Below are 56,058 nucleotides of genomic sequence, written 5' to 3'. Positions count from 1 at the left end.
TCGGCCTCGCTGTTCGGCAGAATTTCGATGGTGACGCCGTAGAGTTCCTCGATTTCGCGTAGCTCGCGGCGCTTTTCGTTGAGCAGATAGAAGGTCGCCTCTTGGCTAGCCCGCAGCGTGATGCGGCTGCCCTTGCCGCGTGCGGCCTCTTCTTCGATCATGCGCAGCGCGCCGAGGCCCGCCGATGATGCGGTGCGCACCAAACCGGTGCCGTCGCAGTGGGGGCAAGGCCGGGTCGATGCTTCGAGCACCCCGGTGCGCAGCCGCTGGCGGCTCATTTCCATCAGGCCAAAGCCCGAAATGCGGCCGATCTGGATACGCGCGCGATCGTTTTTCAGCGCTTCCTTCATTGCGCGCTCGACCTTGCGGATATTGCTGCTGTGATCCATGTCGATGAAATCGATCACGACCAGACCTGCCATGTCGCGCAGGCGCAGCTGGCGGGCGATTTCGTTCGCGGCTTCCAAATTGGTGTTGAGCGCGGTTTGCTCGATATTGTGCTCGCGCGTTGAGCGGCCCGAGTTGATGTCGATCGACACCAGCGCCTCGGTCGGATTGATGACGAGGTAGCCACCCGATTTCAGCTGGACCACGGGGTTGTACATCCCCGCCAGCTGATCCTCTACGCCGTAGCGCTGATACAGCGACACCGGGTCAGCATATTGCTTCACCTTGCGCGCATGGCTCGGCATCAACAGCTTCATAAATTCCTTGGCCGCGCGGAAGCCTTCTTCACCTTCGACCAGCACCTCTTCGATATCGCGGTGATAAATGTCGCGGATCGCGCGCTTGATGAGGTCGCTATCTGAATGAATGAGAGCGGGCGCGGCACTTTGCAGCGTCTTGTCGCGGATCTCGTCCCACAGGCGGGCAAGGTAATCAAAGTCGCGCTTAATCTCGACCTTGGTGCGGCTCATCCCAGCGGTGCGGACTATGCAGCCCATAGTCGGCGGCAAGTCGAGCTCGTCGATCATTGCCTTCAATTTGCGGCGGTCGGCCCCGTTTGAGATTTTGCGGCTGATGCCGCCGCCGTGCATTGTGTTGGGCATGAGCACGCAATAGCGGCCAGCGAGACTGAGATAGGTGGTCAGCGCCGCGCCCTTGCTGCCACGCTCTTCCTTGACGACCTGTACCAACATCACCTGACGGCGGCGAATGACGTCCTGAATTTTATATTTGCGGCGCAGCGACATTTTGCTGGTGTCGCGCTCGTCCTCGCGGCGGTTGCCGCGTCCGCGCCCTTTGCCGCGGCGACCATCGCGGCGCGGGCCACGTTGTTCTTCGCGGGCTTCGGATTCTTCACCTTCTTCTTCACCTTCGCCGTCATCGCCCGTTTCATCGGCCGCGTCGTCAGCGAATTCGGCTGCATCGTCGCCGTGGTCGTCAAAGCCGTCCTCGTCATGGACGTCGCGGCGCTCATTGTCGCCGTCGGCAGCCATGTCCTCGACTTCGCCTTCCAGCGCGTCGAGATCATCCTCGGCGCGCATTGCGGCTTCGGCAGCATGTTCGGCCTCTTCGCGCAGCAGCGCGGCGCGATCCTCTTTCGGGATCTGGTAATAATCGGGGTGGATTTCGCTGAAGGCCAGGAACCCGTGGCGATTCCCACCATATTCAACGAACGCCGCTTGTAGCGACGGTTCGACGCGGGTGACTTTGGCGAGGTAGATATTCCCCTTGAGCTGCTTGTGCTCGGCAGATTCGAAATCAAATTCCTCGATGCGGTTTCCCTTGGTCACGGCAACGCGGGTTTCCTCGCGGTGCCGCGCATCGATCAACATGCGCGTGGTCATTGGTATAACTCCGGCGCGCGCAAACATAGCCGCGCGTCGCCCCTAATAGATTGAATGATAATGTGTTATTGCCGCAATCGGGCTGCATCCGGCCGCTCGCAAGCGAGCTGTTCGTCCGGGCGCGCACGCGGTCCGAACCCGATGCGAACCAGCGCAGCAAAGCGCCATTCGGGCAAAGGGTGGAGGGCGTGACAAGCCGCATGTGGCATCAACCTGACGGAGGATGGCGATTAGAGGCAGACCATACCGCCCCCGCACCATCCCATGGATCACCGGTGCGCAAGGCGTGCAACCGGCATGACCGGGGGTGCTAGCAGCGCTGCAGACGGGCGGCAACAAAAACAACGGGCGAGGTCAGTCGGTTCCGGCATCTGTTCAGGCGCGCCCAGCGATGGCATAATGGCGGCATGGCATTGCTGGCTGGCCTGATCCTGACTTTTCTGGCGCCCAGCGGCGTGCCTGAGCACCGCTTTCACGCGGCCAAGCGGCCCGGCGCGCGCTATAGCGTGACCATGCCTATTGGCCGGCCGCGCCCGCCGACCGAGCTGCCGAAGATTGCCGGACCGAACGATGCCAATTTGCCGCTGGTGGTGATTGATGCCGGACATGGCGGGCACGATCCCGGCGCGATCAGCCCGCATAATGGCGCGCGCGAGAAGGATGTAACGCTGGCGCTGGCCCGAGCGCTGCGCACCGAATTGCTGGCGACGGGGCGAATCCGTGTCGCGTTGACGCGCAGCGACGACCGTTTCCTGATCCTTGAAGAGCGCTATGGGGTCGCCCGGCGGCTGAAAGCCGATCTGTTTATCTCGCTTCACGCCGATGCCGCCGCGACACCCGACGCGCGCGGCGCCTCTATCTATACGCTGTCTGAAACTGCGTCGGACCGCGAGGCAGCGCGGCTGGCGATGCGCGAAAACCGCGCCAATGTTATTGGGGGCGTTGACCTTAGCCAGCAAAGCAACGCCGTGTCGTCGATCCTGATTGACCTTAGCCAGCGCGAAACAATGCAATTGTCGGTGGATTTTGCTCGGCTTTTGCAGCGCGAAACTTCCCCTGCGGTCACCTTTCGCACCACGGCGCGGCGCTTTGCCGCCTTTGTGGTGCTAAAATCGCCGGATACACCGTCTGTCCTGTTCGAAACCGGCTTTATTTCCAATCGCGAAGATGCCGAATTTCTGGCGTCCACCAGCGGGCAGCGCGCGCTGGCGCGGGGCGTGCGCGCTGCGGTGCAGGCGCATTTCGCGCGGCTAGCGGCGGCGCGTTGAGCAGGGTCGGAGGTCAAGGGCCATTTTGCTTTCCTCCACGATTCTGAAACGGTAGAGGCACTGGGCAATGGTCGCCGAAGCCCCCAGCAATTTCCGCATGCGCCTGCGCCGTGATTCGGGCGCGGTATGGCAATGGGTGCAGGACAAGTGGGTGCATCGCTGGTTCCGCTGGCCCATCTATGCGTTGGGCGGGCTGGTCCTGCTATGGTCGCTGATCTGGATATTGTTTGCGCGCGACCTGCCATCGGTTGACCAGCTGCGTGACTATGAACCGCCGTTGCCCACTATCGTGCGCGATGCGAGCGGCATGCCGGTGCACAGCTATGCACGCGAGCGGCGCGTGCAGCTGGCCTATAATGAATATCCGCAATTGCTGGTCCGCGCCTTTCTGGCGGCCGAAGACAAGACATTTTTCGAGCATGGCGGGCTGGATTATCCCGGCCTCGTGCGCGCCGCTTGGGATGGGCTGACCAGCGGGGAAACGCCGCGCGGCACATCAACGATCACCCAGCAAGTCGCCAAGAATCTGCTGTTGTCGAACGAGGTAACCTACACGCGCAAGCTGCGTGAGGCGATTGTTGCCTTCCGCATGGAAGACGCGCTGACCAAGGAACAGATTCTCGAGCTGTACCTGAACGAAATCCCGCTGGGGCGGCGCAGCTTTGGGGTGCAGGCGGCAGCGCGCGCCTATTTTGACAAGGACGTCGGCGATCTGGCGCTGCATGAGATGGCCTTTCTGTCGATCCTGCCCAAGGCGCCTGAAACGCTGGGCCGCGCAAAATTTGCGGCGCGCGCGCTGGAACGGCGCGACTATGTGCTGGGGCAGATGCTGGCCAATGGCTGGATCACCGCCGCGCAGCGACAGGCCGCCGCCGCGCAGCCGCTGGGCGTGGTGGCGCAGCAGGGCAGCCCATTCCGTCAGGTTGGCGGCTATTATATGGAACAGGTTCGCCGTGACCTGATCGAGAAATTCGGTGAGGATGCCGAAAAGGGCAGCAAGAACAGCGTCTATGACGGCGGGCTGTGGGTGCGCAGCGCCTATGACCACGACATGCAGGTGGCGACAACGCGTGCGCTGCGCAGCGGCTTGCAACGCTATGACGCGGGCAAGGGCTGGTCGGGGCCGATTGCGACGATTGAAGCTGATGACCAGTGGCAGAGCCGTCTGGCGTCGAGCTTCGTCAGCATCAATTATGAGGATTGGCGCATCGCCGCCGTCCTGTCGAAAAGTGGCAGTACGGCACGCATCGGCTTTGCCAATGGCGATACCGGGACTTTGCCCGCCAGCATGGCCGGCATGCCCTATCGCCGTGCCGGTACGGCGGCGTTCAACGCGCTGCGCCCCGGCCAGCTGATCGCGGTCAAGCCGCAAGGGCGTGACGTTTACGCATTGCGCAACATCCCCGAAGTGTCGGGCGGGATGGTGGTGCAGAACACCCATAATGGCCGCGTCCATGCAATGCAGGGCGGGTTCGACGTCAATCTGTCACCTTTTAACCGCGCAACGCAAGCCGAGCGTCAGCCGGGGTCGACGATCAAGCCGTTTGTCTATGCCGCCGCGCTCGATAACGGTATGACCCCCGCCTCGCTGATCGTCGACGGGCCATTCTGCGTTTATCAGGGCGCGCGCTTTGGCAACAAATGCTTCCGCAACTTTGGCGGTGCGCGCGGCGCAGGCGAACAGACGATGCGCTGGGGTCTGGAGCAGTCTCGCAACCTGATGACGGTCAAGACCGCCAGCACCATCGGGATGGAGCCGATCGTCGAAACCATCGCGAAAATGGGGATCGGCAAGCACGAACCCTATCTCTCGACTGCGCTCGGCGCGGGGTCGACGACCGTTATGAAGCTGACCAATGCCTATGCAATGTTGGCCAATCACGGCCGCGAGCTGCGCCCCAAGTTGATCGATTATGTGCAGGACCGGCGTGGGCGGGTGATTTATCCCGAGAAGTGGAAGCCCTGCGCCGGTTGCAACATGAAGGATTGGGACGGCAAACCGATGCCGCGCTTTGCGGCGACCGGCAAACAGCTGATGGACCCGATCACCGCCTATCAGATGGTGCATATATTGGAGGGCGTCGTCCAGCGCGGCACGGCGGTGACTTTGCGCGATCTGGGCCTGCCCTTGTTTGGCAAAACCGGCACCACCAATGGCCCCAAGGATGTATGGTTCGTCGGTGGAACGCCCGACATCGTCGCAGGTGTTTATATTGGTTTCGATACCCCGCGCGATATGGGCGGCTATGCGCAGGGCGGCAGTCTGGCCGCGCCGATTTTCAAGCAATTCGCGACGCTGGCGCTCGCCGACCGCCAACCGGTGCCGTTCGTCGCGCCCAAAGGCGTGCGTATGGTGCGCATCGACCGGCGCAGCGGCAAACGCATCTATGGCGGCTGGCCCACCGACGACCCCAAGGCCGCGATCATCTGGGAAGCGTTCAAGCCCGAGAGCGAACCACGCCGGACGATAAGGCAGGACGAAGTCGAAAGGCGCGGCCCCGCGCGGCAAACCGGGCCAGCGCAAAAAGCCGCACCAACGCGCCGGAGCGATCAGGATTTCCTGGAGGACAGGGGCGGGATTATTTGATGGGGGTGGTCCCTTTACACACGAGTGAGCAGGTGCGCGACCTCGGGTCAAGCCGGGGGTGACGTTCGGCCAGCGCCCCCACTTCCCCTAACCCCGCTATCCCACTAAGGGCGGTGGCAATCATCTTTTGGAGCAAACCACATGCGCGCCGAAGCGCAGGATCATATTGACCGTATCAAGGCTGCGATGGCGCTGGTGCGCCGTTTCCTGGACTGGGAGCGCGCGTTGCGGCGGCTCGACGAGCTGAACAACCGCGTGGAGGACCCTTCGCTTTGGAACGACCCCAAGGCGGCGCAGGAGGTGATGCGCGAGCGGCGGCGGCTGGACGAGGCCGTGGGCGCAGTGCGCGCCATTGAACAGGAAATGGCCGACACCGCCGAGCTCATCGAACTTGCCGAAATGGAGGGCGACGAGGCGATGGTCGATGAGGCCGTAGCCGGGCTGGCGGCGCTGGCCGAGCGTGCAGACGAAGACAAGATCAAGGCGCTGCTTGCGGGCGAGGCCGATGGCAATGATTGCTACATCGAAATCCACGCCGGGGCCGGCGGTACCGAAAGCCAGGACTGGGCCGAAATGCTGCTGCGCATGTACCAGCGCTGGGCCGAAAAGCGCCGCATGAAGGTCGAAATGGTCGAATATCAGGGCGGCGACCAAGCGGGGATCAAATCGGCGACTTTGCTGTGCAAAGGCGAAAACGCCTATGGCTATGCCAAGACCGAAAGCGGCGTTCACCGTCTGGTGCGCATCTCACCCTATGACAGCTCGGCGCGGCGGCACACCAGTTTCTCGAGCGTCTGGGTCTATCCCGTCATCGACGACAATATCGAGATCGAAATCAACGAAGGCGACCTCAAGATCGATACCTATCGCGCGTCGGGCGCGGGCGGACAGCATGTCAACACCACCGACAGCGCGGTGCGTATCACGCACATCCCCACCGGCATTGTGGTGGCGAGCCAGAATGATCGTTCGCAGCACAAAAACCGCGCCACCGCGATGGGTATGCTGAAAGCGCGCATGTACGAGGCCGAACTGCAAAAGCGCGAGGCCGAGGCGAGCGGAGAATATCAGGCGAAGACGGAAATCGGCTGGGGCCACCAGATCCGCTCCTACGTGCTGCAACCCTATCAGCTGGTGAAGGATTTGCGCACCGGCGTGACTTCGACAGCGCCGGGCGATGTGCTCGACGGTGCACTCGACCCGTTCATGGCCGCCGCGCTTTCGCAGAAGGTGACGGGCGAAAAGGTGGTGGTGGAGGATATCGACTAATGCGCCGCGCCGCCGCTTTGCTTTTGCCGTTGTTGCTTGCGGCATGCGGAGGCCCGCTGTTGGGCGGCGACGAGCGGGTCGATACGGCGCGGCAATTCCCGCCTGCCGATCGCCCCGTCGCGCCGACCGTGTCGACAAAATGGTCGACCGAGGAAGCGCGCGACCGGGTGCGCGAGGCCGAGCAGATTATGGACGCTGCCGCTGTCGCGCCGGGCATGACAGTGGCCGATATCGGCGCGGGCGATGGTTATTACACCGTGCGGCTGGCGCAGCGCGTGGGCGAACGCGGGCGGGTGCTGGCGCAGGATATCCAGCCCAAGGTGATTGAACGGCTGGCCGACCGGGTGGCGCGCGAGCGGCTGGACAATGTGTCGCTGAAGCTGGGCGGGGTGGATGATCCGCGCCTGCCACCGAACAGCTTTGACCGGGTGTTTCTGGTTCACATGTACCACGAAATTGGCGAACCTTATGCCTTTCTGTGGCGGTTATGGCCTGCGCTGCGCGACGGCGGCGAAGTGATTGTGGTCGACAGCGACCGCCCAACCGATCAGCATGGAACGCCATTCCGCCTGCTGGTGTGCGAATATGAGGCGGTCGGTTACCGGCTGGTGGCCTTCAGCGAGAAAAAGGATGTGGGCGCCTATTTTGCCCGTTTTGCCCGCCAACCCAAGCGACCCGAGCCTGAGGCGATGACGGCGTGCAAAGACGGGTGACGCGGCTTAGTAACTAACCACCAGCGCATTCGCGGGCACCGCCGCCAGATAGCCGACCAGCCCGGTTGCGCGGGTGTCAACCGCCAGCGCCTCCATCGTTACCCCGGCCAGCGCAAGCCCCGACTGGCACACGAATATAGGCACGCCGGCCGCGCGCACTTCGCCAAGCAGTGTTGCCAGATCGGGCTGGCCCGCTGCCTGCCGCGCATGGTCGGCGGGGTGGATAACCGGGCGGCGCAAGCCCGCGACCGCCTCACCCTGAAAGAAAATTTCAACCTCGCGTCCCAGCGCGGCCCAGGCCATCGCCGCCTCTAGCGCGGCATAGATGCGTGCGCTGTCCAGTGCGGCGACGATAATCCTCACTGGCGACATGCGGGGCACTCCGGGTCTTTGGCGATGCGCACTTCGCGCCAGCGCCGCTCGAGCATATCGCTGAGGACTAGCTTTCCGGTTAACGGTGCACCGAATCCCGCGATCATGCGGACCGCTTCCACTGCTGCCAGCGTGCCGGCAAACCCCGCGAGCGCCCCAAGCACGCCCGCTTCGGCGCAATTGACGCCGTCGCGCGCGGGGTCGTTGCCGACGAGGCAGGCATAGCAGGGTTGGTCGGGCCGCCACCCTTCGAAGAGCGCGACCTGTGCGTCGAACGCACCGATGGCGGCGCTGAGCAACGGGATGCGCGCGGCGATGCAGGCGGCGTTGACCGTCAGCCGCGTGGCGAAATTGTCGCAGCCGTCGATGACAAGTGAAGTCTCCACCAGCAACGCGGCGGCATTTCGCGCGTCGATGCGCTGGGTACGTGCATGATAGGCGCCATGCGGGTTGATCCGACGCGCTGCCTTGGCCGCTGCCTCGGCCTTGGGCGCGCCAATGTCGACGTCAGCGAACAAAATTTGGCGCTGCAGGTTCGACAATTCGACCCTATCGTCGTCGATGATGGTCAGCGCGCCTACCCCCGCTGCCGCCAGATATTGAATCACCGGACAGCCGATTCCGCCCGCACCAATGACCGCGACATGCGCCGCCTTGAGCCGCGCTTGTCCCGCACCGCCGATTTGTGGCAGCACGATATGCCGCGCATATCGGTCGAGTTCAGCGTCGCTGAGCAACGTCACTCGCCGGGACGGCGCATCTTCATGCCCATCAGCGAGCCGACGCCTTTGGGATCGGCATCGTCATCGCTGACGCTGTCGGTGCCGGTTGATCCGAAACCGCCCGAGCCGCGCTCGGTTTGCGGCAGTTTTTCCACCTCGGCAAAAATGGCGCGCTGCACCGGTGCAGGCACCAGCTGGGCGATGCGGTCGCCGCGTTTGATGTCGAAATTGTCACTACCCATATTGGCCAGGATGACCTTCACCTCGCCGCGATAGTCGCTGTCGATAGTGCCGGGGCTATTGAGGCAGGTGATGCCATGATGAAGCGCAAGGCCCGACCGCGGGCGCACCTGCACCTCAAATCCTGGCGGGATCGCCATGGCAAAGCCGGTGGCGACCGCATGGCGCGTGCCGGGACGCAAGGTCAGCGTTTCGGCCGCGACCACATCCATGCCCGCTGCACCCGCGCTGGCATAGGCGGGCAGGGGCAGGCCGCCACCGTTGGGCAGCCGCTGGATTGCAATTTCAATTGGTTGGGGTGTTGGGGGCGTCGGGGGCAAGGACATCGGCGATCCTTTCAATCAGCTTGGCAGCAACCTTGTCCTTGGCCATGCGCTCCCAACTGTCAACGCCGACGGCGCTGACAATATGCACCCTGTTAACCTCACCGCCCATCGCGTCGGCCGTAACGTCATTGGCAACGATCCAGTCGCATCCCTTTTTGGCGAGCTTGGCTTGGGCATGGGCAAGCACATCGTTGGTCTCGGCGGCAAAGCCGATCAGCAGGCGCGGGCGCTGCGCATGTTTGCCCAGAGTTGCCAGAATATCCGGATTTTCAGTGAGATGGAGCGGTGGCACCGTTCCCGTCCCATCCTTCTTGATCTTGGTCGCCGACGCATCCGCCGCGCGCCAGTCGGCGACTGCTGCGACCATGATGGCGGCATCGGCAGGCAATGCGCGTTCCACTTCGGCCGCCATCTCGCGCGCGCTTTCCACATCGATACGGACTACGCCCGCTGGTGTGGGCAAATTCACCGGTCCGGCGATCAGCGTCACCTCGGCTCCCGCCTGCGCGGCGGCGGCGGCGATCGCAAAGCCCTGTATGCCGCTCGACCGGTTGGCGATGTAGCGCACCGGGTCGATGGCCTCATGCGTCGGTCCGGCGGTGATCAGGATGCGCTGGCCGTGCAGCGGGCGATGGCTGGTGGGGGCGAAATCGGGCTGACCATTGAGCGTTGGCGGCGTTTCAAGCATGGCGCGAATCTGTGCTGCTACGGCCTCCGGTTCCGGCAACCGGCCCGGCCCATATTCGCCGCACGCCATTTCGCCCTCGTCAGGCTCCATCACCGTCACCCCGTCGCTGCGCAGTGTGGCGACATTGCGCCGCGTGGCGGGGTGGAGCCACATGCGCACATTCATCGCGGGCACCGCCAGCACGCGCTTGTCGGTGGCGAGCAGCAATGTGGTGGCGAGATCGTCGGCAATCCCCGCTGCCATTTTGGCAAGCAGGTCAGCGGTGGCGGGGCAGACGACGACCAGATCGGCCTGACGCGACAACTGGATATGCCCCATCTCGACCTCATCCTTCAGGTCGAAAATATTGGTGTGGACGGGATTTTCGGACAGCGCGGCGAGCGTCAGCGGCGTCACAAATTGCTCGCCCCCGCGCGTGAGGACGCAGCGCACCTCTATCCCCGCCTTCTTGAGCAGGCGGACCAGTTCGATGCTCTTATAGGCCGCGATACCGCCGCCGATGATCAGAAGGATGCGGGGGTTTGGCATTGGCTTACCCTAGCCAGCTTGCTCCAGCAGCGCCAGCGGCTGCTGCAAGAGCTGCAACGAAAACATAACGCCACCAGCCGCTCCCCTTGCGCTCCCACATCAGCTGCACATCGGGAAGCGGCGGTGCGGGCGGCGCGCCGCCCTTGCGCGGGAGTTGGTCGTCCAGCCGCCGGATGATGTCGGGGATCAGCGCCAGCGTGTTCACCTGTTCGCGCAGGCCGTCGGCGAGCGCGGCTTCGGGACCGAGTTCGTCGCGGATCCATTCCTTCACATAGGGGCCCGATGTGTCCCACATGTTGATGCCGGGGTGCAGCGCGGTCGCGACGCCTTCGACCATAACCATGGTTTTCTGAAGCAGCAGCAAGTGCGGCTGCGTCTGCATGTCGAAATCGCGGGTGATGGCGAACAGCCCGTCGAGCATCTGGCCAACAGAGAGCTCCGAGACCGGCTTACCGCGCATCGGCTCGCCCACGGCGCGCAGGGCGGTCGCGAATTCCTCGACATTGTGGTGCGCAGGCACATATTGCGCCTCGAAATGAATCTCGGCGACGCGGCGGTAATTGCCCGTGGTCAGGCCATAGAGAATCTCGGCGAGCCAGAAGCGCGCCTTGCGGTTGATCCGCCCCATTATGCCAAAATCGACCACCGCCACGCGACCGTCGGGTAGCACGAACAAATTGCCCTGGTGCATGTCGGCGTGGAAAAACCCCTCGGCAATTGCCTGACGCAAAAAGCTTTTGACCAGGTTGGCGGCCATCGCGGGTAGGTCGTGCCCGGCGGCGACCAGCTTGTCGCGCTCCGAAATCTTGGTGCCGTCGAGCCATTCGAGCGTCAGCACGCGGCCCGAGGTGCGGTCCCAGTCGATGGCTGGGACATGATAATGGGCATCGCTCGCCATCGCTTCGGCAAGCTCGCTGGCCGATGCCGCCTCGCGCCGGAAATCCAGCTCGCGCATTGTCCAGCGCTTGAAATTGGCGATCACGAGCCGCGGTCGCAGGCGGCTGGCCTCGCCGCCCAGCGCCTCGAGGTGCGCGGCGGCCCATTCATAAGTGTCGATATCGCGCGCGAACTGTTTGTCGATGCCGGGGCGCCGCACCTTGATGGCGACGGTGCGCCCGTCGCTGGTGACGCCCTTGTGCACCTGCGCAATACTGGCCGAGCCGACGGGCACGGGGTCAATGCTCTGGAACAGGCTGTCGACCGGGCCGGGCAATGCCTGCTCCAGCTCGGCACGAATCGCGGCGAAAGGCAGCGGGTCGAGCGCGTCCTGCAGCGTCAGCAGATTGCGCGCGGCTTCTTCCCCGACCAAGTCGGGGCGGGTTGCCAACGTCTGACCCAGCTTGACCGCTGCCGGACCAATCGCCTGAAACGCGGCAGCATAATCGGGCACACGCGGCTGGCGGGCGCCAAAGCGCGCGATGCGGCACAGCCGCTTGACCCCAGGCGGGGTGGTTGGCGAGGCTTCAATTCCGCGCAGCGCCCCATGGCGCGCAAGGATGCGGCCCCAGCGCAGCAGCCGGAAAATATGCGTTGCAGGTGAAGTCACACCTTCCACCCGCTGTGGATGGCGACGAGCCCGCCCATAATCGGTTCGACCTTGACCTGCGCAAAGCCTGACTTGCGGATCATTGCGGCAAACTCGGGCATGGGCGGAAAGCGGCGGATTGATTCGATGAGGTAACGATAGCTGTCGGCATCGCCCGCGATCATCTCACCCAACTTGGGCACAATGCGGTGCGAATAGGCGTCATAGACTTGCGCGAAACCCGGCCATTCGTTGGTCGAAAACTCAAGGCAAAAAAAGCGCCCGCCATATTTCAGCACGCGATGCGCTTCGGCCAGCGCGCGGTCGATGTGCGTCACATTGCGGATACCGAAAGCGATGGTGTAGGCGTCGAAAAAGCGGTCGGGAAAGGACAGCGTCTCGGCGTTTTGTTCGCTCCATACCAGACTGTCGATACCGCGCTCCGCCGCGCGCTCCATGCCCACGCTTAGCATGTCGGGGTTGATGTCGGCGACCGTGATGCTGGCCCCCGATGGCTCCATGCGAAAGGCAATGTCGCCCGTGCCGCCGGCCATGTCCAAAATCTGCTCGCCGGCGCGCGGTTTGACCCGGCGCACGAAACGGTCCTTCCAGCGGCGGTGCAGCCCCGCCGACATGGCATCGTTCATCCGGTCATAATTGCGCGCTACGCTGGAGAACACTTCACCAACGCGCTCGGTTTTTTCGGCCGGGGTGACATCGGTATAGCCGAAGCTGACCGTTTCGGGATTTGCCATGGGTGCGAACCTGTTGCGGCGGGATAGCCGCGATTTGACAATGTCCTTAGCCAAGGGTTGCGGGGCGCGCAAACGGCGCGTAGCGGCGGGTGCGATATGCCCGAACTGCCCGAAGTCGAAACCACTGTGCGCGGTCTGGCGCCGCTGCTGACGGGTGAGCGGCTGGCGCGCGTGGCAACCTTTCGCGCGGATTTGCGCCGCCCCTTTCCGGTTGATCTGGTCCAGCGGCTGACCGGCGCTACCGTGACGCACCTGTCGCGCCGCGCCAAATATGGTCTGATCCACACCGACCGCGACGATGCGATGATCTTTCACCTCGGCATGTCGGGGCGCTGGCGCACCGATGGGGCAGAGCCTGAAAAGCACGACCATTTGCTGCTTGAAACCGGCGGCGGGCGGCGGCTCTATTTGCACGATCCGCGCCGTTTCGGCTCGGTCGATCTGGTCGCGGGCGATGCCGAAACCGCGTTTGCGCCCTTCCGCGCGCTGGGGCCGGAACCGCTGACCGACGCGCTGTCGGCCGCTTATCTGGCAAAGGCGCTGGCGGGCAAGGCCACCGCTATCAAGCTGGTATTGCTCGACCAGCGCATCATCGCGGGGCTGGGGAATATCTATGTGTGCGAGGCGCTGAATCTGACCGGCATTGCACCGACGCGCGCGGCGGGCTCGCTCAGCCGCGCCAAGCTGGCCGCGCTCGTCGAGGCGATTCGCGATGTGCTGACCGCGGCGATTGCGGCGGGTGGCTCGTCCTTGCGCGATTTTCTCCATCCCGATGGGGCGCTGGGCTATTTCGCCAATGACTGGCGCGTCTATGGACGCGAGGGCGAGGCGTGCCCGTGCGGGCGCGGCGGCATGGTCGTGCGGACCGTCCAAGGCGGGCGATCGACCTTTTTCTGCGCGAAATGCCAACGCTGAGCGGTTGACGAATCTGTTGGACCCGCCTAAGGGCGCTCCTTCGACAGGCGGGCGAGCTATGCCCTCTGCCCCCAACTACTTGAATTTCGAGGAAGACAATGGCCAATACGCCGCAGGCAAAGAAGCGCATCCGCCGCAACACCGCGCGCACCGCCGTCAACAAGAACCGCGTTTCGCGCATCCGCACGCTGGTGAAGAAGGTTGAGAACGCGCTGGTCGCTGGCGACAAGGCGGCCGCCACCGAAGCTTTGAAGGTTGCTCAGCCCGAACTGGCGCGCGGCGTTGCCAAGGGCGTCGTGCACAAGAACACGGCCTCGCGCAAATATGCCAGGCTGACGAAGGCAATCGCCGCGCTCGGCTGATTATACTGACCGTTTTCGGAACACAAAGGCCCGCTGGTTCAACCGAACCGGCGGGCTTTTTCGCGTCACAAAATTGCGCGGCAAAAAGTCATCAAGCCGTCATCAATACGCAATCAAGGATTCCCGCCGATTCGCGGGCAAGCAATGCCGAATTGACAGCGAACTATATGATTTAATTCATAAATTTGAAGTGAAACTGCTTTTCCAAGCACTTGTCCGAGTCAAGTTATTTATTTCGGATTTTTTACATTTGTTGCCCTTGAACGACTCGCCTTGCCGAGCCTAGACAAAGGTGTCGCACGCGAATCCGCGTCGCGGTCGTCACGACAGGGTGCTCTTCAAATCGGCAGACCTCGGTTCTGCCGGCTGGGTGTTTTTTGCCCACGACAAGGGCAGGGTGACGACCAGCAGACGGGACGGGCGGCAGGGTTGAGGGGCATGAATAGGCGCGCCGGATGTGCGCGAACGCAAGGGAAAGACGAAGCGGACGTGGCACAAGGCGGGGGTACATTGGCACGAGCGGACGGCGCTCAGGATATTGGGTCGCTCTGGCTCCTAGTCGCCGAGGGGCTACGCCGCGATTTGGGTGTGCGCACCTTTGACCATTGGCTGAAGCCAGTGGCGTTCGTTGATTATTGCCCGGTCAGCGGCGTCGTAACCTTGTCAGCTCCGACCAGTTTTGCAGCCAATTGGGTAGCCGAACGCTTTGCTGATCGGCTGCTGCTGGCCTGGCGCCAGATACTTCCCACGGTGCGTAGCATCGTCGTGCGCGCGGGGCGCCCGGCGGGCGCGCCCCCACTTGCCGCGCTGCCCGCAGTGCGTTTTGACCCGCCAGTGCCATTGCCGAGCGAGCATATTGCCCAGTTCGACGCGCGGCTGTGCTTTGACCGCTTTGTAATTGCGCGCAGCAATGTCCTTGCCGCCAACGCCGCACGGCGCATGGCCGCCGAAGAAACGCCGCTGTTTAATCCGCTCTATCTCCATTCGGGGACCGGACAGGGTAAGACGCATTTGCTGCATGCGATCGGCCAGGCCTTTGCCGCCGTCCGCCCAAACGCGACGATCATTCTAATGTCGGCGGAAAAATTCATGCGCGAATTTGTCGCCGCGATGCGCGGCGGCGACATGATGGAGTTTAAGGCGCGGCTCCGCGCGGCCGACCTGTTGCTGATCGACGATTTGCAGTTCGTCATCGGCAAGGGATCAACGCAGGAAGAATTGCTCCACACTTTTGACGACTTGCTCACTTCGGGCAAGCGGCTGGTGGTCACCGCCGACCGGCCGCCCGCGATGCTCGACGGGGTGGAGGCGCGGCTGTTGTCGCGGCTGGGCGGGGGCTTGGTTGCCGATATCGAAGCGCCCGAAGCGACGCTGCGCGAGGCGATTGTGCGCCAGCGACTGGCGGCGGTGCCCGGGGTCGACGTCCCCGATGCGGTGGTCGATTATCTGGTGCGCCATTTCACGCGCAATATCCGCGAACTGGAAGGCGCGCTCAACAAGCTGCTGGCCTATGCCTCGCTCACCAATATAGCCATCACCCTGCCAATGGCCGAGGAACGGCTGGCCGAATCGGTGCGCAGCGCGCGCCCGCGCATTACCATCGAGGAAATCCAGCGCAGCGTGTGCGCGCATTTCAAGCTCGACAAATCGGACATGGTATCAAAACGCCGCCTGCGCGCCGTCGCCCGTCCGCGCCAGATTGCCATGTATCTGGCCAAAGAGATGACGCCGCGCAGCTACCCTGAAATTGGTCGCCGCTTTGGCGGGCGCGACCATTCGACCGTCATTCACGCGGTGCGGGTTATCGAAAGCCTGCGGGTCACCGACAGCGAGATCGATGCCGATATCGCCGCGATCCGGCGGGCGCTGAACGCGTAATTTGATCCACAAACGTGGTGCCGTGCGTTCCAGCGCAGCTGGAACAATAATCAACGCGCGCTTGGTGCCACCGTTATCCGGACCTTCTCGCCCGAATTGCCGGGAAAGCCGGTGAACATTGCCGCGACCAGATTGGGAACAATCTGGGTCAGATTATTGTCGCGCGACTGCGCCTCGGCCCGACCTTCAAACAGACGCGTGCCATCGGCGGCGCGGTCAATTTTGAGGTCGAGCCCGGTGGTATAGACGGTGTAACTTTCAACCCGGTCATAACCGCCGAAACCGCCGAACAGAAACGGGTCGTGCCAACCATAGACATAGCTGCGCCCGTGGCGCCCGCGCACGATGACCGGGCGGTAATAGCCGCGGCCATAGCCGAAATAGCTGCCATACCAGGGGTCATAGAAACCGGGCGTGCTACGCACCCGTTCACGCCCCTGATCAATCTCATAGGACATGGACACCGTCAGTTCGGGTGCCTCGCCGGGCGCTGCCGGCCGATACCCCAGCCGGGTCAGTTCGCCCGCTACGATCGCGGCATATTGGCCGAATTCGATCCCGCCAGCCAGTTCTGGATCGCCCGCGACAATGCCAAAAGTCTGACCTTGCGGTGCGGGCAATGCCGCCTGAAAACGCGCCACGTCGGCGCGGAAACCGGGCGCAGCGCAGCCGCCGAGCGTCAGCGCGGCGGTGGCAAGCACAATACCCAAAGGGCGGGTCAGACGGACAGCCATGGTCATCCTTTCGAATCGGACGCGCGCTATGGTCGCGCGCCGGACCCTATATTGTGCACAAGGTGGCTGAATTCCAGTTGAACCACCCGCCCGTGCCTTAGCGACACAGCCCCAGCGCGGCATAGGCGCGGTCCAGCGTCGGCTTTGCCAGCGCTGCGGCACGTTCGGCACCAGCCACCAACGCCGCGTCGATCGTGGCATGATCATCCTTCAGCGCTACGAATCGGTCGCGGATCGGGCGCAGTGTTTCGACCAGCAGTTCGCCCAGCGCGGGCTTGAACGCGCCGAAGCCCTGCCCTGCAAAGCGGGCGCACACGGCGTCCACGCTTTCATCGGACAATGCCGCGAAAATGCCAACCAGATTGGCGGCTTCGGGCCGCCCCTCCAGCCCCTTGGCTTCGGACGGCAGCGCGTCCGCGTCGCTCTTGGCCTTGCGGATTTTTTGCATCACCGTGTCGGCGTCGTCGGTCAGATTGATACGGCTCAGATCGCTGGGGTCCGATTTCGACATTTTGGCAGACCCGTCGCGCAGGCTCATGATGCGGGCGGCGGCGGGCGGGATGATCGGCTCGGGCAGGGTGAAGGTGTCGGTGCCGGTGTCGAGGTTGAACTTGGTCGCAATGTCGCGCGCCAGTTCCAGATGCTGCTTCTGGTCCTCGCCCACCGGCACATGGCTTGCCTGATACAGCAACACGTCGGCGGCCTGCAGCACCGGATAGCTGAACAGCCCGACGCTGGCACCTTCGCGGTTTTTGCCCGATTTTTCCTTGAACTGCGTCATGCGGTTCAGCCAGCCGATACGCGCGGTGCAAAACAGCAGCCAGGCCAGTTCGGCATGCGACGGCACGCGCGCCTGATTGAACAAGATGGCGCGCTTGGGATCGATGCCGCACGCGATCAGCGCTGCCGCCATCTCGCGCGTATTGGCGGTCAGCTCGGCGGGATCATTGTGCACGGTAATCGCGTGCAGATCGGCCAGGAAATAGAGCGTATCGCCCGCAAATTCATCCTGCATGCGCACCCAGTTGCGGATCGCGCCCAGATAGTTGCCCAAATGTAGATTGCCTGTGGGCTGGATGCCCGAAACGACACGCATGGTTCAGATTTCCTGTGCTGTGCTGGCAGCATCTTTGGGCCGACGCCGCATCATGGCCAACAGATCCTTGTCGATTGCCCCAATGGCATAGGCCACGCCAAAGAATACCGCCATCCCCGCGCCCGTGAGCAGCGCAAGCGACCAGATGCGATCAAAGGTTCCGCCAGTGTAATAGGGCGCAAGCGGCGCCATCAATATCCACAGCACGGCCGACATCGCCCCTGCGGCGAAGAGTTGCCGGGCAATCCGTGCACCCAGTTTGGCAGTAAAGCGGTACCAGCCGCGCCGGTGCAGCACGGTATAGAGCAGAAGGCAGTTCAGTGTTGCCGATGCGGCGGTCGCGCCCGCCAGACCGACGATGCCAAAGCGCTCGACGACATACAGGTTGAGCCCCACATTGAAGATGAGCGAAATCAGCGCGGTCCACACCGGGGTGCGCGTATCCTCGCGCGCGAAAAACCCGGGGTTCAAAACTTTGACGATAACATAGGCGGGCAGACCCGCGACCAGCGCTACCACAATCTGCGCCATCAGCGCGCCGTCCGCCGACGTAAATTTGCCGCCTACGAAGAAAGCAGCGGTAAAGGCGGGGGCGCAGATCGCCAGCGCCGCTGCGGCAGGCAATGTCAGCAGCGTTGCAATTTCCATGGCATTGCCCTGCAGCCGCTGCGCCTCGCCATGATCGTCGCCATGGATGTGCCGGGCGAGCATGGGCAGGATTGCAGTGCCAAGGGCGATACCAACAATGCCAAGAGGCATCTGGTTCAGCCGGTCCGCCAGCTTGAGCAAAGTGAGCGAGCCTTGCGGCAGCGAGGTTGCAAAGAAAGTATCGACCAGCTGGCTGATCTGGTAGATGCCGGCACCGAAGGTGGCTGGCAGGATCAGCGTGCCCAGCCGTCGCACCTCGGGTGTCAGGCGTGGCCGGCGAATGTGCAGCCGCAGTCCGGCGCGTCGCACCGCCCACCACAAATACACGAGCTGGACGACGCCCGACAGAGACACGGCAGCGCTTAAGGATTCGGCGACGATGCGATCGTCACCGCCAGGGCCGCGCAAATACCATCCCAGCACAATTCCGCCGATCAGTGTCAGGTTGAACAGCACCGGTGCAAAGGCGCCCGGCGCGAATCGCGACCGGGCATTGAGCAAGCCCGACAGCATTGCGACGACGCTGATAAAGGCCAGATAGGGAAAAGTGACTTGGCTGAGGAAGACGGCAAGCTCGAACTTGCCTTCGATTTTGGCATATTCGCTGGCCAGCGCCCACACGATCCAGGGCATGGCCAGCATCGCGATGCCGGTAAAGCCCAGCAGCACCCAGATGAACACCGACAGCACATCATCGGCAAAGCGTGCCGCTGCGGCCTCGCCGTCGGGACCAGCGAGCTGGCGGCTGTACATGGGCACAAAGGCAACCGAGAAAGCGCCTTCGGCAAAAAGCCGTCGGAAGGTGTTGGGCAGGGTAAAGGCCAGCTGGAACGCGTCGGCCGCCAGTCCCGCTCCCAGCACCCGCGCCAGCAACATGTCGCGGACGAATCCGAAAATGCGGCTCAGCATTGTCAGCGCGCCAATGGTGCCGACATTCTTGACGAGGCTGCTCATGCCGGGTTTGCCGCTGGCAAGCTTGTTGCCGAAATCAGGCCTCGCCCGCCGGCGCTGCGGCGATGCCGGCTTCCGCCTGCATCTGCGCGGCTTGCTGCAGGAACAGGCCATGGAAATCGATGGGCTCGAGCAGCAACGGGGCGAAGCCGCCGTCGCGCACGGCATCGGCAATCACGCGGCGCGCGAAGGGGAAAAGGATGCGGGGCGCTTCGGCCAGGAAAAAGGGCTGCAGCTGCTCGGCAGGCACATTGCGCACGCCAAACAGGCCGGCATAGGTAAGGTCGACCACAAACAAGGTGCCGTCATCGCTCGCCGAACTGACGTCGATCTTGAGAATGACTTCATGAACATTTTCACCCGCAGGCTGCGCACCAATGTTGAACTGGACGTCGACATTGGGTGTGGCCTGCCACTGGTAAACGCCGGGCGCGTTTGGATTCTCGAACGACAGGTCCTTCACATATTGCGAGATCAGGCCGATTGCCGGGCTGTTGTCTTCGCCGTTGGGCAGGGTCGGGGTGGTTTCGTCGGCCATGATGTTGATGAACCTTTTTTGACAATGTGGGTTGGCGGGGCGGAGCCGGAATTGGGCCATTCCCCTTGGCTGGCGCGGCGCTTAGCAGTGGTATTTGTGCAGCACAATGCCGCGCGCGGCGATTTCCGATGCGCATGGGAACCGACGCGATTTGAAACTATTGTTGCTATAGCCTATGTAAGGGTGGAAGACCCTCTCCCGCAGCTTCAGGATTTTTGCCCCGTGACCATGATTTCGATTGTCCTTCTGGCGATGGTTGCCGCCTTCCTTGGCCTGCGCCTCTATTCGGTGCTTGGTAAACGCACAGGGCACGAACAAGAACCGGTCCTCCCCCGCGCCGAGGATCGGGCCGGATCGGGTTCCGCACGCATGCCCGATCTGGGTGAGGCGACGCCGGCCACCGACGCGCACCAGATTGCGCACGGAACTGTCTATGACCCGGTCGCCGAGGCAGGGGTAAAAGCGTTGCTGGCGGCGGACCGCAGCTTTGACGCAGGCCGGTTTATCAGTGGCGCAGAAGCGGCTTACCGCATGATTTTAGAGGCATTCTGGGCAGGCGACCGCGATACGCTCAAGGATCTATGCGACAGCGATACCTATGCCGCCTTTGACTTGGCCATTGCGGCGCGCGAGGAACGCGGCGAAACGCTCGACAACCGGCTGGTCCGGATTGATAGCGCACGCATCGCCGCTGCCGACGTGAACCGCGGCGTCGCACGCGTCACCGTGGCCTACGCTGCCGATATCGTTGCCGTAACGCGGGGCAAGGATGGTGCGGTTGTCGCTGGGTCGATGTCCGATGCGGTCGAGACGCACGACCGCTGGACTTTTGTGCGCGATATTTCGAGCAACGACCCCAACTGGAAGCTCGACGAAACCGAATCGGCGTGATGCGCCGGGCAGGTCGCCCGACCGTCTGGCATCGTGCGGCCTTGGCCAGCACCTCGTTGCTGCTGGTCAGTTGCAATGTTGTTCCAAAGGGTGCCCCGGCCGCGCCGAGCAGCGAAGCCGTCGCGCAGCCGGTGCCCGCCATCCCCAACAAGGCGCTGTCTGCACCTGCGCCGCCCGTTGATGCGGCGACGGCCTTGGCCGCAGGCGTCGTAGCCGGACCGGCCGTTGCCGAACTCGGCCTGACCCCTGCCAACGCCCGTGTGGCGCTTGGCGCGTTCCGAATATCCTGTCCCGCGGTTCAGCGCCGAACCGATGTCAGCGGGCTGACGCAACCGGGCGACTGGGGCGCGGCGTGCGAGGCTGCATCGGGCTGGCGCGACGATGATGCCAGCGGATTTTTCACGACGCATTTTGCTGCGGTGCAGGTGGGCGATGGCAAGGCCTTTGCTACCGGCTATTATGAGCCCGAAATTCTGGCCTCGCGCACCCGCCAGCCGGGCTATACGGTTCCAGTTTATCGCCGCCCTGACGATTTGGTCGAGGTCGAATTGGGCGATTTTGCCAAGGATCTGGCGGGGCGCAAATTGCGCGGGCGGATCGATGGCGCACGGCTGCTGCGCTATTATGACCGCGCGGCGATTGACGCAGGCGCGCTGGCAGGGCGCGGGCTGGAAATCGCCTGGGCCGCCGACGCGGGCGAATTTTTCTTCCTGCAAATCCAGGGATCCGGCCGCTTGCGCCTGCCCGATGGGCAAGTGATTCGCATCGGCTATGACACCCAGAACGGGCATGATTATGTCGGTATCGGGCGGCTGCTTCGCGATCGTGGAGCGCTCCAGCCCGGGCAGGCGAGCATGCAGGGCATCCTCGATTATCTGCGCGCCGACCCGGTGCGCGGAGCAGCGGTGATGCGAGAAAACCCCAGCTGGGTGTTTTTCCGCGAACTCACCGGGCCAGGACCGCTGGGCGCGCTGGGTCTGCCGGTGACGCCGCGCGCCACGGTCGCGACTGACCCCAAATTTGTCCCGCTGGGCGCGCCGATTTTCTTGTCGATGGATCGCGCCGAGCCGAACGGGCTGTGGATCGCCCAAGACACGGGCGGCGCGATCAAGGGCGCAAACCGCGTTGATACTTTCTGGGGTGCCGGCGCCGATGCGCGGGCCATCGCCGGCGGCATGGCCGCTCGCGGCACAGCATTGCTGTTGCTGCCCAAGGTCAGCGTGGCGCGGCTGACAGAAACGCCATAATGGCGAGGCGGCTAGCCCCGGAGGAAAGTGCATTGTGGCAGCGCTTGGCCGCAACGGTGGCGCCGATTGCCAAACGGTCAGCCAAAGTCCCGCAATCGCCAGCGGCCCCACCCACACCAAAACCGGCCGCAAAGGCGCCCAAAGGCCGCGTCCCGCCGCCCTTGCCCCTTCCCGCGACAGCGCCTGCTCGCCGTGCAACCTTTGCCCGCGCCAGCCTTGACGGGACGTGGGACCGAAGGCTGCGCAAGGGCTTGGTGCGCCCCGATTTGACCATCGATCTGCACGGCCACAGCCTCGTCTCGGCGCATGCAATGCTTGAAGACAGTCTGGCGCGGGCGGTGCAGCGCGGCGCGCGCGTGCTGCTCGTTGTCGCGGGGCGGGTGCGGCCCGGGCCGCACCATCCACCGTTTCACGGCGAATCGCGCCCGCGGGGGGCGATTCGCGCGGCCCTGCCCGATTGGCTCGCGGCCAGCGCGCACGCCGACGCCATCCTTGCCACGCGCCCGGCGGCACAGGCGCATGGCGGNTTTCGCCCCCCCCCCCGCGGCCCTGCCCGATTGGCTCGCGGCCAGCGCGCACGCCGACGCCATCCTTGCCACGCGCCCGGCGGCACAGGCGCATGGCGGCGGCGGGGCCGTGTATGTCGTGCTACGCCGCGCGTTCGAAAGCTGATTGCACAATGCGCCGGTAAATTGCGGCCAGGCGGTCGATGTCGGCAATCTCGGCTGCCTCATCCAGCTTGTGCATGGTCGCGTTGCGCAGCCCGAATTCGACCACCGGGCACAGCTTGTGCAAGAAACGCGCGTCCGACGTACCGCCAGTGGTCGACAGTTCGGGCGTAACGCCGGTTTCGGCGGCAATAGCCGCGCTGACCAAGGCTGACAGGTCGCCCGGCGGGGTCAGAAAAGCCTCGCCCGAAATCCTGCCCAGTACCTTCGCATTTGGGGCATGCTTGTGCGCGATTGCCTCCATCAGCGCCACCAGTGCTTCGCCTCGCTGTTGGTCGTTAAACCGGATCGAAAGGCGCGCGCGGGCGTGCGCGGGGATGACATTGGTGGCGTGATTGCCGACCTCGATATCGGTGACCTCGATGTTCGACGGCTGGAACCAGTTGTTGCCGTCGTCCAGATGGATGGCGTCGATCTCCGCCAGTATCGCCACCAGCTTGGGGATGGGATTGTCGGCGAGATGGGGGTAGGCGACATGGCCCTGCACGCCGGGGACGTCGATCCAGATGTTAACTGACCCGCGCCGCCCGATTTTCACCATATCGCCCAGTCGGTTGACGCTAGTGGGCTCCCCCACGATGATCATGTCGGGGCGGATGCCGCGTGCGTCCATATGGTCCATCAACGCGCGCGTGCCGAAAATGGCGGGGCCTTCCTCATCGCCGGTGATGATCAGGCTGATCGTGCCGGCATCGACCGGGATATCGGCAACGGCGGCAACAAAGGCCGCAATGCTGCCTTTCATGTCAACCGCGCCGCGCCCGTAAAGCAAGTCGCCGCGGATCTCTGGGACAAAGGCATCGCTGGTCCAACCAACGCCCGGAGGCACAACATCCAAATGGCCAGCAAAGCCGAAATGCGGCGTGCCGGGCGCGCCGCGCCGCACGGCGAGCAGATTTTCAACCGGCCCGTCGGGCTCCATACCGTCGACAAAGCGCTCGACCGTGAAGCCCAGCGGTGTGAGCGCCGCCTCGAGCACGTCGAATACCGCGCCAGTGGCAGGGGTAACGCTGGGTGCTGCGATCAGGGCTTGGGCAAGGGAGAGGGGGTCGCGTTGCATGAATACCCCTTAGCCGTTCGTGCCGAGCGAAGTCGAGACACCCATCGGCGAAGCGCTGTGTCGATGATTATCTCGACTTCGCTCGAGGCGAGCGGCAAGGATAAGTCAGGAGATAAGTCATGCCCAAACTCGACCTCGCCACCATCCCGCAAACCAATGTCACGGGCTATCCCGCGCCGTTCGACCAACCTGTGCAAGGTCGCTGGTACCGCCGCCTCGCGCCGCCGACCGGCCTGACCCAGTTCGCCGCCAGCCATGTCACGCTGAAACCCGGCGCTTGGTCGTCACAGCGCCACTGGCACGCAGGCGAGGACGAAATGGTCATCGTGCTCGCCGGCGAGGCGGTGCTGGTCGAGGATGATGGGCGCACGGTCATGCGCGCGGGCGACATCGCCGTGTGGCCCAAGGGCAGCACCAACGGCCATCACCTGATCAACGAATCGGACACCGACTGCGTGCTGGTCGCGCTGGGTGGGGGCAAGCAATATGACAGCGGCGGCGGCTATTCGGACATCGACATGCTGTTTACGCCCGATGGCTATACCCACAAGGACGGGACGCCCTATCCGACGACCCGCATTCCGTGACGGGAGCCGACTGGGCCGGATTTGCGCTGGCCATCTTGCTGATCGAACTAACGCCGGGGCCGAACATGGCGTGGCTGGCAGCACTGGCGCTCGGCCAGGGCCGCCGCGCCGGGCTGATGGCCTGTGCCGGGATTGCGCTGGGGCTGCTGGTCAATGCGCTGGTGGCAGGGTTTGGCGTTGCGGCCTTCATCATTGCCAACCCCGGTTGGTGGCAGGTGCTGCGCTGGGGCGGCGTGCTGTTCATGCTGTGGCTGGCGTGGGAGGCGTGGCGCGAGGCAGACGCGCCCGTTTCGACGAACACGCCAACCAAGGACGCGGGAACGCAGCGCCATTTCTTGTCGGGGTTGGTGGTCAATCTGCTCAACCCCAAAGCGCTGATCTTTTTCGCGGTGCTCATCCCGCAATTTATGGGATCAGCTAAGCCCGCTACCGCGCTGGTCGTGGCGGTGTCACTGCTCAGCGTGACCATCGCCACGCTGGTGCATGTCGCCATCGTGCTGGGTGGCAGCGGTGTATCGCGCTGGCTGGCGGACAGCGGGCGCAGCCGCCCGGTGCGGCGCGGACTGGCACTGTCGCTGGTGGGCGTGGCCATATGGTTTGCCGTCGGGGCAGCGCCGCCGGCCTGAATTGCGTCAGCGTTCGAACCGGTCGATGACCCAAGTCTCGTCGGCCGCCGCTGCCACCCATTCCACCATGTGCGGATGGGCCATAACGGCGGCGCAATAGGTCGCGGCATCCGCGGACAGGGGGATGCTATAGGTCAGCAGCCGCGTGACCACCGGCGCAAACATCATGTCGGCCGCGCTCCACGCGCCGAACAGAAAATCGCCGCCCGCCCCGAAGCGGGAGCGCGCGTCGGCCCACAGCGCGGTGATACGCGCGACATCGCCAGCCACTTCGGGCAACAGCGGCTGCGGCGCGTAGGTGCGGCGCAAATTCATGCTGTGGTTGCTGCGCAACGGTACGAAGCCCGCGTGCATTTCGGCGGACATCGACCGCGCCAAGGCACGCGCGGCCATATCGTCGGGCCAGAAGCCGCACGCACCGCCCGTCTTTTCGTCAAGATAGTCGATGATCGCCAGGCTTTCCCAAACCGCGATATCGCCGTCCCACAGAATCGGAACTTTGCCGTTGGATGCGGCAAATTCGGCTGCTTGGCGCCGTTCCGCCCAATCGTCGTCATACAGTGGGACGACAATTTCCTCGAACGCTAGGGCGCTGTGTTTGACCGCCAGCCAGCCGCGCAGGCTCCAGCTCGAATAGGCCTTATTGCCAACATAGATTTTCATGATTCAACCGCCTCCAGCACTGCCGTGCGCAGTTCTGCGATGCCCAGCCCCTTGTCGCTGCTGGTGACAATCACATCGGGGTGCGCGGCGGGGTGCTGCCTCGCTTCAGCCAGTGTTTCGGCATGGACCGCTTCCAGCTCGCTGGCCTTGATCTTGTCGGCCTTGGTCAGGACGATGCGGTAACTGACTGCCGCTTCGTCGAGCATCGCCAGCACGTCGCGGTCGACATCCTTGATGCCGTGGCGGCTGTCGATCAGCACGAGTGTGCGTTTAAGCACCGCGCGCCCGCGCAGATAATCGTTGATTAGGAAGCGCCATTTTTTGACAACATCCTTGGGCGCCTTGGCAAAACCATAGCCAGGCATGTCGACCAGTCGGAAGATGAGCGGCGCACCCACGTCAAAGAAGTTCAATTCCTGTGTCCGCCCCGGCGTAACCGACGTGCGCGCGAGCCCACCCCGATTGGTCAGCGCGTTTATCAGCGATGATTTGCCCACGTTGGACCGGCCCGCAAAAGCCACCTCGGGTACCACCGCTTCGGGCAGATGCAGCAGCGCCGGAGCCGATTTCAAAAAGGCAATCGGCCCGGCAAAGGCCTTGCGCGCGCGTTCGGCGCGCTCGGCGGCGAGGCTTTCTTCCTCGCTCACTTCGTTGGCGCGGCCTTCAGCGCCGGGAATTGCCGGTACATCCACTGCTGCTGGGCAATCGACAGGATATTGTTGGTGATCCAGTAAAGCAGCAGACCGGCCGCGAAGGGCGCCATCAGGAACATCATCATCCACGGCATGATCGCAAACACCTGTTGCTGCACCGGGTCGGTCGGCGTCGGGTTCAGGCGGAATTGCAACCACATGGTGATGCCCAGGACGATGGCCAGCACGCCGACGCCCAGGATCGCGGGCGGGGTGAAATCGAGCAGACCAAATAGATTAAGCACATGCGCCGGGTCGGGCGCCGACAAATCTTTGATCCACAGCGCAAAGGGCTGGTGCCGCATTTCGATGGTCAGCATCAGCACCTTGTACAGCGCATAGAAGATGGGGATTTGCAGCAGGATCGGCAGACAGCCCGCCAGCGGATTGATCTTCTCGGTCTTATAGAGCTTCATCAGCTCCTGCTGCATGCGCGGTTTGTCATCCTTATATTTGTCCTGCAGCTCTTTCATCTTGGGCTGGACAACGCGCATCTGCGCCATCGAATGGAACTGCTTCTGTGCGATGGGGAACATCAGCAAGCGAATGATCAGCGTCAGGATCATGATCGCGACGCCGAAATTCAGCACCGATTTGAACAGCCAGTCGAGCAGGTAGAAAATCGGCTTGGCGATGATTCCAAACCAGCCCCAGTCGATGGCATAATCCAGCCGCGTAATGCCCAGCCGCTCTGTATAGTCGTCGAGCACGCTAACTTCTTTTGCACCGGCAAAGATCTGACTGGACTGCACGGCAGCCCGGCCTGCCGGAACTGTCACCGCTTCGCGCGCGAAATTGGTCTGGTACAGCTGGCCTGCGCCCACCTTCATCTCGGCCGTTATTTTTTCCTTCTGGCCCGGGATAACGGCGGCAAGCCAATATTTGTCGGTAAAGCCAATCCAGCCACCGGTGCTGACAAAGCGTGTGGCGTTGCCGGCCGCTTCGTCCAGATCCTTATAGTCCCAATCATAGTTGGTCGCGCCGCCCAATTGGCCGATCGGGCCATTGTGGATGGTCCAGCTGTCGATGTCCTCATGGTGGGTCGGCTTGCCGCGGCGGTTGATGAAAGCATAGCTCGCCACCACCACCGGCGTCGCGGCGGCGTTGCTCACCGTCTGCTTCGCGGTAATCAGATAATTGGCGTCGATGGCATATTCGATGCGAAACGTCTGGCCGCTGGGGTTGGTCCAGCTGAGCGTTACGGGCGTCGTGGGGGTCAGCTTGGTCCCGTTCGCCGCCCACACGGTATTGGCATCGGGCACGGCTATGCCCTGTGCGGTCCAACCGACGCTTGCAAAATAGGCTTGCGGTGTACCGCCCGGCGCGAACAGGCGAACAGGCGGCGCATTTTTGTCAACCGTCTGCCGGTAATTGGTCAGCGTGATGTCGTCGATGCGCGCTCCGATCAAGCTGATCGAACCCATCAGCTTGGGCGTTGCGATGGGAATGCGTGGCCCGTCTTTCAGCGCGGCGGACAGGCTGCGGTTGGCCTGAACGGCCGGGTTTGCCGGCGCTGGGGCAGGCGCCGTCACGCCAGACGCGGGCGCGGCGAGTTCACCGGGTGCAGAAGCGGGAGCAGCGGGCTTGGTTGCGCCAGCCTGCTGCTTGCTCACCGGCGGCGCGGGGAAAAAACGTTCGGCGATGAAATTCCAGCCGATCAAGATCAGCACCGACAGCAAAATGGCGGTGATCAGGTTACGCTTGTCGTCCACGCGGATGGCTCTTTCTTCGTCTCAAATTTCGGGGAACGGATGCCGTCACGGCACCGGGTCGTGGCCATGGCCGCCCCAAGGGTGGCAGCGCAATAGCCGCTTTATCGCCAACCAGCCACCCTTCATCGCACCATAGCGCGACAGCGCGGTGATGGCATAGGCGCTGCAAGACGGGCTGTAGCGGCAAGTCGGGGGCAGAATACGCGATGGCCCGATTTGCCAGCCGCGCGCGATCAGGATCAGCGCTTTTGCAATCATGCCAACTTCTTCGCGGCGCGCGCCAGCGCGCTGTCCAATTGCGCGGCGAGTTCGGCAAAACCAACATCATTGCCGCCGTGCCGCCCGATGAACACATGGTCGGCCCCGGCGATACCGCGCTGCGGCAAAGCGGCACGGGCGAGCGCACGCAGCCGCCGCTTCATGCGGTTGCGCGTCACAGCGTTGCCGACTTTCTTGCTGACGGTAAAGCCCATGCCCAGCGCACTGTCCGCGTCGCCGCGCGGGCGGACAAGCAGGACAAAGCCGGGGGTGGGAAAACGCTGACCGCGATTCGCCGCCAGAAATTCACTGCGCGCGGTCATCTGGCGCAGCACCGCGCCATCGCCCGACGTGGCGGTCAGGCCGACAGCTTCTTGCGGCCACGCGCGCGGCGGGCAGCGAGCACCTTGCGGCCGCCGACGGTTGCCTTGCGGGCGCGGAAGCCGTGGCGCCGTTTGCGCACGAGGCGGCTGGGTTGATAGGTGCGCTTCATCGAGCTGTCCTCAAAATCCATCCGGGTCCGAATCGGACCGCCAAAATCAACGAAAAAGGGCCGCAACACGCGTGCGGCCGCCGGTGGAGGGTGCCGTTAGGCACATGCGCCGCGAAAGTCAATCACCATCCGCGCCTTGGTGGCCCACCGAGCGCAGCTTTTCTGCCGCGCGGCGGCGCAGCGCACTCGGGCGGCGCATCAGCCGGTCGGACCAAGCCGCATAGCGCGGGTGGCGCCGCTTGAACCGGCCATAGATGCGCTTCGCCCAGGTGCTGTTCTGCAGCGTCAGCGCCATACCGATGGGGAACAGGATGATCCCGCCCGGGCCGGGCAGCAGCCCGATGATCGGCGTCAGGATCAGCAGCAGGCAGCCGAGCAGGAACAGTGCAAAGCGCACCCATGCGTTCTGGCGAATGCGTTGATAGAGCGAGCGGCGGGCCATGTCGGCTCAAGTGGGGCGCGCTGTGCCGGACGGCAAGCGCCCGACCGACAATTGGTCAATTCAGCGCGACATAGCGTGCAATATCGGCCTTGGTCAGATAACGCATCTGGTCATAATTGCTGGCGTTGGTCAGCGCATAAAAGGCCCGCGCGGCATCGGCATCCAGCCCCATTTCACGGTAATAGTCCAGATATTCGGCATGCACTGGATCGTCCGCCGGATAATCGCGCGCCTCTAGACCAGCTTCGTCGCGCCAGCTGTGCACCCCAAATTCGGCCGAAGGGTGCGCGCTGCGCGTGACGCCCGCGAGAAACAGCTCAACCGCGCCCGATCGCACCGACCCACCTTCGGGGATATGCGTCGCCAGCCCTGCGCGGCGCACCATGCGGGCCAGACGCAGATTGGCCTCTTCGTCCAGACTGCCTGGGCAATCGATCAGCTCGATGCGCTTCAGGCCCGGGTGCGCGGCGAGCATCGCGGCGAAGTCTTGCGGCGTCGCGCCGGTCACGCTGCCCGCCATCCGCGCGGTTTCGCCATCGACGACCGTAAAGGGGCCATAGCGCGGTCCCGCTGCGGCTTCGCGCAGCAGACCCGGGGCAGGGGCGTGGCGCTTGCTGGCGCCGGTGTCGCCGACGACCGTATCGGCGCCATCGCCATCGCCGTCATCGACATCGACATCGACATCGACAATTTCATATTCGACGGTGGTTTCGATGGTGATGAAGTGCTCGCTCCCGGCATACGCGGGCGCAAAGGCGAGGACGGCGGCAACCAGAGCCACCAGCGCGGTGCGCAGCAGGGAAAGCGGCGAGCCCATCCCCCGTTGCTACGCGCGTGACGGTCAACGATACGGTAAGGCGTAGCGTAAGCGTCGCGTTAACCTAGCTGATTGAGCTGGCTAGGGAACCGTGCAAGCTATGTCGCCCCGCATGGTCGCCGAAACAGGCCGTCAATCCCGATCTGGCGCCCCAAGCGGGAAATAATGGCGGTAGGGGCGTGCGGCCTCGACGCATTGTACAACCGATGGCCGCTCGAGCAGCCGCGCGCGATAGGCCCGCAGCGTCGTCAGGCTGTGGGGGATCTCCTGCACCCAGTCCGCGTAGAACAGCGACGGAGCCGCGGCGCAATCGGCCATGCTGAAATCATTACCGCACGCCCAGCCATGGGGCAGCAGCACGGTTTCCAGCCAGCCATAGATTTTCAGCAGTTCCTGCCGGGCACGCGCGATGCGGTTTTCGTCGGGGGTTGGAGTTATGAAGGGCAAATGCTCGGCAACAATGGCCTGAGCGTTGCCCATAACATGATTATCGAACATCCGGTCCATCAGCCGCACTTTCAGCGCGGCGTCCCAGTCTTGCGGGATCAGCGCCGGGGCGTGCGGCATTTTCCGGTCGATATATTCGATGATGATGCTGGATTCGAACAGCGTCCGTTCGCCGTCGATCAGGATCGGAAATTTGCCGCTGGGCGACTGCGCTGCAAGCACGGCGCCATTGTCGGGCTCGCTCGGGTCGACGTTGCGAAATCGATAGGTCGCACCTTTTTCGATCAGCGCAATCTCGCCCTTCCAGGTGTATGAGGAGAAGGGGTGACCAAAATATTCCATCACCAAATCCCCTCCGCCATCCGTCGCTGGCGGTCGGCTTCGCGCGCACTGGTCGATTGCGGCCCGGCCCAGCCATGTTCGATGGCCGCGCCGGGCTCGTAGGTAGCGATTATGGTGCCGGTGCGCGTCACCTGATGTGCCACTTGCCGCAGGCCCTGCGCGGGCGTGCCTTCGCCGAACAATCTTTTGCCGCTGCCCACCACGACAGGGAAGATCATCATCGTCAATTGGTCGAGCAGACCCGCGGCCAGCAATTGGGGATAGAGCGTGCCGCTGCCTTGGGTCAATAGGTCGGGGCCGTCGCTGGCCTTTATCGCGCGCAGCGCGTCAAAGTCGGCCAGCGCATGGCTGTTCGCCCAATCCAGATCGGGAGCGCCCCGGGTCAATACATATTTGTCGGCGCGGGTAAACGCCGCGGCCATGGCCAGCGCCTCCGCCTCGCCATCGTCGCTGCCGCTTGCCTCGAACAGCTGGCCAATGCCCGTCGTGTCGCCGCCCAGATAGGGCCAGTAGGCCGCAAAAATCTCATAGGTGCGCCGCCCCAATAGCAAGGCATAGGATTCGCCAAAGAAAGCGTCGATTGCCGCCCCGACATCCTCGTCGAAAAATTGCGGCAGCCAGCCGCCATGGGCAAATCCGCCGGTCGGGTCTTCGCTGGGCCCGCCGGGGGCCTGGATGACACCGTCAAGACTGACGAAGGCGCTGCCCCGGATCTTACGCACGGCCACTTCTCCGCGCGCCTACCAGCCCGAAGTGCGCCCCGTCGGGATCCAGTGCGATGAGGCTGAAATCGCCACCTGGGATTTCCTGTAGCTCTTGATAGATGGAGCCACCCGCCGCCGTAACCGCCCCGTGCGCCGCATCAATGTCAGCGACGCGGAAATAGAACAGCCAGTGCGACGGCTCGTCGTTCACGGCATGCATGACCGCGCCCTGCATGAAACGCTTGCCCGACGCCCACAGAAATTCATATTTGCCGCTGTCTCCCATATCCATGTCGCCGTCTTGCACCCAGCCGAACTGCGCGGTGTAAAAGGCTTTCGAAGCGTGGGGGTCGCGCGATGCCAGCTCGTTCCATGCGCCATGGCCAACTTTCGGCTCGGTTGCGGCAAAGCTGTGGCTTGTCTCGTCGGACGCGCCCTTCATCACATAGAAGGGCGCCCCCGTCGGGTCGGCAACCATTGCCATGCGCCCGACGCCGTCAAGGTCCATTGCGGGCATCAACTCGGCCCCGCCGGCCGCCGTAATCGCCGCGACGCTGGCATCGACATCATCGACCGCCAAATAGCCGATCCATGCCGGCCGCGCGCCGTGCTCGGCCATTTCGGGCGTGATTGCCATGAAACCACCAACGCCGTCGGCCATGTCGCTGCCGTCACCGCTGGAAAAGAAGCGGTAATCCATGCCCGGCTGGCCCGACGGGCTGCTGGTCCAGCCAACAACCTTGGCATAAAAATCCGCCGCTGCATCGGCATCGCTGGTCAGCAGTTCGTACCAGATAAAGTCGCCGTGCCGGTTGGCCATGTCACTTCTCCATCGCGACGACAGGATTGAAACCGCCCCAGATCATGCGCTTGCCGTCGAACGGCATCGGGTTCTTCGCAGGGTCCATGCGCGGGTCTTTGAAATCGGGGGCCATCATGGTGGCATAGGCCCTGTCGCGCGTTTCCTTGTCGGGCCATTCGATCCAGCTAAAGACGACATCTTCGTCAGTCTCGGCCTTCACCGCCATACGGAAATCGGTTGTCTTGCCTTCGGGCACATCGTCGGCCCAGCATTCAAGCACGCGGACTGCCCCCATTTCGATAAACATGCCGTCGGCCATTTGGGCATGGTCGATGAACTTCTGGCGGTTGGCTTTCGGCACCGCGATCACGAATCCGTCGATATAGGTCATGCTGTTTCTCCCTCCATGGCAAAGGCTAACCGTTGTGCGCGGCAAATCCACGGCGCTTTCGACAGGGAGTGCTGCCTGCCCGACGATTGCGAAAAAGACTCGACGCCCTCGCGCTTTATTGTCACAAGCTCAGCGGAACAAAGCAAGCACATTGTTCTGACAGCGCAGGTGCACCATGGTCGCGATTGTCTCCACCACCGCCTATCTCGGCCTCGAAGCGCGCGGGGTGGAGGTGCAGTGCCAGATCACCCCCGGCATGCCCAAATTCATCATCGTCGGTCTGCCCGACAAGGCGGTGGGAGAAAGCCGTGAACGCGTTCGCGCCGCGCTTGCCGCCATCGGCCTGTCGCTCCCGCCAAAGGTTATCACGGTCAATCTGTCGCCCGCCGACCTGCCCAAGGAAGGGTCGCATTACGACCTGCCCATCGCGCTGGCGCTGCTCGGCGCGATGGGCGTGATCGATGCTGAGACGCTGGCGAGCTATGTTGTCGTCGGTGAGCTCGGTCTCGATGGTCGCGTGGCACCGTCGCCGGGCGTATTGCTCGCGGCGCTGCATGCGGGGGCGGAAAACAAGGGTCTCGTCTGCCCCGTTGCTCAGGGTCCGGAAGCGGCTTGGGCAGGCAATGTCGAGGTGCTCGCCGCGCCCGACCTTCTGTCGCTGCTCAACCATTTCAAGGGCTATGCGCTGCTCCCCGCGCCGCAACCTGGCACGGTGGAGGAACCGGTGCGCCGCGCCGATTTGCGCCAAGTGAAGGGGCAGGAAGTCGCGAAACGCGCGCTCGAAATCGCCGCGGCAGGCGGGCATAATCTGCTGATGAGCGGTCCGCCTGGCGCGGGCAAATCGCTGATGGCCGCGTGCTTGCCGGGCATCTTGCCCGACCTTACGCCCGCCGAAGCCTTGGAAGTGTCGATGATCGCTTCGGTCGCGGGGCAGCTTGAAGGAGGGCGATTGGTCCGCGCCCGACCGTTTCGCGCGCCGCACCACAGCGCCTCAATGCCCGCGCTCGTCGGCGGGGGCCTGCGCGTGCGCCCGGGCGAGGTCAGCCTCGCGCATCTTGGCGTCCTCTTCCTCGACGAATTGCCCGAATTCCAGCGCACTGTGCTCGATTCGCTGCGCCAGCCGCTCGAAACGGGCGAGGTCAGTATCGCGCGCGCCAACAGCCACGTCACCTTTCCGGCGCGCGTCCAGCTGATCGCGGCGATGAACCCGTGCCGCTGCGGCCATCTGGGCGACGCCGCGCTGGCCTGCAGCCGCGCGCCGAAATGCGCGGGCGATTATCAGGCTAAGGTTTCGGGCCCGATGCTCGACCGGATCGATTTGCATGTCGAGGTGCAGGCGGTCAGCGCCGCCGATCTGGTCCTGCCGCCGCCCGCGGAGGGGAGTGCCGAGGTAGCCGCACGAGTCGCCGCCGCGCGCGACCGGCAAACGGCGCGCTATGCCGGGACAGGCGCGCGCACCAACGCCGAAATCGATGGCGACTTGCTGGAAAGCGCCGCGACCCCCGACGAACCCGGCCACAAATTGCTGGCCCAGGCCGCCGAAGCCATGCGCCTCAGCGCGCGCGGCTATACGCGGATTTTGCGTGTGGCCCGGACGATTGCCGATCTCGCCGGCGCAGAAAAAGTTGGCCGCATCCATATCGCCGAAGCGCTGAGCTACCGGCGGATCGGGGTGCGGGGGTAGGCGTTACCCCGCCAGCTGGCCCTCACCGCCGCTGCCACCCACCACGCCCAGCGCCGGTTTCGCAACCCCTGCGCGGCGGTGGGTCAGTTTGCCGTCCACATGCGCGCCCTGTTCGATGGTCACGCTTTCATATGTGACGTCGCCGGTGATGCGCGCGCTGGCGTGGATGACCAACGTCTTGGCCTCGATGCTGCCGTCGATGGCGCCGGCCAGCTTCGCCGAATCGGCAACAACGCTGCCCTTGATTTCGCTTGCCTCGCCCTGCACCAGATTGGCGCACTTGAGGTCGCCCTGGATTTTGCCGTCGATGTGCAAGTCGACGCTGGCCGACACATTGCCGGTGATGACGACATCGGCACCCAGAATCGAGAAAGTGGTGTGGCGCGCGCCGGTGGCCATGCTTGCCATCCTATTGGTTCCGGGCGACGGCGGCGACGCGCTCTCGGGCGTCGGCTTTGGCTTCGAGAACATCTTTGTTCACCTCCAGAAAGCGGCGCGGATTGACCGCGGCGCCGTTGATGCGGACTTCGAAATGCAAATGGCTGCCGGTCGAACGTCCGGTCGATCCCATACGCCCGATCTTGTCGCCCGCCGCGACCATCTGGCCCACGCGCGCGTCAAAGCCTGACAGGTGGGCATAGCGCGTCATGATGCCCTGACCATGGTCGATCTCGATGGTCTGGCCATAGCCGCCCTGCCAGCCGACGCTGGCCACGCGGCCAGGCGCGGCAGCCAAAATGGGCGTGCCCACCGGCCCTTTGAAGTCCAGTCCGCTATGCATCGCCGCCCCGCCGTTGAACGGATCGCTGCGATAGCCAAAGCCCGAGGACATCAGGGTAATGCTGGCGGGCTTGCCTGACGGCATGGCGACCAGCGTACGTTCCAGCACTTCCATACGGAACAGCGCGCCTTCCAGCGCGGCAAAGGCAGGTCCCAGCGCCTTGGCGCGGCCCAGGCGGCCCTTATAGGGGATGAAGGGACCACCGCGACCGCGCTGGGCATTTTGGACCAACGCCTTGGGGTTCAGCCCCAGCTTGGCGACCGCCATTTCGGCCTGCGCGGCGCGGGCGTTGACGGCGGCAAGCAAGCGCCCGGCGAACGCCTCCTGCCGCGCTTCGATGCGCGCGAGCGCCTGCGCTTCGGGCGGCAGGCTGGGGTCGATCACAAAAGTCGTTTTCAGCGGTTCGGCGGGTTCGGCGGCATCGGCTGCGGGCAGCGCGCCCGCGTCCTCGCCAAAATGCTCTTTGGCCCAGCCCTCGAGCTGCGTCTGGCGCTCGTCGAGGTCGGCGGCGGTCTCGGTGACGCGGCCCTGATATTTGGCAATGCGGGCTTCCGCTGCCGCCGCCTTGGCCTGCTGCGCGGCGACGGCGGCGCGTTCGTCGGCGGTCAGCCACTGGTTGACCAGCATGGCGACGGTGAAGGCCGCCCAGACAAACAGGACGAGCGCGGCAATCGCCGCCACACGCTTTTGCAAGCGCGCGCTGATGCGCACGAAACGGACTTCGCCGTGCGTGCGAACAAAAATCTCATGGTCCTGAAACAGGGCAGCAACACGGTTGCGCCACTGGCTCAGGCCAGTCGGTAGTGATGGCAAGGTGACGACCCCATCCGTTATTGTCGGGCGTTGCTTTTGCATTGCCCCCCGATTGTGGGAGGCCCCTAGCAGCCCCGCGCGCGGAGTCCGAATCTTGCGCGGCAGACTCGGGCCGAGTCGAACCATCAACAAGGTGAGCCGTGGAACAAGCCGCCGAATCGACCCCGGCAAGCGAATCACCTGTCCCATATTGAAACGATTCGCGGCGGTTGACGCCTCCCTAACTTTTGGCGGTTATGCGCAAGGATAATGACTTTGATGCGCCCACTGGTCGCCGCCCCGACCCCTGCCGCGCCGCCGCCCGATGCGGTGGCGGTGGCAACCGCGCGTCCGCGCTCGGCGGTCAGCGCGGGTGTCGGCTATGCTGGATTGGCTGGCCTGATCTTCTATCTGCTCGCGGCGCGCACCGCCCCCGAAATCGCCTCTTTTTTCGGCGTCGACTGGGGCAATCGCGGAGTGATGAGCGGGCCGAGTTCGGCGATAGCCAGCGTGCTGGCATGTGCCATCCCGATGGTCTTGTGGTCGGTGCTGGTCGACCGCGTGCACCGCAGCCCAACCACCGGGATCAACTGGGCCTTGCGGCGTCCATGGCGCGAAACACTGGACATCAGCTTTATGAAGCTCGCCGGGCTATGGGCGACATGGGGCCTCATTGCCTTGGCCTATGGCGCCCTGCGCTACTATTGGCAGGGGCAGTATCTTTTCTCGATGCAATTGCTGGGTGCGGTGCTGCCGGCGCTCGTTTTGCTGTCGGTGCCCTATGTGCTGTGGCTTGACCGGCGGCTCATTGATCCGCGCGATGGCTGCCATGCGTTCGGCAGCTGGCTCATGGGCCAAGGCGCTGATGCGGACGCGCGCCGCGCCATCGGCCATCATCTGCGCGCTTGGGCGGTGAAGGGCTTCTTTACCGCCTTCATGCTGTCGATCGTGCCGGGCAACTTTGCGAGCCTGGTCAGCGTGCCTATCGCCGAGGTCACGGCCAATCCTTACGCCCTCGCGCTGTGGACGATCAACTTCCTGTTCCTGATTGACGTCCATGTCGCGACCGTGGGCTACATACTGACGGTCAAGCCGCTCGATGCGCATATCCGCACCGCCAATCCCTATGGCATGGCTTGGGTCGCGGCGCTGATCTGCTATCCGCCCTTCATCCTGATGAACGCGGGCGGTCCGCTCGACTATCACGCCGGGACAGCGGATTGGGGTTACTGGTTTACAGCGAACGATAGACTGTTGATCGTCTGGGGTGTGCTGCTCGCAGGGCTAACGACGGTTTACAGCTGGGCGACACTAGCGTTCGGCATTCGCTTTTCGAACCTCACGCACCGCGGCATCATCACCCACGGCCCATACCGGTTTACCCGCCACCCCGCTTATGTCGCGAAGAATCTGACCTGGTGGCTGGGGGCGATGCCATTTCTGGTGACGTCAGGCAGCTTGGTCGAAGGACTGCGCAACGCGGTGCTGTTGGGCGCAGTGAGCCTGGTCTACTATTGGCGCGCTAAGACCGAGGAAAAGCACCTCCTCGCTGACCCGGCCTATGCCGCTTATTGGCACTGGGCGCAGCAGCATGCGCTAATCCCACGCCTGTGCGCGCGGCTAACTGGGCGGGCGAAGCCGCTGGTGGTGCTGCAACCCGATCCCGCCGTCGGGCCTGTCGCCTGAACAAAGGGCCCCGGCATTGCTGCCGAGGCCCCTTGATTAGCGGGTAAGAGGGTTCAGAACTTGAACCCGGCTTCGATCCCCCAGATCCGCGGTTCGTTGACGAAACCGGTCAGGTTGTTGAAGTCGATACCGCCCACGGCCGACGTGTCGCCGGTGATGTTGCGGACGAAGCCAGCCACGTCGAAGCTATCGGTCTTGTAACCGATGCGCAGCCCGCCTTCGAGCATGTGCGCGTCGGTAAACTCGACCGAGCGATACAGGAAGAAATGGATGCGGCTGCGATAGGCCCAGTCGGTGTAGGCGTAAACTTCGCCGTCGCCCACGGGGATGCCGTAACGCGCGGTCCAGTTGACGATCCACTTGGGGCTTTGCGGCAGGCTGTTGCCGTCGATGTTGACGATCGCGGCGCTGAACGGTGCGGCCGGGGTCACGATTGGATCGGTGACGGTGCACAGCGACGGATCGGCGGGCAACAGGTCAGTACGCACAGCGCCGCACGCCGCCGTGGTCAAACCGGCGCTGCGGATTTCGGTATTGTTGTACGACAGGCCTGCGGTCAGCGTCAGCTCGGGCACCGGACGCAGTTCGAGGTCGGCTTCAAAACCATAGCCGCGCACATTGTCTGCGTTAATCAGGCGGTTGGCGTTGACGCCGCCGCCGACGGCCGTCAGCTGGGCATCGTCGAGGTTATAAAGAAAGCCGTTCAGATTGAAACGGCCGCGTCCGTCAAGGAACGTCGTCTTGACGCCCGCTTCCCACGACAGGATGGTTTCGGCGTCGCCGATGGTCACGCCGTCTTCCAGCGGGGTGGCGGTCGCGGGCGGGAACAGCACACGGCCCTGGATCGACGGCGCACGATAGCCGCGCGCGACACGGGCATAAAGGTTCACATCGTCGCTGGCGGCATAGGTCGCGCTCAGATCCCAGGTGATATTGTCATCCTCGACCGAGCGGGTGACGGTGCCCAGCGGGTTTTGCAGGAAGGCGGGGAACTGGGTGTCGCGGCTGCGCACCACCACGAAATCGCGGCTGTCATTGTTGTAGCGGATGCCGCCGGTCACCGACAGCGCGTCGGTGAGTTCATAGGTGAGCGAGCCGAACACGCCCCAGGCTTCGCTCTGCTGGTCCTGCGCGACCAATATGTTGACGCCGCCCGGCGCATTGTTGGGATCGCCCAGTGTCGAGTAATTCTCGCTGACGATGGTCAGGTCTTCATCGAAATAGAAGACGCCCGCCTGATAGGACAGCGGCCCTGTGCCATTGCTGGCGATGCGCAGCTCCTGCGTGAACTGCTTCAAGCTCGGCACGCTGTCGCGCGTTTCGGCGGTGAACGGAATCTGCCCCGGACCGGTCAGGTTGGGCGGCAGGAAGTTGGCACCAAAGCCGCCATCGACATCGCCGACCGAGGTGGCGTCGCCGTCCCAATAACTGGTGACCGAGATGATATCGACTGCGCCGGCATCATAGGTGATGCGCGCTGACAGGTTCCAAGTGTCGACTTCCTGTTCATTCTGGCCATCGACGGACACCCGATTGCGGCGGAAATTGGCGTTAAGCCCTGACTGCCCCTTGGTGAATACATTGGCGCGGAACACGCGTGCAGTGCCATCGAGCGAACGGATTTGCCCGCCAAGCAAGATGTCGAGATTGTCGCCGGGCTCAATCAACAGCTGGGCGCGCGCGGCAAATTCTTCATAACCTTCCAGCGCGTCATTGGTGGTGCCGGACGGCAGGACATTGTCGATGTAATCGTCCTGACGCTGATACATGGCGGAAAGGCGGGCCGAAACGGTGTCGGACAGGCGGCCCCCGACGGCACCTTGCGCGTTCACATTGTTGTAGCGGCCCCAGGAAATGCGGCCATAGCCATTGGTGTCGTCGCCCGGCTTGACCGAATCAAACTTGACGATGCCCGCTGGCGTGTTGCGCCCGAACAGGGTGCCCTGCGGCCCGCGCAGCACTTCGATGCGGTCAAGGTCAAATACCGGGAAACCTTTCAGGATCGGGTTTTCTAGGACGACATCGTCATAGACCAAACTGACCGGCTGCGACGCATTGAAGTCGAAATCGGTATTGCCAAGGCCGCGAATGTAAAAGCGCGGGAAGGTGCGGCCGAACGAGCTTTCGATCAACAGGCTGGGGACGCGCCCCGACAGGCCGCGCACATCGACGCCGCCCGCGGTGATCGCGTCCAATTTGTCGCCGCCCACGGCAGTGATTGACAGCGGAATATCCTGCAGATTTTCCTCACGGCGCTGTGCGGTGACGATGATGTCGCCCAACGTCCCGTCCTCCTGCGCGGTCGTGTCTTGCGCAATGGCAGGGACGGCCCAGCCAGTGACGGTCAGGGCAGTGGTTAGCGAAAGAACAGAAATCAGGCGGCGCATCGGCTTTGCTCCTGTTGCAAAAAGGGGGAACGCGTATCGCATTGCAACCCAAGTCGGGTATCACTGCGCCGTTGTCGCGCGCGCCGCCCAGCGTCAACGGCTGACGCAGCGCACTCGCGAATAATTGCATGACTGTTGCAAAATTGCGGCGGTTTGTGACAGCCGGACTGGCTTTTATGACAAAGTCAAAAGCTCAGCTCGTCATAAATCGGGTCGAGCGAGCCGCCCCACGGGCCTTCATAGCGTTTGAGGAGGTCGTGCGCGGGCGAGATGCCACTGGCGACGATGCGGCGCAGCGGCTCAAGGAAGCCGACCTCGGTATCACCCATGGCATTGACTTCGCCGCGCGCGATCAGCCCCGCGCTCGCAATCTCGAGCACCTGTTTGGCCAGATCGCCTACGGTGCCGCCGCCGGGGGCGGGGGCACACAGCCCCTGACGCGGCACAGCATCACGCAGCGCTTGTTGTTCGGAAATGCTCCAGCCTTTGACCAGGTCCCAGGCGGCGTCGAGCGCGCCTTGATCATAGAGCAGCCCGACCCACAAGGCGGGCAGTGCGCAGATGCGATTCCATGGCCCGCCATCAGCCCCGCGCATTTCGAGATAGCCTTTCAGTCGGACCTCGGGGAAAGCGGTCGACAGATGGTCGGTCCAGTCGGAGGCGCGCGGCAGTTCGCCGGGCAGCGCCGGCAGTTCGCCTTTCATGAAATCCCGAAACGACTGGCCCGCCGCGTCGATATAATTGCCGTCGCGAAACACGAAATACATCGGCACATCGAGCATATAGTCAACGTAGCGATCGTAGCCAAAGCCATCCTCGAACACGAAAGGGATCATGCCGGTGCGCGCCGGGTCGGTGTCGGTCCAGATATGGCTGCGATAGGAGAGGAAGCCGTTTGGCCGCCCTTCCGTAAAGGGTGACGAGGCGAACAGCGCGGTGGCGACGGGTTGCAGCGCGAGCGAGACGCGAAATTTCTGCACCATGTCCGCTTCGCTGCTGTAATCCAGATTGGTCTGGATGGTGCAGGTACGCAGCATCATGTCGAGCCCCATCGTGCCGACGCGCGGCATATGGTCGAGCATGATCTTGTAACGCCCCTTGGGCATGATTGGCAGCTCAGCGCGAGTCTTGTCGGGCCACATTCCAAGTCCAAGGAAGCCCAAGCCAAGTTCGGCGCCCACTTCCTTTACCTGTTTCAGGTGGCGCCCGGTTTCGGCACAAGTCTGGTGTAGGTTGGCGAGCGGCGCACCTGACAATTCGAGCTGACCTGCCGGTTCGAGGCTGACGGTGCCATCGCTTCCCGCCAGCGCGATCACGTTTTCCGTCCCATCTGGGCCACGCTCAAGCACTGGTTCCCAGCCAAATCGGGTCAGAGCCATGAGCAGGTCGCGAATGCCACTGGGCTCGTCATAACTGGGGGCGCGATGGTCGGCGGTGCGGTAAACGAATTTTTCATGCTCGGTGCCAATGCGCCAGGCTGATTTGGGCTTTTCGCCCTTGCGCATCGGCGCGAGCAACTGTTCGCGGCTTTCGATGAAGGGATCGTTTTCTTTTGAAACCTGCCGTGTGCTCATGCCTGCGGTTTAGGGGGGCATCGCGGGGGCGACAAGTCAGTTTATTGTGACTTGAAAAACCATGGCAAAGGTATCGTTGGCAGCAAGCGAAGCGGCGCTGCCGGAGACCATGCCACCGGAAAAAGCCATGCCGAAAGGGTCGCTCTCATCGGCGCCGACATTGTCATCATCCTCAACTATGGTCGCGCCCGCACAACTGGGCCCCGATCGCAAACTGCCGGTCACATAAGTGGTGTTCGACGGCACGGGATCGTTGACCAAGATGTTGGTCGACGCGGCCGTCATGGCGTTGCCGTTGTTGGTGACCAAAATGCAATATTGCACCGTCGCACCGGGAATCGCTTTGGGGTTGGTGGCATTGTTGATGGGGTCGCTGACAGCTGTAGAGCTTTTCACCGTCGACAGGCTGGTCGAGGTGATGAGCAGATCGGCGCGGCGAAAATTGCCGGTATCGGCGCTGACAGCATCGCAAATGCGCAGGCTCCAGGTGCCCGCTGCATCCTGACCGTCAAAGGCGCTGAGCGGGTTCGCGGGCCGAAAGCTGTGGTTGTAAGGTGGAGGGGTGGGGGTCAGTGGATCGTTGACTGTCGCATTGTGCGACGTAATCGCCGCAGCGGCCTCATCATCGAACAGATCATTCAGATTGTTGCCCGATTGGACATTGGTCGTCCACGGCAGCAAGCTGACGCTGGTCCCCGCTGGCGAGGTGAGAAAGATGCGCAGGTCACTGCGGTAGGTGTGATCCAGCAAGATGCCCAAGTTGACATCGCCAACGATGTAGGAGGTTGGAACAGTGAATGTCCGGGTAAGCTGAGAGGCGATGGGGAGGTTGCAGCTGACGTCGGAAATCCCGCCGCCGGCGGCGTTTGAATAAGTGGTTTGCGTTTGCGCTGCGGCCACGCCGGGCCACGCCATAAGCGACAGCGCAGCGAGCAGGCACACAAGTGCCCGCGGCTGTGACCAAGCCGACAAATTGGTACATCGGCTCGCCAGCAACAATGCGCGCCCGCCAGACATAACCCGCTGTCTCAAACAATGGTTAATTTTGGCCTTATCTCGGCGCAGCGGGGCTAGGCAACCAGGGTTTTGACCAATAAGGCTTCAGTGTGACTAGGGGGGTTCGGCCAGCAATCAAGAGGCTGCTGTTGCTTTTGGCAATGGCATCGGCGGCGCTGTTCACCGCCGCGCCTGCGGCTGCGCAAACCTGTTCACCGGCGACAACGCAGGGCACCGCGCCCGATGGCTGGCAAACCTACTGCTGGCTCAATTTTGCCACCTACAATGACACAGCGGCACGTTCGGGGGCGGGACAGAATTTTTCCTACACGCTGACGGACGGGTCGACGCTGACGTTCAACTTGCGGGTAACGCTAGGGTCTGGAACGGCCTTCAATGCCGTGGCGGCGCCATCGTGGACCGGTGCTGCGGTGGGCAATACCGCCTTTCTCGGGATTCCCGGGCGGCCCATCCTTTACACTGCTGCGGCTGGGACCCGCCTCATCACCATCTCCAACATCTTGATCACCCCGCCCGCCGGGGCCAGCGCGGTGACGGCTTACAGCTTTGTGGTGGCCGATGCCGAATCGTCCAACGATGGTGAGTCGCTGATTTACACGACCAATGGGTCGGCCTGGACGGTATTGGATATTGTGCCGCCGATCAGCGGCAACAATTATCCAGCAATCAGCGGCGCAGGCACCACCACCTTCACGGTAACTGGTGCGCCCGGTACGGTTGGGGGGCATATCGTCGGGTCGAACAGCCCCACCACGGTAACCGCCCAGTTGCAGGCGGGCGGGTTGCAGGGGGTCATGTTCGCGGTGCGATTTGCGTCCATCCGCTTGAACAAGCTGATTACCGGAGCGCGGGTGAACGCAGCGGATCAGTTCACCTTCAATGTCACGGCGACTTCATCGGGCGGCACGCTGGCGACGGGAACGACGACGGGCACCGGCAATGGACCCTTCGCCGCCACCGCGGTCAGCCTGGCGTCGGGCATTTCGCTGACGCTCAGCGAAGCCATGGCCGCAGGCAGCGTCAGCAGCATCAGCCAATATCGATCGTCGCTGACCTGTACCAACAGTACGTCGGGGTCTTCGACTCCGTTGCCGGTCAATGTGCAGACGACCAGCTATGTGCTTGGCGCGCTGGCCTTTGGCGACGCGCTGGTCTGCAATTTCACCAATGCCGCCTTTCCGCACGTGCAATTGCGCAAAGCCTTGGGCGGCTCCGGACGGCGCTTTACCGGGGATCAGTTCACGGTTCGGATCCGTAATGGCGCAGCAGTGCTGGCGTCGGCGACGACCAGTGGCACGGGGGGAACGGTGACCGGCGGTGATACTGGGCTGGTACAGATGACCGCGGGTACCGCGCTAACGCTTGACGAGATTGCTGCGGGTACCGGAAACCTGGGCAACTACAGCCAGACCATGGCGTGCACCAACGCTTTCGGGTCATCTTCGACCGTGCTGCCAACGACCTATCCAGGCGCGCTGACACCGCAACTGGGCGATGTCGTGACGTGCACACTGACCAACACGCGGCTGGCCACCGCCAATCTGGTGGTGACCAAAACATCGACGGTCATTTCCGATCCCGTCAATGGCACCATCAATCCCAAGCTGATCCCGGGCGCGGTGGTCGAATATGCCATCAGCGTAACCAACGCTGGCAACCAGACGGTGACCGCGAGTTCAATTATCGTTGCCGATGTCCTGCCCGCCAATTTCACCTACGACGCATCGACCCCGGTGACCTTTACCAATGGGACGACGGCTAGCGGTCTCAACGCCTTCAATCCCGCGACGATGGTCAGTTTTTCCAGCCAGCCCAGCGGCGGCGCGCCCTTCACCTATACGCCAGCGGCGGGCTATGACCCCAATGTGCGGGGGGTGCGGATCGCCCCGACCGGCACCATGGCCGCGGCCACGGCGACGACCCAGCCCAGCTTTACCCTGCGGTTCAGGGGTCGGGTGAATTAGCCATCCATATGGCTGTGGCGGCGAGAGTCGCCGTTTCCGCCCGCAATATGCGTGGTCCCAACGAAAAGCGGCGGGTGGCGGGGTGCGCCAAAACCAGTGCTCGCTCGCGGTCCGTGAAGCCGCCTTCGGGGCCGGTGAGCAGCGCGGCAGGGGCAGGGGAATCCGCCATTGCGCTCGCCGCCGGATCTCCGCCGGCTTCATCGGCGAACAGCAGGGTGCGTCCGGTGGGCCAGTCGGCGAGCAGCGTAGGCAACCGGATCGGCGCGACCAGTTCGGGCAGTGCGGTGCGCCCGCATTGTTCAGCGGCCTCGACCGTGATGGCGCGCAGCCGGTCCAAATTGACGCGGTCGACGATCGTGCGCTCGGTCATAATCGGCACCAGCCGCGCCGCGCCAAGTTCGGTCGCCTTTTCCACCAGCCAGTCGAGCGGCGCTTTTTTGATCGGTGCAAAGCACAGCCACAGGTCGGGCACGGCCTCGCGGTTGCGCAGCTTGTGCGTCAGCGTCGCGACCACGCTGCGCTTGCCGGACAGCGAGCAGCTAGCCAGCCATTCGCCGCTGACATCGTCGAACAGGCACAGCGGCGCGCCATCGGCGATCCGCATAACGTTGCGCAGATAATGGGCGGCATTGCCGTCGATGGTCAGGCTGGCGCCTTCGCTGAGCGGTTCAGCGACATAAAGGCGCGGTGTGCTGGCTGGGGGCCAGGCGGGCACCGCCGTCATTCATTGGCCGCCTGATGCAGCCAGTCGGCGTGGCGCGGGGCCTTTTTGGTCTGGCTCCATTCGTCGAGCATCAGCGGGGCGACCCGCGCGAGTTCGGCATATTGGTCGGCCGTGCCGATGTCGCAGGCCAGCTCGACGCGGTGGCCGTTGGGGTCGAAGAAATAGATGGATTTGAAAATGCCATGATGCGTCGGGCCGAGCACGTCGATGCCTTCGCCCTCTATATGCGCTTTCGCCGCGAGCAAAGCATCGAGCGTCGGCACGCGAAAGGCGAGGTGTTGAACCCATTTGGGCGTATTGGGATCCTTGCCCATTTCCGGCTGGTTGGGCAGTTCGAAAAAGGCAAGGATATTGCCGTTCCCGGCCTCCAGAAATACATGCATATAGGGGTCATATTCGCCCGTCGATGGCACATGATCCTCGGCAAATGCGGTGGTGTACCGCATGCCGAGCACGCGTTCATACCATTCCACCGTCTCTTTGGCGTCTTTACAGCGATAAGCGGCGTGATGGATGCCGCCGAGTTTGACCGGGTGGCTCATTCTGCACTCTCCACCGCCAGCGCGCCGCGTTCCAGTTGGTCGCGCTCCATCGATTTGAACAGCGCGGTGAAATTGCCTTCGCCAAAGCCTTCGTCGCCTTTGCGCTGGATGAATTCGAAGAACACGGGGCCTATCTGCGGCTGCGCAAATATCTGGAGCAGCAAGCGCGCATCGCCCGCTTCGGTCGATCCATCGAGCAAAATGCCGCGCGCCTTCAGTTCTTCGACCGGTTCTCCGTGGCCGGGCAGCCGCTCTTCAAGCATCGCATAATAGGTGGCGGGCGGCGCGGTCATCAGCGGCACGCCGTTCGCCTTGAGCCGGTCGAGGCAGGTGATGAGGTCGTCGCAGATGAAGGCAATATGCTGGATGCCCTCGCCATTATATTCGCGCAGATATTCCTCGATCTGGCCTCCACCCGCCTTGCCTTCCTCGTTCAAGGGAATGCGGATTTTGCCGTCGGGCGCCGTCATCGCCTTGGAAGTCAGCCCGGTATATTCGCCCTTGATATCGAAGTAGCGGATTTCGCGGAAATTGAAGACGCGCTCGTAAAAGGCCGCCCAATGCGCCATGCGTCCGGCATAGACATTGTGGGTCAAGTGATCGATTTTTTTGAAACCTGCACCGACCGGATTGCGGTCCACGCCGGGCACAAATTCGAAATCAATGTCATAGATGGACAAGGCGTCGGGTTCATCGAGCGTCGCATAGCGATCGACCAGATAGATGAACGCCCCGCCGATGCCTTTGATCGCGGGGATGCGCAATTCCATGATGCCGGTCTTGCTTTCGACCGGTTCGGCGCCGCGCTCGATCGCTTCGGCATAGGCCTTGGCGGCGTTGCGCACGCGAAACGCCATGCCGCACGCCGATGGCCCGTGCTCGGCGGCGAAATAGGCAGCGGGTGAGCGCGGCTCGTAATTGGCGATCAGGTTGATCTCGCCCTGCCGCCACAGTTCGACGTCCTTTGAACGGTGGCGTGCGACCAGGGTAAAGCCCATCGCCTGAAACACCGGTTCGAGCACGCCTTTTTCGGGCGCGGAAAATTCGACGAATTCAAAGCCGTCGAGGCCCAGCGGATTGTCGAACAAATCGGACATCTAACTATCCTGTGTCAATTTAGTTTCACTTGAAACCAATTATCCCTATCCAGGGGGGGCAAGTCAAGCCGTTCCCTGTAGCGCAAAAACCGCGCATTTCTCAGAAAGTAGAAGGATACCCTCCCCCTCCCCCTCGGCCATTTTCAACATGACTTTGCGATGCAGGGTAAGCGCAACAGGCGCGCGAAGCATTTGTATCGGGGCGAATGAAGCAGATTTGCGCGCTGTAGGACAGCGTTAAATGCGCGGGTTCGTGTGCCTGCCGCTTGCGCTCCCCCGCTGCTGTGTTAGCGATAGCGGCTATGGGTGGGTTTCCTTTCAGCGCCATCGTCGGTCAGGACGAGATGAAGCGCGCATTGTTGCTGGCGGCGGTTGATCCGCGCATCGGCGGGGTGATGATTTTCGGCGACCGCGGGACGGGCAAGTCGACCGCTGCGCGCGCGCTGGCCGCATTGTTACCGCCGATTAGCGTGGTCAAGGGCTGCCGCTTTGGTTGTGCACCCGAAGAGATAGAACGCAGCCCCGATTATGATCCTGCGGCGAAGGTGAAGGCGGTGAAGGCGCCCGTGCCTTTTGTCGACCTGCCGCTGGGATCGACCGAGGACCGGGTGCTCGGCACTTTAGACCTGGAACGCGCGCTGGCGCATGGCGAAAGGCGCTTCGAGCCCGGACTGCTGGCGAAAGCGCATCGCGGGTTTTTGTATATCGACGAGATTAATCTGCTTGAGGATCATGTGGTCGACCTGTTGCTCGACGTCGCAGCGTCGGGCGAGAATCTGGTCGAGCGTGACGGGCTGTCGGTGCGCCACCCTGCGCGCTTCGTGCTACTGGGCAGCGGCAACCCTGAAGAAGGCGAGTTGCGCCCGCAATTGCTCGACCGCTTTGGCCTCTCGGTCGAGGTGCGTACGCCCGAGGCCATCGCCGACCGCGTCGAGATTATGAAACGCTGTGCCGCGCACGAAACTGCATCGACCGCTTTCGCCGCCGAATGGGCCGAAGCCGATGCCAAAATCTTGAAGCGCATCGCGCGCGCCAAAGCGGCGCTCGACAAGGTTGCGGTGCCTGACGCGCTGTTCGAAGATATGGCGCAGCTGTGTAAGGCTGTGGGCGCTGACGGCTTGCGCGGTGAATTGACATTGTTGCGCGCCGCGCGGGCGAGCGCGGCGCTTGACGGCGCCAAGGCAGCGACACGCAAGCACCTAAAAGCCGTCGCGCCGCTCGCGCTGCGCCACCGGCTGCGGCGCAATGTGCTCGATGAAACCGGCTCCACGGTGCGGATCGAGCGCGCTTTGGCCGAGCTCTTCGGGTGAGTGACGCAGCGCTTGCGCTGACCCTGTTCCTGCGCGACCCGCAGCGCTTTGGCGGCATCATTTTGCGCGGCGACGGACCGGCCCGCGACGCGATGCTAGCCGAGATTTCGGCGGCTATTGCGCCGCTGGTGCGTATTCCCGCCAATGTCGATGCCGAACGGTTGCTGGGCGGTCTCGACCTGACCGCAACGCTTGCCAGCGGCGCCACGGTCATGCGTCCCGGATTGCTCGAAGCCGCGCGAAGCGGAGCAGTGGTAGTGCCGATGGCCGAACGTCTGCGCGCCGATGTTGCGGCGCATCTTGCGCAGGCAATGGACGCCGGTGGACTGACGATGATCCTGCTGGATGATGGACGCGAGGCGGAGGAGAGAGTGCCAGCGGCGCTGGCCGAGCGAGTAGCCTTTCATTGCGATGTGGGGAGTTTATCCTACTCCGCTCGCCCTTCGACAAGCTCGGGGCAGACGGAAAAGGGGAATAAAGCCATTGCCGATGTTGCGCAGCTCGATCACGTGCAGCTGACTGTCCTCGCCGCCACTGCTTCCGCCCTTGGCGTCACATCGGTCCGCGCGCTCAACTTTGTGCACACTGCGGCGCGGGCGCATGCTGCGCGTCATGATAAATCGGGCGTGGATGACGACGACATCGCCGCCGCCGTGCGCTTAGCGCTTGCTCCACGCGCGACGATGGTGCCGCAACCCGCGCCGCCGCCGGAAGCCGAGAGCGAAGATGCGTCGCCACCCGACGACCAACCCGGTGACGACAGCGCCCGTAACATCGACCCTAGCGAGCTGGACGATTTGGTACTGGAGGCCGCTGCCGCCGCCATTCCGCCGCACATCCTCGACCAAATTGAGCGCCGTGCGCGCGGGGGTGGGCGTGCGACGGGCGGGCGCAGCGGTGACCGACAGAAATCGGCACATCGCGGGCGGCCGCTGGGCGCGCGACCGGGGGTGCCCGGGCAAGGGCGGAAATTGGCGCTGATCGCCAGTCTGCGTGCCGCCGCGCCGTGGCAGGCCATCCGCCGCCGCGATGCCAAGCCGGCTGATGGTCGGCGGGTACATATTCGCAAAGATGATTTGCGCGTGCGCGCGTTTGAGGAGCGGCGCGGGACGTTAACCATTTTTGCCGTCGATGCATCGGGCTCGGCGGCCATGTCGCGGCTGGCCGAGGCCAAGGGCGCCGTCGAGCTGATGCTGGCCGCGGCCTATGTCAAACGCGCGCAGGTCGCGCTGATTGCCTTTCGCAAGGAAGGCGCCGAGTTGCTGTTGCCGCCGACGCGGTCGTTAACGCGCGCGCGCCGGGCGCTGGCCGAATTGCCGGGCGGTGGGGGCACGCCGCTGGCTGCTGGCCTGATCGCGGCGCAGCAACTTGCCAGCAACGCCCAGCGTAGCGGACAGACGCCGGTCATCGCGCTCTTGACCGACGGTAAGGCCAATGTCCGGCGCGACGGTAGCGCCGGCCGTGCCGAGGCGATGGCCGAAGCCGAGGTGGCGGCTAACGCGCTGCGCAGCGCCGGGCATGCGAGCGTCGTCATCGACATCGCCCCGCGCCCGACGGCCGAGGCGGCGTCGCTCGCTGAGGCGTTGGGGGGGCGTTACGTCCCGCTACCCCGCGCAGGCAGCGCCGCGCTAGTCGCAGCTGTGGAAAGCGTAGGCGCGCCGTGAGCCGCTATCCCGAATGGGAGCGTGACGGCGCCGACTGGCCCAACCGCGAAGCCAGCCACTTTGTCGCGGCCGACGGCTATCGCTGGCATGTGCAGGAGATGGGCAGCGGCCCTGTCTGCCTGTTGCTGCATGGCACGGGCGCGGCGACACACAGCTGGCGGGATGTGCTGCCGCTGCTGGCGCAGCATTACCGCGTGATTGCCATGGATCTGCCTGGCCATGGCTTTACCCGGCCCAATCTGGGTCGACGCGCGACGCTGCCGGGGATGGCGGCGTCGGTGGGGGTGTTGCTCGATGAACTGGGCGCGGTGCCGGACTTGATTGTCGGGCACAGCGCCGGGGTGGCCATCGGGCTGCAGCTGACGCTAACCCGCGGCTGGGAAGCGCGGGTGGTGGGCTTCACGCCCGCGCTGATGCCCTTTCCCGGTCTTGCGGCACGGCTGTTTCCTGCGCTTGCCAAGATATTATTCTCCAATCCGTTCGTGGCCATCATTTTCGCGCGGCTGGCAAGTGGACCGGGCGAAACCGCGAAGTTTTTGCAGCGGGCCACGGGTTCGACCATCGATGCCAATGGCGAGCGATACTACCAGCGCCTGTTCCGCACTTCGGGGCACTGCGACGGCGCCATCCGGATGATGGCGAACTGGCAGCTGGAGCCATTGCGTGACCGGCTGGGTGCGGTTGCTGGGCCAGTGCTGTTGGTACACGGGGCCCGTGATGCGGCGATTGCGGAAAAAGATGTGCTGGCTGCAGCGGCGCTGATCCCGGGTTGTCAAACCCAGCGGGTCGCGCATGGCCATCTGGCGCATGAGGAGGCACCGGCGGAAGCTGTGGCCATCATCACGGCATTTGCGCAGGGTGCCGCGCCGGCGTAGCAGTGGCCGGGAGGAGACAGGCGATGGGTTCACTCGACAATTATGGCTTTATCGAAATCATCTTCGTCGGCGTCGTCGCGCTGGGGCTGGGCTTTTGGCAGCTGCGCTCGATCAACCGTGAGATTGCCAAGGACAAGGAAAAGGCCGCAGGCAAAGACGCCAAGCCGGACTAGGCTTCCCTCGGCATCTTATAGGGCAGCATGAATTGCACCACGGGGTGCACCAGCCGGTCCATCGCGATACTTTCCTGCACCGCGGTCACCGGCTGACCGAACAGGTTCATGGCCAGTTTGGAACGCGCATAGAAGGGGGCGTCTTCCCAGGTTTTGGCTACGCGGGCGAACCCTCGGTCAGCGCGTGTCGTGCGTTTCATCAGCCATCCGGTGCGGGGAAGCGGAGCGACGGGGGGCAATTCCTCGTCCTGCACCCGTCCGCGCCGGTCGAAGCGCAGCGCGCTGGCAAAGGGGCTGCCGTCGCGGCGTTCGCCTTCGTAAATCACCGCGACTTCGCGGCCGACGTGCGCGCGTGACCATTGCCAATGTTTGAAACCGGCTTCCAGCGGCTCGCTGCCATAATTGCCGTCGAGATAAGCGTTTCCCGACCAGCGCAGACCTGGCTGTGCCATGTCGACTTCGACCCGTGCCAGCGGGGCTATTGCATGCCAATGGTGGCGGCCCGCTGGATCAAGCTTGAATGCCTGCGGATTGAGCATCACGGGGTGTAAGGTGACCCGCCCGGCAACGCGCCGCCGCCACGGCACGCCCAGCCGGATGTCGCGTTCTTCGATATCGATGATCAGCCGGTCGCGCTCCCAGCGCATCGCGCTGGGGCCGATCGCCAGCTCGTCGGCGCTCTGGATGGTGTCGTGATGTCCCCGCTCGGTCATTACCCAGCGGCCGCGTGGGCCATAGAGCGCGACGTTGAGGCAGCTGTGGTTCACCGGCGTGCTGCGCCCGGATCGCTTGTAGTAGGGGGAAAAAACGCTGCCGATAAAGGCGATGATGGTCAGGCCGTGGCGCCCGTCGTCGCTGATCGCGTCGACATACCACCAGCGATAGCCCTGGGGCGTGACAGCTTCGTCAAACCAAGGTCGGACAACAGCGCGTGTGCCGCCAGCTTCCCCGATAAGGCGGCCATCGGCACCCCCGCGCCCGGATGGGTCGCCCCGCCCGCGCAGTAAAGCCCAGGGATCGCGGTCCGGCTGCCGGGGCGCAGGAAGCTTGCCGCCCACCCGTGCGAGGCCCGTCCATAAAGGGCTCCACCCGTCGCCGGGAAGCGCGCCGAAAAATCCGTCGGGGTAAGCAGATGATGCGGAGACCCCGATTCCAGCTCCAGTCCGCCGCGCCGCAAGCTCGCCAGCATGTTCGCTGTGCATTTTTGCCTCTCCTCTGCAACATATTCATGGGTGTCGCCGTTGGGCGGCGCATTGACGATAATCTGCAATCGCTCGCGGTCTGCTGGTGCGGCGCGACCCTCGCCGCGATCCAGGGCGCAAACATAGGCGGTGGGCTGCTGCGGCACCTCGCCGCGCGCCAGCTGGTCGAACTCGGCCGGATAATCGCCGGAGAAAAACACATTATGGTGGGCAAGGTCGAAGCCGCTGGTGCGGGCGTGCGCCAGCCACACCATCGCCGATAGCGAGCGCGCTTTCACCGGTGTGGCGCGCGCAGCGCCGCAGACGTCGGGGCCCAGCAGTCCCGTTCCCAGCGCGGCGGGGTCGCCGTTGAACAGCACCGCCGACGCGGCAAGGCGTTCGCCGCTAGCCAGCGCGACACCGGCAGCGCGTCCCCGTGCGGTCAGGATTTGCGCGACTCCATCACCATAGCGCAGCGTCGCACCATTGGCCGCGGCGACATTGGCGAGCGCCTGCGCCAGCGCGCTGATGCCGCCGGCAATTTCCCACACCCCCTGCGCCTCGGCATGGGCAATCAGCATCAAGGTTGCCGGGGTCTTGAACGGCGAGGAGCCACAATAGGTGGTATAGCGACCGAATAGTTGGCGCAGGCGCGGGTCGGCAAAATGTTCGCCCATGACCTTCCACAAGCTTTCATATGGGCGGATCGCGAGCAGTGCGCCGATACGCCATAACCCAATGCGCCACATCAGCCCGGGGGGATAAGTTTTGCTGTTCTGCAAAAAGCTTTTGTCGAGGATGTCGTGGATGCGCCGTGCTTCGGCGGCAAAACTGCGATAGCCCTCGGCGGCCTTCATCCCGGCAAAACGGGCAATTGCGTCGCAGCTTTCTTCGAAATCGGCAAAGAGATCGAGCCGTTCGCCATGTCCCCAGCTGTGACGCGCAAGGCGAGTCGCGCGGCGTAAGACCACATGATCGTCCACGGTTGCCCCCGCTTCGGCGAAGATGGCATCGATGATCGGGCGCATGGTGAAAACGGTCGGGCCGGCATCGACCATCACGTCGCCCACCGGCAGTTGCCGTGCCTTGCCGCCCGGGTGGTCCGCCCGCTCAATCAGCGTTACCGGAACCCCGCGCGCCGCCAACAGCGCAGCACCGACCAGTCCGCCGATTCCAGCGCCGATAATCACCACAGGGTCCTGGCGCTGCGCCACGCTGGTTCGCCTCCATCGCTAAATATTTGACCGCAGCGTAACAGACGTCCAGTTTGTTGGACAGTTGAATATGTCTGCTAAATATGACCTGCCGCCCAGTGCGCTCAATGCCCGGTCCCGCTGGGTGTTGTGGCGTAACCGGATTCTGGGAAGCGCGCGCTTCCAGCATTGGGCGGCGCGCAACATATTGACGCGCGGCGTAGCGCGGCGGCGTGCGGCGGCGCAGTTCGATCTGGTCGCAGGTTTTGTCTATTCGCAGATATTGGCAGCGTTCGTCGAAGCAGGTTTGCTTGAATTTCTGGACGGGGTGTTGCGCAGCGATGCTGCGGTCGCCGCGCATGCGCGCCTGCCGCCCGATGCAACGGACCGCTTGCTGCGTGCTGCTGCTGCACTTGGGCTTGCCGAGTCGCCGCAGCCAGGCCTCTGGACGCTGGGAAGCGCGGGAGCGGAGCTGAAACCAAACCGCGGGGGGCAGGCAATGATTGCCCACCATCAATTGCTCTACGCCGATCTTGCTGCTCCGCTTGACCTGCTGCGCGCGGGGCGCAGCGCGCCGACGGCCCTGTCGCGATTTTGGACCTATGTTGCTCGCCAGCCGGAAGACGCGGCGCAGGAGGCAGCACCTTATTCGGCCCTGATGGCGGCGACTCAGCCAATGGTCGTAGCTGAGATCATGGGGCGATTCGACTTTGGCGCATCGCGCCGCATGCTGGACATTGGCGGCGGATCGGGATCCTTCGCGCGCACGGTTGCGGCGGCTGTGCCCGGCATCGACATTGGTATCTTCGACTTGCCGGAAGTGGTGGCACTGGCCGAACAAAGATTTGCTGCCGACCCGCCTGTGCGGCCCATCTCACTCATTGGCGGGAGTTTCAAAAGCGATCCGCTGCCCATGGGCCACGATCTGATGACGCTGGTGCGCATTTTGCACGATCACGATGATACCGTGGCGGAAAGATTGCTGCGCAGCATTTTTGCAGCATTGCCCGGCGATGGCCGTTTGTTGATCGTCGAACCGTTGGCGGACGAATCGGTCGCGCCGCGCATGGGCGATGCCTATTTTGGCCTGTATCTGTGGGCCATGGGGTCAGGGCGACCGCGCAGCTTTGGCAGCTTGCAGGCGATGCTGCATGCGGCGGGATTTCGTCGTGTTCGCCGCATTGCCACCGCCCAACCCATCATCACCAGCGCCCTTGTCGCGACAAAGTGACACCAAAGTGTCCAAATAATTTGACATTCAAAAGCGTTCATATAGCTTGACAGGTGAGAGAGACTCTATCTGGCCAATGCAGCCTGATGAGCGGGGTCGAGGAAGAGGGCGTTTTGCAAAGTTCCGCCATCATTTTTGAAGCACCGGGCCAGTTGGTGATGCGCAAAACCGCGCTGAAATCGATTGGTCCGAGCGACGTGCTGGTGGAAATCAACTTTAGCGGCATTAGCACTGGCACTGAAAAACTGCTGTGGACCGGGCAGATGCCAAACTTCCCCGGCATGGGATATCCGCTTGTTCCGGGATACGAATCGGTTGGACGCATTGTCGACGCCGGCGCCGAGGCGCGTGCGCGGATTGGCGAGTGGGTCTTTGTTCCGGGCGCCAATTGCTATCATGACGCACGCGGGCTGTTTGGCGGCGCCGCGCGCCGTGTGGTGATTGGTTCAGCGCGCGCCATGCCGGTTGAGGAGCGGCTGGCGGAGCAGGGCATTCTTTATGCGCTCGCCGCCACGGCACTGCATGCCATTTCGCGCGGCGACCTGCCGCAGCTGATTATCGGGCACGGGGTGCTCGGTCGCCTGATGGCGCGGTTGACCGTGGCGGCGGGCGCGCCAGCCCCCACGGTATGGGATACCAACGCGCTGCGTATGGGCGGGGCCGATGGCTATCGTGTGATCCATCCTGAAGACGATGACCGCCACGATTATCGCACCATTTATGATGTCAGCGGTGATGCGGCATCGCTGGACCAGTTTATCGGGCGGCTGGCCAAGGGCGGCGAGCTGGTGCTGGCTGGCTTCTACTGCGATCCGATCGCCTTTGCCTTTGCACCAGCCTTTCAGCGCGAGGCGCGGCTGCGCATCGCCGCCGAATGGCAGCCCGATGACCTCGCCTCGGTGCGTGCGCTGATTGAGGCCGGTAACCTGCACCTCGATGGGCTGATCTCGCGCATCGAGCCGGTGAGCAATGCGGCAGCGGCTTATCCCGAAGCTTTTGAAAACCCAGAGTGCCTGAAAATGGTGCTCGACTGGAGCGATTGCGAATGACGATGCTGGATGTCCAGGCGCTGCGCGACGAAGCGGCAATCGAACCCGATGCGGTAGCGACGGGGGCGGTGACCAAGGAAACGCAGATCATTGCCATTTATGGCAAGGGCGGCAGCGGCAAGAGCTTCGCGCTCGCCAACCTGTCGTACATGATGGCGCAGCAGGGCAAGCGCGTGCTCCTGATCGGCTGTGATCCCAAATCGGACACCACCAGCCTGCTATTTGGCGGCAAGTCGACCCCGACGATTATCGAGACGTCGTCGGCCAAAAAGCTGGCAGGCGAGGAAATCGGCATCGAGGATGTGTGCTTCCAGCGCGATGGCGTAT

General features: G+C 63.6%; 54 protein-coding genes and 2 pseudogenes (2 of these 56 only partly in view). 22 read left to right on the top strand and 34 right to left on the bottom strand.

The genetic code is table 11. The features are described 5' to 3' along the window. Positions 1–1,790: the 5' portion of an Rne/Rng family ribonuclease gene (locus tag AC2TC0_RS01385; RefSeq protein ID WP_484715698.1), read on the bottom strand. Its footprint begins 784 nt before the window's first position; 1,790 of the gene's 2,574 nt are visible here — the first part of the coding sequence; its start codon is at positions 1,788–1,790; its stop codon lies beyond the left edge, outside the window. A gap of 407 nt (positions 1,791–2,197) precedes the next feature. On the opposite strand from AC2TC0_RS01385, the gene AC2TC0_RS01380 reads away from it, so the two are divergent. The 4 genes from AC2TC0_RS01380 (at position 2,198) to AC2TC0_RS01365 (ending at position 7,627) form a co-directional block, all read left to right on the top strand. Continuing rightward, entirely contained in the window at positions 2,198–3,058 is an 861-nt protein-coding gene (locus AC2TC0_RS01380; RefSeq protein WP_484715697.1) for an N-acetylmuramoyl-L-alanine amidase family protein, read from the top strand. Positions 3,059–3,125: 67 nt separating this feature from the next. After that, on the top strand, positions 3,126–5,645 hold the full coding sequence (locus AC2TC0_RS01375) for a penicillin-binding protein 1A (protein WP_484715696.1): 2,520 nt from the start codon (positions 3,126–3,128) through the stop codon (positions 5,643–5,645). Positions 5,646–5,786: 141 nt separating this feature from the next. Then, positions 5,787–6,914: a peptide chain release factor 2 gene (prfB, locus tag AC2TC0_RS01370; RefSeq protein ID WP_484715695.1), complete on the top strand. Its 1,128-nt coding sequence runs from the start codon at positions 5,787–5,789 to the stop codon at positions 6,912–6,914. Beyond that, the gene (locus AC2TC0_RS01365) at positions 6,914–7,627 is read left to right on the top strand and encodes a class I SAM-dependent methyltransferase (RefSeq protein WP_484715694.1); all 714 of its coding nucleotides are present in this window, start codon (positions 6,914–6,916) and stop codon (positions 7,625–7,627) included. The genes prfB and AC2TC0_RS01365 overlap by 1 nt, the downstream gene beginning before the upstream one ends. 6 nt (positions 7,628–7,633) lie before the next feature. Here the strand turns inward: AC2TC0_RS01365 and AC2TC0_RS01360 are convergent, their stop codons facing one another. The 6 genes and pseudogenes from AC2TC0_RS01360 to AC2TC0_RS01335 form a co-directional block, all read right to left on the bottom strand. After that, positions 7,634–7,999: a DsrE family protein gene (locus AC2TC0_RS01360; RefSeq protein WP_484715693.1), complete on the bottom strand. Its 366-nt coding sequence runs from the start codon at positions 7,997–7,999 to the stop codon at positions 7,634–7,636. Then, positions 7,987–8,736, bottom strand: a complete 750-nt coding sequence (locus tag AC2TC0_RS01355) for a HesA/MoeB/ThiF family protein (RefSeq protein ID WP_484716452.1) — start codon at positions 8,734–8,736, stop codon at positions 7,987–7,989. Before AC2TC0_RS01355 ends, AC2TC0_RS01360 begins: the two co-directional genes overlap by 13 nt. Before the next feature lie 86 nt (positions 8,737–8,822). After that, positions 8,823–9,287, bottom strand: a pseudogene (gene dut, locus AC2TC0_RS01350) (dUTP diphosphatase); the annotation flags it as partial. Beyond that, on the bottom strand, positions 9,247–10,503 hold the full coding sequence (coaBC, locus tag AC2TC0_RS01345; RefSeq protein WP_484715692.1) for a bifunctional phosphopantothenoylcysteine decarboxylase/phosphopantothenate--cysteine ligase CoaBC: 1,257 nt from the start codon (positions 10,501–10,503) through the stop codon (positions 9,247–9,249). The pseudogene dut and the gene coaBC, both read right to left, overlap by 41 nt. A 4-nt stretch (positions 10,504–10,507) precedes the next feature. Continuing rightward, positions 10,508–12,049, bottom strand: a complete 1,542-nt coding sequence (gene ubiB / locus AC2TC0_RS01340; RefSeq protein WP_484715691.1) for a 2-polyprenylphenol 6-hydroxylase — start codon at positions 12,047–12,049, stop codon at positions 10,508–10,510. Further along, complete coding sequence (locus AC2TC0_RS01335) at positions 12,046–12,783, bottom strand: class I SAM-dependent methyltransferase (protein ID WP_484715690.1); 738 nt, start codon at positions 12,781–12,783, stop codon at positions 12,046–12,048. The genes ubiB and AC2TC0_RS01335 overlap by 4 nt, the downstream gene beginning before the upstream one ends. 96 nt (positions 12,784–12,879) lie before the next feature. Here AC2TC0_RS01335 and mutM point away from each other — a divergent pair, with 96 nt between their 5' ends. The 3 genes from mutM to dnaA all read left to right on the top strand — a co-directional run bounded on the left by mutM (position 12,880) and on the right by dnaA (position 15,938). Continuing rightward, on the top strand, positions 12,880–13,698 hold the full coding sequence (mutM, locus tag AC2TC0_RS01330; protein ID WP_484715689.1) for a bifunctional DNA-formamidopyrimidine glycosylase/DNA-(apurinic or apyrimidinic site) lyase: 819 nt from the start codon (positions 12,880–12,882) through the stop codon (positions 13,696–13,698). A 98-nt stretch (positions 13,699–13,796) separates the two neighbouring features. Beyond that, complete coding sequence (rpsT, locus tag AC2TC0_RS01325; protein WP_484715688.1) at positions 13,797–14,060, top strand: 30S ribosomal protein S20; 264 nt, start codon at positions 13,797–13,799, stop codon at positions 14,058–14,060. Positions 14,061–14,570: 510 nt separating this feature from the next. Beyond that, positions 14,571–15,938 (top strand): chromosomal replication initiator protein DnaA, encoded by a 1,368-nt coding sequence (gene dnaA, locus AC2TC0_RS01320; RefSeq protein ID WP_484715687.1) that lies wholly within the window; start codon positions 14,571–14,573, stop codon positions 15,936–15,938. A gap of 50 nt (positions 15,939–15,988) precedes the next feature. Here the strand turns inward: dnaA and AC2TC0_RS01315 are convergent, their stop codons facing one another. From AC2TC0_RS01315 to secB, 4 genes are all read right to left on the bottom strand, one after another. Continuing rightward, positions 15,989–16,672: a DUF4136 domain-containing protein gene (locus tag AC2TC0_RS01315; RefSeq protein WP_484715686.1), complete on the bottom strand. Its 684-nt coding sequence runs from the start codon at positions 16,670–16,672 to the stop codon at positions 15,989–15,991. Positions 16,673–16,769: 97 nt separating this feature from the next. Then, positions 16,770–17,768, bottom strand: a complete 999-nt coding sequence (gene trpS, locus AC2TC0_RS01310; RefSeq protein WP_484715685.1) for a tryptophan--tRNA ligase — start codon at positions 17,766–17,768, stop codon at positions 16,770–16,772. Between the two features lie 3 nt (positions 17,769–17,771). Next, a complete protein-coding gene (gene murJ, locus AC2TC0_RS01305) occupies positions 17,772–19,370 on the bottom strand; it encodes a murein biosynthesis integral membrane protein MurJ (RefSeq protein ID WP_484715684.1) in 1,599 nt (532 codons plus the stop codon). A 34-nt stretch (positions 19,371–19,404) separates the two neighbouring features. Beyond that, entirely contained in the window at positions 19,405–19,905 is a 501-nt protein-coding gene (gene secB, locus AC2TC0_RS01300) for a protein-export chaperone SecB (protein ID WP_484715683.1), read from the bottom strand. A gap of 228 nt (positions 19,906–20,133) precedes the next feature. Here secB and AC2TC0_RS01295 point away from each other — a divergent pair, with 228 nt between their 5' ends. The 3 genes and pseudogenes from AC2TC0_RS01295 to AC2TC0_RS01285 form a co-directional block, all read left to right on the top strand. After that, complete coding sequence (locus AC2TC0_RS01295; protein ID WP_484716451.1) at positions 20,134–20,796, top strand: Tim44/TimA family putative adaptor protein; 663 nt, start codon at positions 20,134–20,136, stop codon at positions 20,794–20,796. Further along, positions 20,796–22,043, top strand: a complete 1,248-nt coding sequence (gene mltA / locus AC2TC0_RS01290; RefSeq protein WP_484716450.1) for a murein transglycosylase A — start codon at positions 20,796–20,798, stop codon at positions 22,041–22,043. Before AC2TC0_RS01295 ends, mltA begins: the two co-directional genes overlap by 1 nt. Next, positions 22,043–22,510: pseudogene (locus tag AC2TC0_RS01285) on the top strand (Smr/MutS family protein); the annotation flags it as partial. The gene mltA and the pseudogene AC2TC0_RS01285, both read left to right, overlap by 1 nt. A 181-nt stretch (positions 22,511–22,691) precedes the next feature. Here the strand turns inward: AC2TC0_RS01285 and dapE are convergent. Beyond that, a complete protein-coding gene (gene dapE, locus AC2TC0_RS01280) occupies positions 22,692–23,831 on the bottom strand; it encodes a succinyl-diaminopimelate desuccinylase (RefSeq protein WP_484715682.1) in 1,140 nt (379 codons plus the stop codon). A gap of 119 nt (positions 23,832–23,950) precedes the next feature. Here dapE and AC2TC0_RS01275 point away from each other — a divergent pair, with 119 nt between their 5' ends. Then, positions 23,951–24,418 (top strand): cupin domain-containing protein, encoded by a 468-nt coding sequence (locus tag AC2TC0_RS01275; RefSeq protein ID WP_484715681.1) that lies wholly within the window; start codon positions 23,951–23,953, stop codon positions 24,416–24,418. Beyond that, positions 24,415–25,044 carry a LysE family translocator gene (locus tag AC2TC0_RS01270; RefSeq protein WP_484715680.1) on the top strand — a complete coding sequence of 210 codons (630 nt, stop codon included), beginning with the start codon at positions 24,415–24,417 and terminating at the stop codon, positions 25,042–25,044. The genes AC2TC0_RS01275 and AC2TC0_RS01270 overlap by 4 nt, the downstream gene beginning before the upstream one ends. A 6-nt stretch (positions 25,045–25,050) precedes the next feature. Here AC2TC0_RS01270 and AC2TC0_RS01265 read toward each other — a convergent pair whose 3' ends face one another. The 12 genes from AC2TC0_RS01265 to AC2TC0_RS01210 all read right to left on the bottom strand — a co-directional run bounded on the left by AC2TC0_RS01265 (position 25,051) and on the right by AC2TC0_RS01210 (position 32,807). Continuing rightward, complete coding sequence (locus tag AC2TC0_RS01265) at positions 25,051–25,707, bottom strand: glutathione S-transferase family protein (protein ID WP_484715679.1); 657 nt, start codon at positions 25,705–25,707, stop codon at positions 25,051–25,053. Beyond that, on the bottom strand, positions 25,704–26,354 hold the full coding sequence (gene yihA / locus AC2TC0_RS01260) for a ribosome biogenesis GTP-binding protein YihA/YsxC (protein WP_484716449.1): 651 nt from the start codon (positions 26,352–26,354) through the stop codon (positions 25,704–25,706). The genes AC2TC0_RS01265 and yihA overlap by 4 nt, the downstream gene beginning before the upstream one ends. Then, positions 26,351–28,111 (bottom strand): membrane protein insertase YidC, encoded by a 1,761-nt coding sequence (gene yidC, locus AC2TC0_RS01255; RefSeq protein ID WP_484715678.1) that lies wholly within the window; start codon positions 28,109–28,111, stop codon positions 26,351–26,353. Before yidC ends, yihA begins: the two co-directional genes overlap by 4 nt. Before the next feature lie 45 nt (positions 28,112–28,156). Next, entirely contained in the window at positions 28,157–28,369 is a 213-nt protein-coding gene (gene yidD, locus AC2TC0_RS01250; protein ID WP_484715677.1) for a membrane protein insertion efficiency factor YidD, read from the bottom strand. Further along, complete coding sequence (gene rnpA, locus AC2TC0_RS01245; RefSeq protein WP_484715676.1) at positions 28,366–28,692, bottom strand: ribonuclease P protein component; 327 nt, start codon at positions 28,690–28,692, stop codon at positions 28,366–28,368. Before rnpA ends, yidD begins: the two co-directional genes overlap by 4 nt. A 35-nt stretch (positions 28,693–28,727) precedes the next feature. Further along, positions 28,728–28,862: a 50S ribosomal protein L34 gene (gene rpmH / locus AC2TC0_RS01240; RefSeq protein ID WP_003046693.1), complete on the bottom strand. Its 135-nt coding sequence runs from the start codon at positions 28,860–28,862 to the stop codon at positions 28,728–28,730. Between the two features lie 118 nt (positions 28,863–28,980). Continuing rightward, a complete protein-coding gene (locus AC2TC0_RS01235) occupies positions 28,981–29,304 on the bottom strand; it encodes a hypothetical protein (RefSeq protein WP_484715675.1) in 324 nt (107 codons plus the stop codon). 55 nt (positions 29,305–29,359) lie between these two features. Continuing rightward, on the bottom strand, positions 29,360–30,121 hold the full coding sequence (locus AC2TC0_RS01230; protein WP_484715674.1) for an alpha/beta hydrolase: 762 nt from the start codon (positions 30,119–30,121) through the stop codon (positions 29,360–29,362). A 132-nt stretch (positions 30,122–30,253) separates the two neighbouring features. After that, a complete protein-coding gene (locus tag AC2TC0_RS01225) occupies positions 30,254–30,910 on the bottom strand; it encodes a glutathione S-transferase family protein (RefSeq protein WP_484715673.1) in 657 nt (218 codons plus the stop codon). Next, positions 30,910–31,632, bottom strand: coding sequence for a dihydrofolate reductase family protein (locus AC2TC0_RS01220; RefSeq protein ID WP_484715672.1), 723 nt, complete (start codon positions 31,630–31,632; stop codon positions 30,910–30,912). The genes AC2TC0_RS01225 and AC2TC0_RS01220 overlap by 1 nt, the downstream gene beginning before the upstream one ends. Beyond that, positions 31,625–32,434 carry a VOC family protein gene (locus AC2TC0_RS01215; RefSeq protein ID WP_484715671.1) on the bottom strand — a complete coding sequence of 270 codons (810 nt, stop codon included), beginning with the start codon at positions 32,432–32,434 and terminating at the stop codon, positions 31,625–31,627. Before AC2TC0_RS01215 ends, AC2TC0_RS01220 begins: the two co-directional genes overlap by 8 nt. A gap of 1 nt (position 32,435) precedes the next feature. Next, complete coding sequence (locus AC2TC0_RS01210) at positions 32,436–32,807, bottom strand: DUF1428 domain-containing protein (protein ID WP_484715670.1); 372 nt, start codon at positions 32,805–32,807, stop codon at positions 32,436–32,438. A 175-nt stretch (positions 32,808–32,982) separates the two neighbouring features. On the opposite strand from AC2TC0_RS01210, the gene AC2TC0_RS01205 reads away from it, so the two are divergent. Then, entirely contained in the window at positions 32,983–34,491 is a 1,509-nt protein-coding gene (locus AC2TC0_RS01205; protein WP_484715669.1) for a YifB family Mg chelatase-like AAA ATPase, read from the top strand. A 3-nt stretch (positions 34,492–34,494) separates the two neighbouring features. On the opposite strand, the gene AC2TC0_RS01200 is transcribed toward AC2TC0_RS01205, so the two are convergent. Together AC2TC0_RS01200 and AC2TC0_RS01195 are read right to left on the bottom strand one after the other, a co-directional pair. Further along, on the bottom strand, positions 34,495–34,890 hold the full coding sequence (locus tag AC2TC0_RS01200; RefSeq protein WP_484715668.1) for a bactofilin family protein: 396 nt from the start codon (positions 34,888–34,890) through the stop codon (positions 34,495–34,497). A 10-nt stretch (positions 34,891–34,900) separates the two neighbouring features. Further along, positions 34,901–36,085 carry a M23 family metallopeptidase gene (locus AC2TC0_RS01195; RefSeq protein ID WP_484715667.1) on the bottom strand — a complete coding sequence of 395 codons (1,185 nt, stop codon included), beginning with the start codon at positions 36,083–36,085 and terminating at the stop codon, positions 34,901–34,903. Between the two features lie 249 nt (positions 36,086–36,334). On the opposite strand from AC2TC0_RS01195, the gene AC2TC0_RS01190 reads away from it, so the two are divergent. After that, positions 36,335–37,750: a methyltransferase family protein gene (locus AC2TC0_RS01190; RefSeq protein WP_484715666.1), complete on the top strand. Its 1,416-nt coding sequence runs from the start codon at positions 36,335–36,337 to the stop codon at positions 37,748–37,750. A gap of 53 nt (positions 37,751–37,803) precedes the next feature. Here the strand turns inward: AC2TC0_RS01190 and AC2TC0_RS01185 are convergent, their stop codons facing one another. The 3 genes from AC2TC0_RS01185 to AC2TC0_RS01175 form a co-directional block, all read right to left on the bottom strand. Beyond that, the gene (locus AC2TC0_RS01185) at positions 37,804–40,137 is read right to left on the bottom strand and encodes a TonB-dependent receptor (RefSeq protein WP_484715665.1); all 2,334 of its coding nucleotides are present in this window, start codon (positions 40,135–40,137) and stop codon (positions 37,804–37,806) included. Between the two features lie 185 nt (positions 40,138–40,322). Further along, positions 40,323–41,711 (bottom strand): glutamate--cysteine ligase, encoded by a 1,389-nt coding sequence (locus tag AC2TC0_RS01180; protein WP_484715664.1) that lies wholly within the window; start codon positions 41,709–41,711, stop codon positions 40,323–40,325. 36 nt (positions 41,712–41,747) lie between these two features. Further along, on the bottom strand, positions 41,748–42,611 hold the full coding sequence (locus AC2TC0_RS01175; RefSeq protein ID WP_484715663.1) for a proprotein convertase P-domain-containing protein: 864 nt from the start codon (positions 42,609–42,611) through the stop codon (positions 41,748–41,750). Between the two features lie 257 nt (positions 42,612–42,868). Here AC2TC0_RS01175 and AC2TC0_RS01170 point away from each other — a divergent pair, with 257 nt between their 5' ends. Continuing rightward, positions 42,869–44,692: a CshA/CshB family fibrillar adhesin-related protein gene (locus AC2TC0_RS01170; RefSeq protein WP_484715662.1), complete on the top strand. Its 1,824-nt coding sequence runs from the start codon at positions 42,869–42,871 to the stop codon at positions 44,690–44,692. Here AC2TC0_RS01170 and AC2TC0_RS01165 read toward each other — a convergent pair. The 3 genes from AC2TC0_RS01165 to hppD are packed head-to-tail and all read right to left on the bottom strand — an operon-like array spanning position 44,673 to position 47,055. Then, positions 44,673–45,416: a 16S rRNA (uracil(1498)-N(3))-methyltransferase gene (locus tag AC2TC0_RS01165; RefSeq protein ID WP_484715661.1), complete on the bottom strand. Its 744-nt coding sequence runs from the start codon at positions 45,414–45,416 to the stop codon at positions 44,673–44,675. The two genes, AC2TC0_RS01170 and AC2TC0_RS01165, sit on opposite strands and share 20 nt — an antisense overlap. Continuing rightward, positions 45,413–45,958, bottom strand: a complete 546-nt coding sequence (locus tag AC2TC0_RS01160) for a VOC family protein (RefSeq protein WP_484715660.1) — start codon at positions 45,956–45,958, stop codon at positions 45,413–45,415. The genes AC2TC0_RS01165 and AC2TC0_RS01160 overlap by 4 nt, the downstream gene beginning before the upstream one ends. Then, positions 45,955–47,055, bottom strand: coding sequence for a 4-hydroxyphenylpyruvate dioxygenase (hppD, locus tag AC2TC0_RS01155; RefSeq protein ID WP_484715659.1), 1,101 nt, complete (start codon positions 47,053–47,055; stop codon positions 45,955–45,957). Before hppD ends, AC2TC0_RS01160 begins: the two co-directional genes overlap by 4 nt. A gap of 302 nt (positions 47,056–47,357) precedes the next feature. Between hppD and bchI the strand changes: the two genes are divergently transcribed. From bchI to AC2TC0_RS01135, 4 genes are read left to right on the top strand one after another with little or no spacing between them, the layout of a single operon-like run. Then, on the top strand, positions 47,358–48,365 hold the full coding sequence (bchI, locus tag AC2TC0_RS01150) for a magnesium chelatase ATPase subunit I (protein ID WP_484715658.1): 1,008 nt from the start codon (positions 47,358–47,360) through the stop codon (positions 48,363–48,365). Beyond that, positions 48,362–50,029, top strand: a complete 1,668-nt coding sequence (locus AC2TC0_RS01145; RefSeq protein WP_484715657.1) for a magnesium chelatase subunit D — start codon at positions 48,362–48,364, stop codon at positions 50,027–50,029. Before bchI ends, AC2TC0_RS01145 begins: the two co-directional genes overlap by 4 nt. Continuing rightward, positions 50,026–50,904, top strand: a complete 879-nt coding sequence (bchO, locus tag AC2TC0_RS01140; protein WP_484715656.1) for an alpha/beta fold hydrolase BchO — start codon at positions 50,026–50,028, stop codon at positions 50,902–50,904. Before AC2TC0_RS01145 ends, bchO begins: the two co-directional genes overlap by 4 nt. A gap of 23 nt (positions 50,905–50,927) precedes the next feature. Then, positions 50,928–51,077 carry a hypothetical protein gene (locus AC2TC0_RS01135; protein ID WP_484715655.1) on the top strand — a complete coding sequence of 50 codons (150 nt, stop codon included), beginning with the start codon at positions 50,928–50,930 and terminating at the stop codon, positions 51,075–51,077. On the opposite strand, the gene AC2TC0_RS01130 is transcribed toward AC2TC0_RS01135, so the two are convergent. Together AC2TC0_RS01130 and crtD are read right to left on the bottom strand one after the other, a co-directional pair. Continuing rightward, on the bottom strand, positions 51,074–51,844 hold the full coding sequence (locus AC2TC0_RS01130) for a hydroxyneurosporene dehydrogenase (RefSeq protein WP_484715654.1): 771 nt from the start codon (positions 51,842–51,844) through the stop codon (positions 51,074–51,076). The genes AC2TC0_RS01135 and AC2TC0_RS01130 overlap by 4 nt on opposite strands. A gap of 65 nt (positions 51,845–51,909) precedes the next feature. Continuing rightward, positions 51,910–53,472 carry a 1-hydroxycarotenoid 3,4-desaturase CrtD gene (gene crtD / locus AC2TC0_RS01125; RefSeq protein ID WP_484715653.1) on the bottom strand — a complete coding sequence of 521 codons (1,563 nt, stop codon included), beginning with the start codon at positions 53,470–53,472 and terminating at the stop codon, positions 51,910–51,912. Between the two features lie 70 nt (positions 53,473–53,542). Here crtD and AC2TC0_RS01120 point away from each other — a divergent pair, with 70 nt between their 5' ends. From AC2TC0_RS01120 to AC2TC0_RS01110, 3 genes are all read left to right on the top strand, one after another. Further along, positions 53,543–54,682: a methyltransferase gene (locus tag AC2TC0_RS01120; RefSeq protein ID WP_484715652.1), complete on the top strand. Its 1,140-nt coding sequence runs from the start codon at positions 53,543–53,545 to the stop codon at positions 54,680–54,682. An 86-nt stretch (positions 54,683–54,768) separates the two neighbouring features. Next, entirely contained in the window at positions 54,769–55,731 is a 963-nt protein-coding gene (gene bchC / locus AC2TC0_RS01115; RefSeq protein WP_484715651.1) for a chlorophyll synthesis pathway protein BchC, read from the top strand. Beyond that, a protein-coding gene (locus tag AC2TC0_RS01110; RefSeq protein ID WP_484715650.1) for a chlorophyllide a reductase iron protein subunit X crosses the window boundary here: on the top strand, positions 55,728–56,058 show its start. The gene runs 653 nt beyond the window's last position; the window shows 331 of its 984 coding nt (coding positions 1–331); the start codon lies at positions 55,728–55,730; the stop codon falls past the right edge of the window. Before bchC ends, AC2TC0_RS01110 begins: the two co-directional genes overlap by 4 nt.

Source organism: Sphingopyxis sp. sgz302558 (genome assembly GCF_057220455.1).
This window is presented reverse-complemented; position numbering and strand designations above follow the sequence as displayed.

Bases quoted from the DNA above. Each gene is read 5' to 3' on its own strand.
- AC2TC0_RS01380 (WP_484715697.1), top strand. From the start codon at position 2,198: ATGGCATTGCTGGCTGGCCTGATCCTGACTTTTCTGGCGCCCAGCGGC.
- AC2TC0_RS01375 (WP_484715696.1), top strand. From the start codon at position 3,126: ATGGTCGCCGAAGCCCCCAGCAATTTCCGCATGCGCCTGCGCCGTGAT.
- prfB (WP_484715695.1), top strand. From the start codon at position 5,787: ATGCGCGCCGAAGCGCAGGATCATATTGACCGTATCAAGGCTGCGATG.
- AC2TC0_RS01365 (WP_484715694.1), top strand. From the start codon at position 6,914: ATGCGCCGCGCCGCCGCTTTGCTTTTGCCGTTGTTGCTTGCGGCATGC.
- AC2TC0_RS01360 (WP_484715693.1), bottom strand. From the start codon at position 7,999: ATGTCGCCAGTGAGGATTATCGTCGCCGCACTGGACAGCGCACGCATC.
- coaBC (WP_484715692.1), bottom strand. From the start codon at position 10,503: ATGCCAAACCCCCGCATCCTTCTGATCATCGGCGGCGGTATCGCGGCC.
- AC2TC0_RS01335 (WP_484715690.1), bottom strand. From the start codon at position 12,783: ATGGCAAATCCCGAAACGGTCAGCTTCGGCTATACCGATGTCACCCCG.
- mutM (WP_484715689.1), top strand. From the start codon at position 12,880: ATGCCCGAACTGCCCGAAGTCGAAACCACTGTGCGCGGTCTGGCGCCG.
- rpsT (WP_484715688.1), top strand. From the start codon at position 13,797: ATGGCCAATACGCCGCAGGCAAAGAAGCGCATCCGCCGCAACACCGCG.
- AC2TC0_RS01315 (WP_484715686.1), bottom strand. From the start codon at position 16,672: ATGGCTGTCCGTCTGACCCGCCCTTTGGGTATTGTGCTTGCCACCGCC.
- trpS (WP_484715685.1), bottom strand. From the start codon at position 17,768: ATGCGTGTCGTTTCGGGCATCCAGCCCACAGGCAATCTACATTTGGGC.
- murJ (WP_484715684.1), bottom strand. From the start codon at position 19,370: ATGAGCAGCCTCGTCAAGAATGTCGGCACCATTGGCGCGCTGACAATG.
- secB (WP_484715683.1), bottom strand. From the start codon at position 19,905: ATGGCCGACGAAACCACCCCGACCCTGCCCAACGGCGAAGACAACAGC.
- AC2TC0_RS01295 (WP_484716451.1), top strand. From the start codon at position 20,134: ATGATTTCGATTGTCCTTCTGGCGATGGTTGCCGCCTTCCTTGGCCTG.
- mltA (WP_484716450.1), top strand. From the start codon at position 20,796: ATGCGCCGGGCAGGTCGCCCGACCGTCTGGCATCGTGCGGCCTTGGCC.
- dapE (WP_484715682.1), bottom strand. From the start codon at position 23,831: ATGCAACGCGACCCCCTCTCCCTTGCCCAAGCCCTGATCGCAGCACCC.
- AC2TC0_RS01275 (WP_484715681.1), top strand. From the start codon at position 23,951: ATGCCCAAACTCGACCTCGCCACCATCCCGCAAACCAATGTCACGGGC.
- AC2TC0_RS01265 (WP_484715679.1), bottom strand. From the start codon at position 25,707: ATGAAAATCTATGTTGGCAATAAGGCCTATTCGAGCTGGAGCCTGCGC.
- yidD (WP_484715677.1), bottom strand. From the start codon at position 28,369: ATGATTGCAAAAGCGCTGATCCTGATCGCGCGCGGCTGGCAAATCGGG.
- rnpA (WP_484715676.1), bottom strand. From the start codon at position 28,692: ATGACCGCGCGCAGTGAATTTCTGGCGGCGAATCGCGGTCAGCGTTTT.
- rpmH (WP_003046693.1), bottom strand. From the start codon at position 28,862: ATGAAGCGCACCTATCAACCCAGCCGCCTCGTGCGCAAACGGCGCCAC.
- AC2TC0_RS01235 (WP_484715675.1), bottom strand. From the start codon at position 29,304: ATGGCCCGCCGCTCGCTCTATCAACGCATTCGCCAGAACGCATGGGTG.
- AC2TC0_RS01230 (WP_484715674.1), bottom strand. From the start codon at position 30,121: ATGGGCTCGCCGCTTTCCCTGCTGCGCACCGCGCTGGTGGCTCTGGTT.
- AC2TC0_RS01225 (WP_484715673.1), bottom strand. From the start codon at position 30,910: ATGGAATATTTTGGTCACCCCTTCTCCTCATACACCTGGAAGGGCGAG.
- AC2TC0_RS01215 (WP_484715671.1), bottom strand. From the start codon at position 32,434: ATGGCCAACCGGCACGGCGACTTTATCTGGTACGAACTGCTGACCAGC.
- AC2TC0_RS01210 (WP_484715670.1), bottom strand. From the start codon at position 32,807: ATGACCTATATCGACGGATTCGTGATCGCGGTGCCGAAAGCCAACCGC.
- AC2TC0_RS01205 (WP_484715669.1), top strand. From the start codon at position 32,983: ATGGTCGCGATTGTCTCCACCACCGCCTATCTCGGCCTCGAAGCGCGC.
- AC2TC0_RS01200 (WP_484715668.1), bottom strand. From the start codon at position 34,890: ATGGCCACCGGCGCGCGCCACACCACTTTCTCGATTCTGGGTGCCGAT.
- AC2TC0_RS01190 (WP_484715666.1), top strand. From the start codon at position 36,335: ATGACTTTGATGCGCCCACTGGTCGCCGCCCCGACCCCTGCCGCGCCG.
- AC2TC0_RS01185 (WP_484715665.1), bottom strand. From the start codon at position 40,137: ATGCGCCGCCTGATTTCTGTTCTTTCGCTAACCACTGCCCTGACCGTC.
- AC2TC0_RS01180 (WP_484715664.1), bottom strand. From the start codon at position 41,711: ATGAGCACACGGCAGGTTTCAAAAGAAAACGATCCCTTCATCGAAAGC.
- AC2TC0_RS01170 (WP_484715662.1), top strand. From the start codon at position 42,869: ATGGCATCGGCGGCGCTGTTCACCGCCGCGCCTGCGGCTGCGCAAACC.
- AC2TC0_RS01165 (WP_484715661.1), bottom strand. From the start codon at position 45,416: ATGACGGCGGTGCCCGCCTGGCCCCCAGCCAGCACACCGCGCCTTTAT.
- AC2TC0_RS01160 (WP_484715660.1), bottom strand. From the start codon at position 45,958: ATGAGCCACCCGGTCAAACTCGGCGGCATCCATCACGCCGCTTATCGC.
- hppD (WP_484715659.1), bottom strand. From the start codon at position 47,055: ATGTCCGATTTGTTCGACAATCCGCTGGGCCTCGACGGCTTTGAATTC.
- bchI (WP_484715658.1), top strand. From the start codon at position 47,358: ATGGGTGGGTTTCCTTTCAGCGCCATCGTCGGTCAGGACGAGATGAAG.
- AC2TC0_RS01135 (WP_484715655.1), top strand. From the start codon at position 50,928: ATGGGTTCACTCGACAATTATGGCTTTATCGAAATCATCTTCGTCGGC.
- AC2TC0_RS01120 (WP_484715652.1), top strand. From the start codon at position 53,543: ATGTCTGCTAAATATGACCTGCCGCCCAGTGCGCTCAATGCCCGGTCC.
- bchC (WP_484715651.1), top strand. From the start codon at position 54,769: ATGAGCGGGGTCGAGGAAGAGGGCGTTTTGCAAAGTTCCGCCATCATT.